The 56,546-nt window shown below is 59.8% G+C and carries 56 protein-coding genes and 1 tRNA gene; 37 read left to right on the top strand and 20 right to left on the bottom strand.

The features are described 5' to 3' along the window. Positions 1–136 precede the first annotated feature (136 nt). The 3 genes from GM668_RS14345 to GM668_RS14335 all read left to right on the top strand — a co-directional run bounded on the left by GM668_RS14345 (position 137) and on the right by GM668_RS14335 (position 1,603). Complete coding sequence (locus tag GM668_RS14345; RefSeq protein ID WP_155439638.1) at positions 137–1,024, top strand: flagellin N-terminal helical domain-containing protein; 888 nt, start codon at positions 137–139, stop codon at positions 1,022–1,024. A gap of 259 nt (positions 1,025–1,283) precedes the next feature. Further along, complete coding sequence (locus tag GM668_RS14340) at positions 1,284–1,469, top strand: hypothetical protein (protein ID WP_155439637.1); 186 nt, start codon at positions 1,284–1,286, stop codon at positions 1,467–1,469. A gap of 59 nt (positions 1,470–1,528) precedes the next feature. After that, a tRNA-Val gene (locus GM668_RS14335) sits at positions 1,529–1,603 on the top strand. A 106-nt stretch (positions 1,604–1,709) separates the two neighbouring features. Here GM668_RS14335 and GM668_RS31740 read toward each other — a convergent pair. Both GM668_RS31740 and GM668_RS14325 read right to left on the bottom strand, forming a co-directional pair. Continuing rightward, positions 1,710–1,952 carry a RusA family crossover junction endodeoxyribonuclease gene (locus GM668_RS31740; protein WP_170305641.1) on the bottom strand — a complete coding sequence of 81 codons (243 nt, stop codon included), beginning with the start codon at positions 1,950–1,952 and terminating at the stop codon, positions 1,710–1,712. A gap of 197 nt (positions 1,953–2,149) precedes the next feature. Continuing rightward, positions 2,150–2,812 carry a hypothetical protein gene (locus GM668_RS14325; RefSeq protein WP_170305640.1) on the bottom strand — a complete coding sequence of 221 codons (663 nt, stop codon included), beginning with the start codon at positions 2,810–2,812 and terminating at the stop codon, positions 2,150–2,152. Between the two features lie 516 nt (positions 2,813–3,328). On the opposite strand from GM668_RS14325, the gene GM668_RS14320 reads away from it, so the two are divergent. Together GM668_RS14320 and GM668_RS14315 are read left to right on the top strand one after the other, a co-directional pair. Continuing rightward, on the top strand, positions 3,329–4,075 hold the full coding sequence (locus GM668_RS14320; protein ID WP_155439634.1) for a spondin domain-containing protein: 747 nt from the start codon (positions 3,329–3,331) through the stop codon (positions 4,073–4,075). Between the two features lie 10 nt (positions 4,076–4,085). After that, positions 4,086–4,856, top strand: coding sequence for a spondin domain-containing protein (locus GM668_RS14315; protein ID WP_155439633.1), 771 nt, complete (start codon positions 4,086–4,088; stop codon positions 4,854–4,856). Between the two features lie 47 nt (positions 4,857–4,903). Here the strand turns inward: GM668_RS14315 and GM668_RS14310 are convergent, their stop codons facing one another. Together GM668_RS14310 and GM668_RS31595 are read right to left on the bottom strand one after the other, a co-directional pair. After that, complete coding sequence (locus GM668_RS14310; protein ID WP_155439632.1) at positions 4,904–6,169, bottom strand: hypothetical protein; 1,266 nt, start codon at positions 6,167–6,169, stop codon at positions 4,904–4,906. 126 nt (positions 6,170–6,295) lie between these two features. Continuing rightward, entirely contained in the window at positions 6,296–7,930 is a 1,635-nt protein-coding gene (locus tag GM668_RS31595; protein WP_155439631.1) for a methyl-accepting chemotaxis protein, read from the bottom strand. A gap of 252 nt (positions 7,931–8,182) precedes the next feature. Here GM668_RS31595 and GM668_RS31180 point away from each other — a divergent pair, with 252 nt between their 5' ends. Further along, positions 8,183–8,812 (top strand): PEPxxWA-CTERM sorting domain-containing protein, encoded by a 630-nt coding sequence (locus tag GM668_RS31180; RefSeq protein WP_229499314.1) that lies wholly within the window; start codon positions 8,183–8,185, stop codon positions 8,810–8,812. A gap of 40 nt (positions 8,813–8,852) precedes the next feature. On the opposite strand, the gene dnaQ is transcribed toward GM668_RS31180, so the two are convergent. The 3 genes from dnaQ to GM668_RS14285 are packed head-to-tail and all read right to left on the bottom strand — an operon-like array spanning position 8,853 to position 10,835. Beyond that, positions 8,853–9,557, bottom strand: coding sequence for a DNA polymerase III subunit epsilon (gene dnaQ / locus GM668_RS14295; RefSeq protein WP_155439630.1), 705 nt, complete (start codon positions 9,555–9,557; stop codon positions 8,853–8,855). 59 nt (positions 9,558–9,616) lie between these two features. Continuing rightward, positions 9,617–10,057, bottom strand: coding sequence for a ribonuclease HI (gene rnhA / locus GM668_RS14290; RefSeq protein WP_154378474.1), 441 nt, complete (start codon positions 10,055–10,057; stop codon positions 9,617–9,619). Next, positions 10,044–10,835 carry a class I SAM-dependent methyltransferase gene (locus GM668_RS14285; RefSeq protein WP_155439629.1) on the bottom strand — a complete coding sequence of 264 codons (792 nt, stop codon included), beginning with the start codon at positions 10,833–10,835 and terminating at the stop codon, positions 10,044–10,046. The genes rnhA and GM668_RS14285 overlap by 14 nt, the downstream gene beginning before the upstream one ends. Positions 10,836–10,853: 18 nt before the next feature. Here GM668_RS14285 and gloB point away from each other — a divergent pair, with 18 nt between their 5' ends. Next, positions 10,854–11,639 (top strand): hydroxyacylglutathione hydrolase, encoded by a 786-nt coding sequence (gloB, locus tag GM668_RS14280; protein ID WP_155439628.1) that lies wholly within the window; start codon positions 10,854–10,856, stop codon positions 11,637–11,639. A 9-nt stretch (positions 11,640–11,648) separates the two neighbouring features. Beyond that, positions 11,649–12,308 (top strand): 2-hydroxychromene-2-carboxylate isomerase, encoded by a 660-nt coding sequence (locus GM668_RS14275; RefSeq protein ID WP_155439627.1) that lies wholly within the window; start codon positions 11,649–11,651, stop codon positions 12,306–12,308. Positions 12,309–12,366: 58 nt separating this feature from the next. Here the strand turns inward: GM668_RS14275 and aceB are convergent, their stop codons facing one another. Continuing rightward, the gene (gene aceB / locus GM668_RS14270) at positions 12,367–13,965 is read right to left on the bottom strand and encodes a malate synthase A (protein ID WP_155439626.1); all 1,599 of its coding nucleotides are present in this window, start codon (positions 13,963–13,965) and stop codon (positions 12,367–12,369) included. A gap of 151 nt (positions 13,966–14,116) precedes the next feature. On the opposite strand from aceB, the gene GM668_RS14265 reads away from it, so the two are divergent. Beyond that, on the top strand, positions 14,117–15,025 hold the full coding sequence (locus tag GM668_RS14265) for a LysR family transcriptional regulator (protein ID WP_155439625.1): 909 nt from the start codon (positions 14,117–14,119) through the stop codon (positions 15,023–15,025). 96 nt (positions 15,026–15,121) lie between these two features. Here GM668_RS14265 and GM668_RS14260 read toward each other — a convergent pair whose 3' ends face one another. From GM668_RS14260 to GM668_RS14245, 4 genes are all read right to left on the bottom strand, one after another. Next, a complete protein-coding gene (locus GM668_RS14260) occupies positions 15,122–15,325 on the bottom strand; it encodes a cold-shock protein (RefSeq protein ID WP_154378486.1) in 204 nt (67 codons plus the stop codon). Between the two features lie 272 nt (positions 15,326–15,597). Beyond that, a complete protein-coding gene (locus GM668_RS14255; RefSeq protein ID WP_155439624.1) occupies positions 15,598–15,960 on the bottom strand; it encodes an Hpt domain-containing protein in 363 nt (120 codons plus the stop codon). Between the two features lie 3 nt (positions 15,961–15,963). Beyond that, positions 15,964–16,614, bottom strand: coding sequence for a uracil phosphoribosyltransferase (gene upp / locus GM668_RS14250; protein ID WP_155439623.1), 651 nt, complete (start codon positions 16,612–16,614; stop codon positions 15,964–15,966). A gap of 124 nt (positions 16,615–16,738) precedes the next feature. Then, positions 16,739–18,439 carry an isovaleryl-CoA dehydrogenase gene (locus GM668_RS14245; protein WP_155439622.1) on the bottom strand — a complete coding sequence of 567 codons (1,701 nt, stop codon included), beginning with the start codon at positions 18,437–18,439 and terminating at the stop codon, positions 16,739–16,741. Between the two features lie 362 nt (positions 18,440–18,801). On the opposite strand from GM668_RS14245, the gene GM668_RS14240 reads away from it, so the two are divergent. Next, positions 18,802–20,481, top strand: coding sequence for a putative bifunctional diguanylate cyclase/phosphodiesterase (locus GM668_RS14240; protein ID WP_229499311.1), 1,680 nt, complete (start codon positions 18,802–18,804; stop codon positions 20,479–20,481). Continuing rightward, a complete protein-coding gene (locus GM668_RS14235) occupies positions 20,478–21,974 on the top strand; it encodes an HDOD domain-containing protein (RefSeq protein WP_229499309.1) in 1,497 nt (498 codons plus the stop codon). Before GM668_RS14240 ends, GM668_RS14235 begins: the two co-directional genes overlap by 4 nt. Positions 21,975–21,984: 10 nt before the next feature. On the opposite strand, the gene GM668_RS14230 is transcribed toward GM668_RS14235, so the two are convergent. Then, entirely contained in the window at positions 21,985–23,136 is a 1,152-nt protein-coding gene (locus GM668_RS14230; protein ID WP_155439621.1) for an MFS transporter, read from the bottom strand. A 122-nt stretch (positions 23,137–23,258) separates the two neighbouring features. Then, on the bottom strand, positions 23,259–24,362 hold the full coding sequence (gene aroC / locus GM668_RS14225) for a chorismate synthase (RefSeq protein WP_155439620.1): 1,104 nt from the start codon (positions 24,360–24,362) through the stop codon (positions 23,259–23,261). 317 nt (positions 24,363–24,679) lie between these two features. Between aroC and GM668_RS14220 the strand changes: the two genes are divergently transcribed. Further along, the gene (locus GM668_RS14220; protein WP_155439619.1) at positions 24,680–26,941 is read left to right on the top strand and encodes a putative bifunctional diguanylate cyclase/phosphodiesterase; all 2,262 of its coding nucleotides are present in this window, start codon (positions 24,680–24,682) and stop codon (positions 26,939–26,941) included. 69 nt (positions 26,942–27,010) lie between these two features. Here GM668_RS14220 and GM668_RS14215 read toward each other — a convergent pair whose 3' ends face one another. Further along, positions 27,011–27,466 (bottom strand): CBS domain-containing protein, encoded by a 456-nt coding sequence (locus GM668_RS14215; protein WP_155439618.1) that lies wholly within the window; start codon positions 27,464–27,466, stop codon positions 27,011–27,013. 190 nt (positions 27,467–27,656) lie between these two features. Here GM668_RS14215 and GM668_RS14210 point away from each other — a divergent pair, with 190 nt between their 5' ends. The 14 genes from GM668_RS14210 to GM668_RS14145 all read left to right on the top strand — a co-directional run bounded on the left by GM668_RS14210 (position 27,657) and on the right by GM668_RS14145 (position 36,158). After that, the gene (locus tag GM668_RS14210; protein ID WP_155439617.1) at positions 27,657–28,967 is read left to right on the top strand and encodes an O-acetylhomoserine aminocarboxypropyltransferase; all 1,311 of its coding nucleotides are present in this window, start codon (positions 27,657–27,659) and stop codon (positions 28,965–28,967) included. 2 nt (positions 28,968–28,969) lie between these two features. Then, positions 28,970–29,773 (top strand): alpha/beta fold hydrolase, encoded by an 804-nt coding sequence (locus GM668_RS14205; RefSeq protein ID WP_155439616.1) that lies wholly within the window; start codon positions 28,970–28,972, stop codon positions 29,771–29,773. Positions 29,774–30,283: 510 nt separating this feature from the next. Beyond that, positions 30,284–30,496 (top strand): hypothetical protein, encoded by a 213-nt coding sequence (locus tag GM668_RS14200; protein WP_155439615.1) that lies wholly within the window; start codon positions 30,284–30,286, stop codon positions 30,494–30,496. A gap of 105 nt (positions 30,497–30,601) precedes the next feature. Then, positions 30,602–30,985, top strand: a complete 384-nt coding sequence (locus tag GM668_RS14195) for a nucleotidyltransferase family protein (protein WP_155439614.1) — start codon at positions 30,602–30,604, stop codon at positions 30,983–30,985. A 22-nt stretch (positions 30,986–31,007) separates the two neighbouring features. Then, positions 31,008–31,460 (top strand): hypothetical protein, encoded by a 453-nt coding sequence (locus GM668_RS14190; RefSeq protein WP_155439613.1) that lies wholly within the window; start codon positions 31,008–31,010, stop codon positions 31,458–31,460. 65 nt (positions 31,461–31,525) lie between these two features. Further along, the gene (locus GM668_RS14185; protein WP_155439612.1) at positions 31,526–31,831 is read left to right on the top strand and encodes a hypothetical protein; all 306 of its coding nucleotides are present in this window, start codon (positions 31,526–31,528) and stop codon (positions 31,829–31,831) included. A 124-nt stretch (positions 31,832–31,955) separates the two neighbouring features. Further along, a complete protein-coding gene (locus GM668_RS14180) occupies positions 31,956–32,195 on the top strand; it encodes a DUF6429 family protein (protein WP_170305639.1) in 240 nt (79 codons plus the stop codon). A gap of 77 nt (positions 32,196–32,272) precedes the next feature. Further along, complete coding sequence (locus GM668_RS14175; RefSeq protein ID WP_155439610.1) at positions 32,273–32,650, top strand: hypothetical protein; 378 nt, start codon at positions 32,273–32,275, stop codon at positions 32,648–32,650. Positions 32,651–32,778: 128 nt separating this feature from the next. After that, positions 32,779–33,222, top strand: a complete 444-nt coding sequence (locus GM668_RS14170; protein WP_155439609.1) for a DUF6896 domain-containing protein — start codon at positions 32,779–32,781, stop codon at positions 33,220–33,222. A gap of 70 nt (positions 33,223–33,292) precedes the next feature. After that, positions 33,293–33,493 (top strand): hypothetical protein, encoded by a 201-nt coding sequence (locus GM668_RS14165; RefSeq protein ID WP_155439608.1) that lies wholly within the window; start codon positions 33,293–33,295, stop codon positions 33,491–33,493. Between the two features lie 114 nt (positions 33,494–33,607). After that, positions 33,608–34,462: a hypothetical protein gene (locus GM668_RS14160; protein ID WP_155439607.1), complete on the top strand. Its 855-nt coding sequence runs from the start codon at positions 33,608–33,610 to the stop codon at positions 34,460–34,462. 67 nt (positions 34,463–34,529) lie between these two features. Beyond that, entirely contained in the window at positions 34,530–35,222 is a 693-nt protein-coding gene (locus GM668_RS14155; protein ID WP_155439606.1) for a hypothetical protein, read from the top strand. Positions 35,223–35,386: 164 nt separating this feature from the next. Beyond that, positions 35,387–35,773: a hypothetical protein gene (locus tag GM668_RS14150; RefSeq protein WP_155439605.1), complete on the top strand. Its 387-nt coding sequence runs from the start codon at positions 35,387–35,389 to the stop codon at positions 35,771–35,773. 91 nt (positions 35,774–35,864) lie between these two features. Beyond that, positions 35,865–36,158 carry a HigA family addiction module antitoxin gene (locus GM668_RS14145; RefSeq protein WP_155439604.1) on the top strand — a complete coding sequence of 98 codons (294 nt, stop codon included), beginning with the start codon at positions 35,865–35,867 and terminating at the stop codon, positions 36,156–36,158. Between the two features lie 118 nt (positions 36,159–36,276). Here the strand turns inward: GM668_RS14145 and GM668_RS14140 are convergent, their stop codons facing one another. Continuing rightward, complete coding sequence (locus GM668_RS14140) at positions 36,277–37,665, bottom strand: YihY family inner membrane protein (protein WP_155439603.1); 1,389 nt, start codon at positions 37,663–37,665, stop codon at positions 36,277–36,279. 39 nt (positions 37,666–37,704) lie between these two features. Here GM668_RS14140 and wrbA point away from each other — a divergent pair, with 39 nt between their 5' ends. From wrbA to GM668_RS14100, 8 genes are all read left to right on the top strand, one after another. Continuing rightward, the gene (gene wrbA / locus GM668_RS14135; RefSeq protein WP_155439602.1) at positions 37,705–38,316 is read left to right on the top strand and encodes an NAD(P)H:quinone oxidoreductase; all 612 of its coding nucleotides are present in this window, start codon (positions 37,705–37,707) and stop codon (positions 38,314–38,316) included. Continuing rightward, on the top strand, positions 38,313–38,720 hold the full coding sequence (locus GM668_RS14130; protein WP_155439601.1) for a DUF2069 domain-containing protein: 408 nt from the start codon (positions 38,313–38,315) through the stop codon (positions 38,718–38,720). The genes wrbA and GM668_RS14130 overlap by 4 nt, the downstream gene beginning before the upstream one ends. Positions 38,721–38,723: 3 nt before the next feature. Continuing rightward, positions 38,724–40,157: an FAD-binding oxidoreductase gene (locus GM668_RS14125; RefSeq protein WP_229499307.1), complete on the top strand. Its 1,434-nt coding sequence runs from the start codon at positions 38,724–38,726 to the stop codon at positions 40,155–40,157. Beyond that, positions 40,154–40,588, top strand: a complete 435-nt coding sequence (locus GM668_RS14120; protein WP_155439600.1) for a DUF4124 domain-containing protein — start codon at positions 40,154–40,156, stop codon at positions 40,586–40,588. Before GM668_RS14125 ends, GM668_RS14120 begins: the two co-directional genes overlap by 4 nt. After that, positions 40,588–43,170 (top strand): FtsX-like permease family protein, encoded by a 2,583-nt coding sequence (locus GM668_RS14115; protein ID WP_155439662.1) that lies wholly within the window; start codon positions 40,588–40,590, stop codon positions 43,168–43,170. Before GM668_RS14120 ends, GM668_RS14115 begins: the two co-directional genes overlap by 1 nt. A 95-nt stretch (positions 43,171–43,265) precedes the next feature. Further along, positions 43,266–44,312 (top strand): lipocalin-like domain-containing protein, encoded by a 1,047-nt coding sequence (locus tag GM668_RS14110; protein ID WP_155439661.1) that lies wholly within the window; start codon positions 43,266–43,268, stop codon positions 44,310–44,312. 16 nt (positions 44,313–44,328) lie between these two features. Continuing rightward, the gene (locus GM668_RS14105; protein ID WP_155439599.1) at positions 44,329–46,215 is read left to right on the top strand and encodes an ABC transporter transmembrane domain-containing protein; all 1,887 of its coding nucleotides are present in this window, start codon (positions 44,329–44,331) and stop codon (positions 46,213–46,215) included. Between the two features lie 24 nt (positions 46,216–46,239). Next, positions 46,240–47,133 carry a prolipoprotein diacylglyceryl transferase gene (locus GM668_RS14100; protein WP_155439598.1) on the top strand — a complete coding sequence of 298 codons (894 nt, stop codon included), beginning with the start codon at positions 46,240–46,242 and terminating at the stop codon, positions 47,131–47,133. A gap of 19 nt (positions 47,134–47,152) precedes the next feature. On the opposite strand, the gene GM668_RS14095 is transcribed toward GM668_RS14100, so the two are convergent. After that, positions 47,153–47,827 carry a PEP-CTERM sorting domain-containing protein gene (locus tag GM668_RS14095; RefSeq protein ID WP_155439597.1) on the bottom strand — a complete coding sequence of 225 codons (675 nt, stop codon included), beginning with the start codon at positions 47,825–47,827 and terminating at the stop codon, positions 47,153–47,155. Positions 47,828–47,985: 158 nt separating this feature from the next. Between GM668_RS14095 and GM668_RS14090 the strand changes: the two genes are divergently transcribed. Genes GM668_RS14090 through GM668_RS14080 form a run of 3 tightly spaced genes read left to right on the top strand, consistent with a single transcriptional unit; the run spans position 47,986 to position 51,648 of the window. Beyond that, the gene (locus GM668_RS14090) at positions 47,986–49,065 is read left to right on the top strand and encodes a threonine aldolase family protein (RefSeq protein ID WP_371868701.1); all 1,080 of its coding nucleotides are present in this window, start codon (positions 47,986–47,988) and stop codon (positions 49,063–49,065) included. A gap of 10 nt (positions 49,066–49,075) precedes the next feature. Then, on the top strand, positions 49,076–50,614 hold the full coding sequence (locus GM668_RS14085; protein ID WP_155439596.1) for a DEAD/DEAH box helicase: 1,539 nt from the start codon (positions 49,076–49,078) through the stop codon (positions 50,612–50,614). A 59-nt stretch (positions 50,615–50,673) separates the two neighbouring features. Beyond that, positions 50,674–51,648: a thymidylate synthase gene (locus GM668_RS14080; protein ID WP_155439595.1), complete on the top strand. Its 975-nt coding sequence runs from the start codon at positions 50,674–50,676 to the stop codon at positions 51,646–51,648. Between the two features lie 4 nt (positions 51,649–51,652). On the opposite strand, the gene GM668_RS14075 is transcribed toward GM668_RS14080, so the two are convergent. From GM668_RS14075 to GM668_RS14065, 3 genes are all read right to left on the bottom strand, one after another. Continuing rightward, positions 51,653–52,987: an MBOAT family O-acyltransferase gene (locus tag GM668_RS14075; RefSeq protein WP_155439594.1), complete on the bottom strand. Its 1,335-nt coding sequence runs from the start codon at positions 52,985–52,987 to the stop codon at positions 51,653–51,655. Between the two features lie 88 nt (positions 52,988–53,075). Then, positions 53,076–55,805: an AMP-binding protein gene (locus GM668_RS14070; protein WP_155439593.1), complete on the bottom strand. Its 2,730-nt coding sequence runs from the start codon at positions 55,803–55,805 to the stop codon at positions 53,076–53,078. Positions 55,806–55,960: 155 nt separating this feature from the next. Further along, the gene (locus GM668_RS14065; protein WP_229499305.1) at positions 55,961–56,503 is read right to left on the bottom strand and encodes a hypothetical protein; all 543 of its coding nucleotides are present in this window, start codon (positions 56,501–56,503) and stop codon (positions 55,961–55,963) included. Positions 56,504–56,546 lie beyond the last annotated feature (43 nt).

Raw genomic sequence — 56,546 nt, 5'->3', positions numbered from 1 at the left:
GGTTTTGCGTACAAATTGAATTTATTTATGTTTCGCGCAGCAATTTAATGGCCCTGCAGCAATGGTCGTCTTGTGAGATTGAAGGGCACTGAAACGTCTCTGCCAAAACACAAAATCGCTAACAGGAGCTTTAAAAATGCTGAGCCTCCACACCAACGCTGCCACGCTGTCCGCGCAAAATTCGATTTCCCGCACCAACAGCCGCCTGTCCACTTCCATGACCCGCCTGGGTACTGGCTACCGCGTCAACAGCGCGATGGACGATGCAGCGGGCCTGCAAATCGCAACGCGCCTGCGTGCCCAGACCAGCGGTATGGATATGGCCATGCGCAATACGCAGAATTCGATCTCGATGATCCAGACGGCCGACGGCGCGCTGGATGAAACCACGTCGATCCTGGTGCGCATGAAAGACCTGGCAACGCAGGCAGCGGACGGCTCGGCCACCGATCCTGACCGTACCGCGATGCAGGCAGAATATGATGCGCTGACGGATGAGTTGACCAACATTGTGTCCAACACGTCGTTTGGCGGCACCACGCTGCTGTCGTCGAAAGCCGACAGCAAATTCCTGGTGGCGATCAACTTCCAGATCGGCTCGGCAGCGTCGGAAGTCATGACGCAAGACTTGTCGACGCAATTGACGACGATGCATACCGCCCTGACGGCGACCAATGCCGGCCACGTCTTTGCATCGGACGGCACGGTCGGCGCCGGCAACGGCACGGCCATCGCTACGGCTGACAGCGCAAACGACCAGATCACGTCGCTGAACACGGCCATTGAAGCTGTGTCGAATGTGCGCTCGGCACTGGGCGCCGCCGCCAACCGCCTGGACCATGTGTTTAAAAACTTGTCCAACATGGTCAACAACACGAAAAACGCTTCCGGCCGCATCATGGACGTTGACTACGCGGGTGAAAGCGCGACGATGATGTCGAGCCAGATGCTGCTGCAAGCCGGTACCGCCATGCTCAAGCAGAGCAACAGCCAGTCGTCGCTGGTGCTGTCGCTGCTGCAATAATCGCCTCCCTCTTCCTGCTAACGGGCGCACTGGTTGCGCCCGTTTTTTATTGGGTGCGGCGTTCAAAGCGGTAAGTGGCCCGCACCGCCGCATTGATCTGCTCATCCGGATGCCGCCCGCCGGGCCCAATGCGGACGGTAAATGGTTATCGCAGTTGAACAGGTTGCGCAGCACGATGCCGGCCTGTGTGAGGCAGAACGCAGACCCGCATGCCGGATCGCGGGTAAGGTCAGGAATTTAGTGCGGCAAGGAGCATCAAATGACTGACTCGACAGTAAAGCAGGAAGACGAATTAAACGCCGGCGATGAAGCTGCGCCCTGCACGCCGGGGACGGGGGAAGATGTGTGTCCGGCCTGTGGCGGGACGGGCGTGGCGCGGGACGGTAAGGCATGCCCGGAATGTGGCGGCAGCGGTAAAGTCACGGAAGGGATAGGCGGAGGCTAAGAAAACAGGTTTTACCCTTTTACAAACGGGAGCTATGCGCTATAATGCGTGCACTCAACGGGAGGCTAGCTCAGGGGTAGAGCACTGCATTCACACTGCAGGGGTCACAAGTTCGAAACTTGTGCTTCCCACCAGAATTCGCGGCAAATATCAAAGGCTTACATTCACTGGATGTAAGCCTTTGTTGTTTCTCCACTTGAAATGCATTCCCCGAGATGGAGTTAAACTTGCTTGAACGCGTCACGAACAGTGTCCCATGAGAGGGCGCAGCGAGCGAAAAACCAGCTCGCGTATCTGTTTATCATCCTGGTACAGGTGGCCATTAAAAGCGTCCATAACTGGCTTTGCAGTGTTATCGACGTCCCTGAGAGTTCCGCCAGCATGTAAATGCAGCACATCAAGTTTTAGAGAAACTTCCAGAGGTTGTCTCACGATAGGAGTGGCGAGAATTGTTTCTTCCCATTTTCTCGCTTTCAGTGACATCAGGACGAATATACTCCCGCCAGAGTCTCGCATTTCGGAATTTCGGAAGATGCCGGGCGATCAGGGACCCAGAATGCATGAAGTATCGGCATTTAAAATTCTTAATAAATCCACTTTAAAATTCACCTGGCGACTGGCAGTACCGCAAACCAACGCTGGCAGACGGCCAGGTGAAAGATAATGTCAGCTTAAACCCGTCACTGTATCATTGCGAAGTTGCCATAGACGGAAATGCCATTGTAAGCAGTGCTGAAATCCAGGTAATAATAAGCACCAGCTTGCACAGAACTCCAACTACCCGATAGAACAGCGCCCTGAGAAGTTGCAGTGAACGTCTTGGTTCCATACGACTGGTCAGGCCAGAAGTCAATGTTACGATACAGGGTAACTGAAAGGCTCTTGTTGATACTGCTGATGGCACTACCTGACAACGACACGGCAGTTGAATTATTCAGGTAACAAAGCGGGGAACTCCACCCGCCGGTTGCACCATTGACGCTATAAGTGCCGGAGCACTGCGTTGAGATTGCTGTCACGCCACTAGCGCTCACCCTACCTGGCTGCGCGGCCATCGTTGCCGACTGCTCGTCATCCTTGAGCAATCGCCTTGCCTTTTGTTCGCGCTTAATGCGCATCATCTTCGCATACTGCTGGTCTGAAAGTACGCCGGCAAAGCGCCCTTCGACGACAACCGATTCACCGTTAGTCAAATTGGTTACCCGTGTGCCATCGTGAAGGTTTTCAAGTTTCACCTGGATTCCGGAGTAACTATCATATGCATAAGACACCTGTTGAGCAGATACCACTGAAGTGAAAGTCAGACCTGCAGCGAAACCCAGTGTAAGAATAGCTGATTGCAATTTAATCCCCTATGGTAGGCAGTTAATATAGGAAAAACCTTACCCCCCTTTATGGCTTTTTATATTGATCCGACCGTTCTGAACCGATCGAATTGAAAGCTGACAGTGGTGCAGAATATCAGGTTGAATTAAATAAAGATTCACACATTCTCACATTCACAAAAATATGCCTTACGCGCTGGCCGGTCTCGATTCTATTGAGGCCAACAGAAAATTGAACGCGAATTCAAGCAATTACAACGAAGCCGACTTATTGTGAAGCCGCCTTATTTCCAACGCCAGAGGCAAAGGCTTTTCTTGACTCTTTCGAAGAGGCCCGGCGCGGCCAGCCACGGCCCGCTGGCAGACACGTGCCATGCGATTGAATAGGTGGGCGGCGAGCCCTGCGTAAAGGCCGCTTGCCCGAAATTTTTTTTATGAATCGTGTAAGGACTTATGGCCCCGTCCGACACAACCACAACTCGTTGCATGACGAGGAAAGGATTTACCCAAACAACCAAAACATAGACATTACCCATGACACGAAAAACTTCCCGCCGCCTGCCTTTGCACGCCACCCTTGCCGGCGCATTGATGCTTGCCGCCCCCACGCTGTTCGCAGCCGACCTGACCGTCACCATCACGAACCTGACGCGCGCCACGTGGATGACGCCCTTCCTCGTCAGCGCCCACCCGAACAGCTTCAAGTCCTTCACTGAAGGCACGGCGGCCAGCGTGCAAATCCAAAGCGTTGCCGAGGCTGGCGACACCACGGGCGTGCAGGCGCTGCTGCCTGCCGGCGCCAGCAAGATCGTCAATCCAAACAATGGTCCGCTCAAGCCCGGCGGCAGCACGACCACAGCGACCTTCACGGGCGGCGCCGGCACTGCCAACACGCAGCTGACCGTGCTGGCGATGATGGTTCCGACCAACGACGGCTTCATGGCGCTCAATGCCATCGACATCCCTGCGGCGCCCGGCACGTATACGTATGACGTGACCGCCTACGATGCGGGCACGGAAGCCAACGATGAAAAAATGGCGGCGGCCGGCGGCATCAACCAGCCCGGCATGATTTTCCCGGCCTTCCTCAACGACGCCACCGGCAAACTGGCCTCCAACATCAACCCGAACGCCACCGGCTTTGCCAACGCCACCAAGGAAGGCTTTGTGCATATCCATCGCGGCATCGTCGGCAGCGCGCCGGGCGGCCCGAGCGCACTGGATAACACGGCGTACCGCTGGCTGAATCCCGTGGCGCGCGTTGTCTTGACGGTCAAATAAAGGGCGCCGCATGACTAACTCGAAACGCTACACGCTCGCCCTGGGCGCCATCGCGGCAGCAGCCATGCTGTCCGCCTGCAACGGCGGCAGCCACGCCATGACGGAAACACCCGCGCCGGTCACGCCGCCGGCGCCGGCCAACGCCATGTTCGACATCACGCTGGTGAACTTGACGGCCGGCCAGCCGCTGTCGCCGATGGTGGCGGTTGCCCACAGCGATGGTTTTTCCATGTTTAACGTCGGCGAACCAGCCAGCGTCGCGCTGGAACACATAGCTGAAGCGGGCGAAACCACGCAAATGGCGGCGCTGGCCAATGACTCGAAGTCCGTCTACGCCACTGCCGTTGCCAGCGGCGGCCCGCTGCTGCCGGGTCCGGGCAACAGCGCCAGCGTGACCTTGACCATACCGGCCGGCGGCCTGGCGAACGCGCGGCTGTCGATGGCCAGCATGCTGGGCAATACCAACGATGGATTTGCAGGGCTGAGCGCGCAATCGCTGTCATCGCTGGCGGTAGGCGCCACGATGACGGTGCGGTTGCTCAGCTATGACGCAGGCACGGAACGCAATACGGAAAGCGCCGATACGGTGCCGGGACCGGCAACGGCGAAGTCCGGCGGCAAGCGGGAAGGCTTTAACGCCACGCGCGATGACATCGTCAATACCGTACACCTGCATCCGGGTATCGTCAGCAGCGACGATGGGCTGGCGACGTCCGCGTTGACGCAAGCACAGCGCTGGGACAATCCCGTGGCGCTGTTGACGGTCAAGCGGACGCAATAAACGGCTGGCAGGGAGGCGCGGCGCCTGGCCGCCCTCCCCGTTGGCTGTTACTGCTTTTTGGCGGCGCCGGCTTTGGCGCTCTTTGCGCCTTTGGCCTGCGCCGATGGGCATGGGTTGTTGTTATTGGCATCGCACCATGTCTTGGCCTGGTCCCAGGTCCAGTATGGATACTTGCTCATGTCCATCTTCGCATTGATGCAAATGCCGGCCTGGTTCTGGCTTTGCTGCGCCTTGCAGGCGTCACGCACCGCGGTCGGGTTGGCCGTCGGATCCGCACTCATGGCTTGCGCAAAGCACGCCGTCGTCAAATCCTGGATTTCCATCGTGATGATGTTAGGTGTGCTGGTGCACGTGTCATACACGGCGGCGATCGGGTGGTTGGCCGCGATATACGCAGTCGGCTTGGTATCACCCGGCATCGTCACAGTACCGACGTCGAGCACGTTGAACGACTTCAGCTTGTACATGTCTTGCCACACCTGGCGTGGCTCGCTGCCAAACACGAGCACCGGCGCCGTGCCCTGCTTGGATGCATTGACGGGTGGGTTGGCCAGCAAGGTCAGCATCGGCGTAATGTAATTGCGGTTGGCGCTGGCATTGCTGAAGTAGGCTTCCGACATGCCCGGCGTCAGGCACGCGGTCTCGCCGCTGCCGGGAGCGGCGATCGGCGCGATATCAACAATGGATTCATACAGGTTGACCTGGCTGGCCGGCACGCCCACCGTGGTCAGCATGCGCTCCCAGCGGTTCAACGTGGCGTTGTTCAAGTAATCGTAAGCCTGGAATGACGTGTACGGCGGATAGTGCAGCATCATCACGGCTTTTTGCGACACCATCGGCAAGCCCAGCGGCAGCCAGAATTGCCATGGGCCAGGGCAGCCCTTCAAGTTTTGCGCACTTTGCACTTGCCAGCACGACTGGTCGGCTTCGCACGCGGTGACGCCGTTCAGCGCCTGGCCCGCATGGTTATTGTCAAGGAACGTGGTTTGCGCGGCCTGGTATTGCTGGGCGCGGGGATCGTTGCTGTCGATGCTGACCGTGTACGCGGTACCGGCGGCATTGGGTGCCACCGTCACGGAATTGACGGGAATGCCGTCGCGCTTGAGCGACTCCATCAGGTAGCATTCAATGGTGCCGGTAGTGGTGGCAGGCTTGCAGCTTGCATACGAAGACGGCGCAGTCATCGTGTACAACTGGTTGATATACGAGATCGGGCCGATGTCATAAGAAACCACCGCGGCGGACGCGGGCGCCGCCAGTGCGGCAGCAACGGACAGAGCTGACAGGGTATGACGCAATGCTGCTGAACTCATCTACACCTCCTTGTTATTATCGGGCGCCGCCACAGCGGCGGGCCGTTGCAGAATAGCATGGGAATGTGCAAATTTTATTGTCTTTGTGAAATAGTTTTACATCTGTACCGGCAGGCAGACACAGGCTCATCCCCGCGACACCCGCTTGTTCGATGACGGGTCCGCTTCCGCGTCAAACACCGGCGCAACGCCATGATGCAAGATCAATCGCGGCGCAGCCGTCTCGCCTGTATTAAAGAACCGCACGACATTGCTTAGCCGTTCAGCCTGCTCGCGCAGACTGTGCGATGCGGCAGCCGCCTGTTCCACCAGCGCGGCATTTTGCTGTGTCATGCCATCGAGTTGGGCAATGGCCTGGTTGATGTGGCTGATGCCGTGCGTTTGTTCGCGGCTGGCCGACGTGATCTCTCCCATGATGCCGGCCACCTTGCCGATACTGCCGACGATATCGCCCATGGTCTGCCCGGCTTCATTGACCAGCCTGGAACCGGCTTCCACGTTGGCGACCGAAGCGGCAATCAATTCCTTGATTTCCCGCGCGGCGCCGGCCGAGCGCTGTGCCAGCGAGCGCACTTCCGCCGCCACGACAGCAAAGCCGCGGCCCTGTTCTCCGGCGCGGGCCGCTTCCACGGCGGCATTCAAAGCCAGGATATTGGTCTGGAATGCGATGCCATCGATGACGCCAATGATGTCGACGATGCGGCGCGACGATGCGTGGATTTCGCCCATGGTATCGACCACTTGCGACACAATCGCGCCGCCCCGCTTTGCCACGGCCGACGCGGATTGCGCCAGCGTGTCAGCCCGCTGCGCATTGCCGGCATTGCGCTGCACGGTGGACGTCAATTCATCCATGGCTGCGACGGTTTCTTCCAGCGATCCGGCTTGCTGTTCCGTGCGGGCCGACAAATCCATATTGCCTGCCGCGATTTCACCGGATGCCGTGGTAATGGCATCGGTACCGGCCCGCACTTGTCCGACCACGTGCAGCAGGCTGTCGTTCATGGCTTTCAGCGCACGCAGTAAGCGGCCGGTTTCATCGCTTGCCTGCGTATCGATGCGCGACGACAAATCCCCGGCCGCCACGGTTTCCGCGACGGCAATCGCGCTGGCCAGCGGCGCCGTAATGGAGCGCGTAATAAACCACGCTACCGCGGCGCCCAGCGCCACCGCCAGCAAACCCAGCACCAGCAGCATGCCTTGCGACGCCGTCACCTGTTCGGCTGCCTGTGCGCCAGCCTGCGTGGCCAGCGTGGTTTCATGGGCAATCAATTGATCGAACGCTTTCAAGACTGCCTTTAATGCCGGACCCGCTTCATCCGTGAGGAAGGCGGCGGCATCCTGTGTTTCGCCATTGCGGCGCAACGTCAGCATGTGCTCATTTTTCGCCAGGCTGGTTTTCAGCGCTGCGTCCGCCAGCGCCAGCAACTGGTTTTCACGCGCATCCATGTGCAGCCTGACCAGCGCGTCGCGCGCGGCCGCATAGCGCTTGCGCGCTTCCGCCACCTTGTCCAGTTCGTCGTTGATCTGCAAATCCGGCACCACCATCATGGCCGTGGAACCGAGGGCAATGGCGCGCACGTGGCCCGTCATGGCGTTGGCGGCCGCCATTTTCACGTTTTTATCGTTGACGATATCTTGCGCGGCGCTGCCGATGCGGGCCAGCGACACCAGCCCGGTAGCCAGGATGGCTGCCAGCAAAACCAGCACAGCGCCAAATCCCAGCGCCAGCCGGGCGCCGATCTTCAGGTTAAGCGACATGGTGTTCCCCCGAATAGTGGTTGTATGCAGGGGATTATTCGGCAAAGGCGCAAGCGTACCTACGTCAATTCGGACTAGATCGCCACATTCTTGCTGTAGCCGGCACTGACCATAGGAAACAAATTCCAAAAGCAAATAATTCCATATGAAACAAGTACTTGCCGCGCGAAATTGAACACGTTAAGCCTGGCTTCAGGATGAGTTCATGCTAATCTTTTTTGGCAACATTGTCTTAAATACTATGGAGTCCTCATGAAGAAACCACTGATAAAAAAACTCAGCGTCGCCATCGCCGGCCTGATGCTGGCCGGCGCTGCCTCCGCGGCCATCGGCACCGCCTCGGCCAATGATGTCACCCTGGCTGGCAGCCCTGCCGATGCGTTTGCTTACGCGGCAGGCTGGAATCCGCACGCCGGCCCGAACGGCAATACCAGCGGCATGGATGCCCCGTTTGCATCCTATGGCAGCGGCACCTGGTCGCTGCTCGATAAACTCGATAGCGGCTCCGGCCTGCAAAATGCCGGCGTGCTGACTTTTACGTTCAACTTTTCAAACAGCACCAGCGGCGGCTGGAGCGTCACCAATACCAGCCTGACGTCGTCCGTGAATCTGGACCTAGCGCTTGCCATGCATGCGGGTAACCAGGGAGCCTCGTGGCTGTTCGATAACCAGACCGTGCTGCCGGGCCAAACGCTGAACGGCACGTGGGGAATCAACTGGACGGTAGGCAAAGGCCAGGACAACCATCCTCGCTTCAGCAATTTGACGCTGTTTGCCCGCGACATGGTGACGACGCCCGTACCAGAACCTGAAACGTGGGGCATGCTGCTGGCGGGGCTGGGCGTGGTCGGCCTGGCAGCACGCCGCCGCAAGCTGGCTTGATGCTGTAAGCAAAAGGCCGTCTCGCGACGGCCTTGCTAATTTACGCTGCCGGCGCCGTGCGCCACACGCATGTGCCTTTGACGCCTTTATCCAGCGCATTGAGCACGTCTTCATGCGCGGCCAGTTCATCAGCCGACGCCGCCAGCACGATAATCTCACCCAGCGCCACGTCTTCCAGCGCGCCATCGTGTGAGACAATTTCTTCTTCGACATCCATGCCCAGGCTGTTCTGGCCCCGGGTCATGGCCAGGTAGACGTCCGCCAGCAATTCCGCGTCCAGCAATGCGCCGTGCAGTTTGCGGTGGGCGTTGGAAATACCGAAGTGGTCGCACAGCGCATCCAGCGAGTTGCGCTTGCCCGGACGCATTTCCTTGGCTTGCACCAGCGTATCGATGACGCCATGCACGTGGCTGTCAAAGGACGGCAATTTTGCCAGGCTGAACTCGTGGTTCAGGAAGCCCATGTCGAACGGCGCGTTATGGATGATTAATTCCGCGCCTTGGATGTATGCGCGGAATTCATCGACGATTTCAGCAAATTTCGGCTTGGTGCTGAGGAATTCCGTCGTCAAGCCGTGCACCGCCAGTGCGCCCTCTTCCGAATCGCGTTCCGGATTGATGTAAACGTGGAAGTTATTTCCCGTCAACATGCGATTGACCAGCTCAACGCAGCCGATCTCAATGATGCGGTTGCCTTGTTTCGGGTTGATGCCGGTGGTTTCAGTATCGAGAACGATTTGACGCATGGGATTCATAAAGAAGGCTGACGAACGGGCGGCAGTATAGCAGAGGCTGCCTTGGCGAATTATTTGCGGCGGACCGACTCGACGCCCATGTTGGCGAGCTGGTCGGCTTTTTCATTGCCGGGATGGCCATTGTGGCCGCGCACCCAGCGCCAGTCGACTTTGTGCGTGGCCTGGATCTGGTCCAGCGCCTGCCACAAATCCGCATTCTTCACGGGTTCCTTGGTGGACGTCACCCAGCCCTTGCGCTTCCAGCCATGGATCCACTCGCTGATCCCCTTTTGCACATACTGGGAGTCAGTGTGCAGGACCACTTCGCACGGACGCTTCAATGCCTTCAGCGATTCAATCACCGCAGTCAATTCCATCCGGTTATTGGTCGTATTGAGCTCGCCGCCGAACATTTCTTTTTGCGCCTCGCCTGCCACCAGCCATGCCCCCCAGCCGCCGGTGCCAGGATTGCCCTTGCACGCACCGTCAGTAAAAATCTCAACCTTGTCCATCCTGTGATTCCCGTCGTTTATTCGTTGCCGGTATGGCGACCGGCGCCGCCACCCGTTTTTTTGTCCATGGCGGGCCGATCAGCCGCATGCCTTTGACGCGCTTGATCGCCTGCACCATATATACGGCGCCCAAATAGGGCCACCAGCGGGCGCCGGCGCGGTCCATGAACGCATAGCGCTGCAGCCACTTTTCAGTGCGGCAGGCAGGCGCATAACAGCCAAAGTGGCTGGTGGTCGCGCCCAAATTCAACAATTTTAACCAGTCGCGCATGCGCGGCATAGAGATGAATTCGCCGGCGGGCGGTAAAAAGTGCGATCCGGTCAGGCGTCCGGTGACCTGGCGCAAGCCCCACAGGCTGGCGGGATTGAAGCCGCAAATGATCACTTGCCCTTCAGGAATCAGGACCCGCTCCACTTCGCGCAACACCTGGTGCGGCTCGGCGGCAAATTCCAGCACGTGCGGCAACACGACCAAATCCAGGCTTTGCGACGCAAACGGCAGCTCCGCGTAATCGAACGTCACGGCCACCTGCCGCAGTTCCGTCACGTTATCGAGCCGCGCACGGGGCCGGATATCGGCCAGCCATTTGCGCGGCATGCGGTTGGCGGCCAGCGCATCGATTTGCGGCAAACCGATTTGCACGGCGTTATAGCCGAAAATATCGGCTGTCAGTGCGTCAAGCTGAGCTTGTTCCCATGCGCGCACGTACGCGCCGGCCGGCGTTTGCAGCCAGGAGTCCAGCGCTATAATGGATTTTTCTGATGCGGCGCTATCCATGCCACTTTCCCCGACTGTATGAACCAAACGCTCAGTGTTCTCACCATACCCGCTTTTAACGACAATTACCTGTGGCTGATCCACAATGGTGTGAACGCCGCCGTGGTGGACCCGGGCGATGCGCAACCCATCCAGGCAGCATTGCGCGCAAATAAGCTGGTGCTGACTGCCATTTTACTCACCCACCACCACGCCGACCATACCGGCGGTGTCCCTGCATTATTGCAGCAATACGCGGTGCCCGTATTCGGCCCCGCACACGATGGTATTGCTGTGGTCACGCAGCCACTGTCCGAGGGCGACGCCATCGACGTGCCGGGCTTGCCGCTGCGCTTGTCCGTGCTGGATGTGCCGGGCCATACGCGCGGCCATATTGCCTACGTCCGCAACGACGGCGAACACTGGCTGTTTTGCGGCGACACGCTGTTTGCCGGCGGCTGCGGCCGCCTGTTTGAAGGCACGCCCGCGCAAATGGCCGCGTCGCTGGACAAATTGGCGGCGCTGCCTTCCGATACGAAAGTCTTTTGCGCCCATGAATACACGCTGTCCAACCTGCGTTTCGCGCTGGCCGTGGAACCTGGCAATATGGATTTGCAGGCCCGCATGGAAGCGGACCGCCGCAAGCGGGACCGGGGCGAACCGACCGTGCCCAGCACGATCGGCATGGAACGCAGCACCAACCCGTTTTTGCGCTACGGGAAACCGCAAATCGCGGCACAATTAGTAACAAAAGGAAAACTGCAAGGTGGCGAAGACTCGGTGGCCGTGTTTGCGGCCCTGCGGCAATGGAAAAATACTTTCTGAGGAGACAGTATGAGTGTACGCCCGCTGGTGACGTTTTATTTTGACCCGATCAGCCCGTTTGCCTGGCTGGCGACCAAGGATATCAGCTGCATTGAAGCGGCTGGCTGCCGGGTTGAATTCCAGCCGATCTTATTTGCCGCCATGTTGACGGCGCACGGTAATAAAGGACCGGCGGAAATTCCCGCCAAGCGCGTGCACACGTTCCGCGACGTGATGCGGCTGGCGGCGGAAATGGGCTTGAAGTTTGTCGGGCCGCCGGGCCACCCGTTCAATCCGCTGATGGCGCTGCGCATGGCCACGGCCATTACGGATCCGGAACAGCGCAAAGCGTTCGTCGTTGCCATGTATGCGGCGTGCTGGGAACGGGGCAAGGATGTGTCGCAGTCTGATGTGCTGATTGTGCTGGCCAATGACTGCGGCCTCGATGGCGAAGCGCTGGCGGAAGCGGCCGTGACGCCGGAAATCAAGCAGCAGCTGGCCGCGGCCACGGAAACCGCCATCGGACGGGGCATTTTCGGCGTGCCCACGTTTGAATATGAAGGGGAATTTTTCTGGGGCGCGGACCGGATTGATTCGCTGCTGTGGCGGATTGCGGGGAACAGGATCGATGAGGCGGCGCTGCAAGCCTTCCTCGACAAACCACCGCTGTCCCAGCGAAAGCAGCAATAACAGCAACGGCGCCACACGGGCGCCGTTTTCAGTGAAGCGCCGCCCCGCGGCGCATTCATCAGATTTCTTCGTACAGCGGCAAGGTCAGGAATTCCGCGAAGTTCGACGACGTGCACATGTCGGCGAAGATCTGGCCTGCGCGGTCGTAGTTCGGGCTGGAACCATCCGGCGCCGTGGCTTTCACCTTCGGCAATTCTTCTTCGATCATCTTCAGCACGATGTCCGCGGTGACTTTGGCGCCATTGTCCAGCACGCCTTTGGTCGAGCGGATCCACTGCCAAACCTGCGCACGGCTGATTTCCGCCGTCGCCGCATCTTCCATCAGGTTGTGGATCGGCACGCAGCCATTGCCGCCCAGCCAGCTGCCCAGGTAGTGGATACCCACGTTGATGTTGTAGCGCAGGCCCGCTTCCGTGATCGGCGCTTCCGGCTGGAAGTTCAGCAAGTCGGCGGCTGTCACGTTGACGTCAGGACGCTGTTTGCTGATCTGGTTCGGCGCATCGCCCAGCACTTTCTTGAACTCGCCCATGGCCAGTTCCACCAGGCCAGGGTGCGCGACCCAGCCGCCGTCATAGCCATCGGTCGCGTCGCGCGATTTGTCGTTGCGCACGCCGCCCATCGCGATTTCATTCTTTTCCGGATCATTCTTGATCGGGATCAGTGCCGCCATGCCGCCGATGGCCGGTGCATTGCGCTTGTGGCAGGTTTTCAGCAGCAGCAGCGCGTACGAACGCATGAATGGCGACGTCATCGTGACTTTGGCGCGGTCGGCCAGGCAGAAGTCCTTGTCCAGCTTGAATTTCTTGATGCATGAGAAGATGTAATCCCAGCGGCCCGCGTTCAGGCCCGAGCTGTGTTCACGCAGCTCATACAGGATTTCATCCATTTCAAACGCGGCCAGGATGGTTTCGATCAGCACGGTGGCTTTGATCGTGCCTTGCGGGATGCCCAGCTCATTTTGCGTCATGACGAAGATGTCGTTCCACAGGCGCGCTTCCAGGTGCGATTCCATCTTCGGCAGGTAGAAGTAAGGACCGGCGCCACGGGCCAGCTGTTCTTTCGCGTTGTGGAACATGAACAGCGCGAAGTCGAAGATACCGCCGGAAATGCGCTTGCCATCGACCAGCACGTGCTTTTCATCCAGGTGCCAGCCGCGTGGACGCACCACCAGGGTGGCGGTCTTGTCGTTCAGCTTGTACGACTTGCCATTCTGTTCCAGCGAAATGGTTTTGCGCACCGCATCAATCATGTTGATCTGGCCGGAAATCTGGTTATCCCAGTTTGGCGTGTTCGAATCTTCGAAGTCGGTCATGTAGCTGTCGGCGCCGGAATTGAGCGCGTTGATGACCATCTTGCGGTCCACCGGGCCCGTGATTTCCACGCGGCGGCATTCCAGCGCTTTCGGGATCGGCGCAATCGTCCAGTTGCCTTCGCGGATATGGGCGGTTTCCTTCAGGAAGTCAGGACGCTCACCCTCGTCCAGGCGCTTGGCGCGGGCCACGCGGGCGGCCAGCAATTCCTGGCGGCGCGGCTCGAATGCACGCGACAGCTTGGCCACCAGGGCCAGCGCTTCAGGGGTCAGTACCGTTTCGTAACCGGGCTTGATGGCGCCCGTGATTTCCATACCAGCTGGCAGTTGAATGGTGGCTTGCGACATGTGATCTCCGTTCTTTCGTATTGATGGAATCCTCAGTATAGGCTTTTACGCCCACATCGTTTTTGCAGTATATTCACTAATAAGTTATGGAAACAAGACTAAAAATCACATCATCTATGCGTTTTTTGCACAAATCAAAAGGAGCAGTTGAATGGGGCAGTTCAGGCAAATCTCCACGTTCGTCGATGTTGTCGCCAAGGGCAGCCTGTCTGCCGCAGCCCGCGCGGAAGGCATAGCGCCCGCCGTTATTGGGCGCCGGCTTGATGCACTGGAGCAGCGGCTGGGGGTTAAACTGTTGCAGCGCACCACGCGCAAACTGGCCCTGACCAACGAAGGCGCCGCATTCCTGGAAGATTGCCAGCGCATTTTGACGGAACTGGAAGACGCGGAAGCGGCCGTGGCCGAACGCAGCGCGCGCGCAACAGGCCACTTGCTGGTGTCGGCGCCGGCCGGTTTTGGCCGCCAGCACGTGGCGCCGCTGCTGCCGTCGTTCCTCGCTGAACACCGCGACGTGCGCGCCACGCTGAACCTGTCCGACCGCGTGGTGGACTTGATCGGTGAAGGCGTTGACGTGGCGATCCGTATCGCGTCGCTGCAGGATTCCAGCCTGGTGGGCGTGAAGCTGGCGGACAATCACCGCGTCATTGTCGCCACCCCCGCTTACCTGAAACGCCATGGCACGCCGACCACGCTGGACGACCTGGCCAAGCACAATTGCCTGGCCATCAGCAGCGACGGCAGCCAGCGCGGCTGGACCTTCAAGGTCGATGGCAAAATCATCACGATGAAAGTGTCGGGCAACATGGGCTGCAATGACGGCGCCGTGCTGCACGAGTGGGTCTTGCAGGGTAAGGGGCTGGCGTGGCGTTCGATGTGGGAAGTGGGCGCCGACCTGGAGGCCGGCCGCTTGGTGCCGGTGCTGGAACAGCATGCCGCGCCAGGCAATGACATTTATGCGGTATTTGCCCAGCGCAACCACTTGCCGCTGCGGATACGGGCGTTTGTAGACTTCCTGCGCCGCTCGTACTCGCAACCGGGGTACTGGCGCAAAGCCACCTAACTAATCGGGTATTTCACATGCCTGTAGCGAAAGCTACAGGCGAAAAAAAATCCTCGTAGACCGAGGATTTTTCTTATCGTTGGATCCAGCCCTGTATTACAGAGGTTGGATGTTCGATGCTTGCTTGCCTTTTGGGCCAGCGGTTACGTCGAACGATACGCGCTGGTTCTCTTGCAGCGATTTGAAGCCTTGAGTTTGGATCGCCGAGAAGTGAGCGAACAGATCTTCGCCGCCTTCGTCAGGGGTGATGAAGCCAAAACCCTTCGAATCATTGAACCATTTTACGATACCAGTTGCCATTACAATTCCTATTTCAGTTAAATTGGGCTTGCGCCCGTGATATCGTTTGAAGCAAGTAAGCCAGCCAAGCTGCAGTACTCTGAATCTAACGATCCCGCATTATACCGAATAAAACGGGGTTGTCCCGTTTCCACGAAAATAAATGCAGGGAGTGACGTTATTGCGTTGTCTCGTCGTCCGAGCACGTGTTTCGCGCGGCATGGATGCCACTATAGACAAAATTTTAAGAAGAGGGTTGAGGAATATCATTCGTGCGTGTCGAGCTAACGCTCTCAAACACGATATTCCGCCGCCTTCGGGTCAATGGCTGCCCAGGACAAGTACTGCGAAATCATCGCCGCCAACTGCTGCCAGTGAACCACGTCGACCGGGCGTTTCCCCAGTAATGGCCGGACTTCCTGCTCCAGGCGGCGGGCTTCGGTTCCCAGCACAGGATAACCAAAAGTTGCTGCCGAACCAGCCACGCCGTGCAGTAATTCATGCAGTTTATGCAATGATTGCTCATCCGCGTCCGCGTTGCAGCAATACGACAGCGCTGCGGAAATCGCTGCCATCGTACCGGGAATCGTCGCCCCGTATTTCTCTGACAGCGCGTTCAGGCGGTCGCGGAAATGTGGATCCTGGACAGTGGCCATGATTTACTTGGTGCCGAAAATGCGGTCGCCCGCGTCGCCCAGGCCGGGAACAATGTAGGCGTGGTCGTTCAGGTGCGAATCCAGCGACGCGCAGTAAATTTTCACGCCTGGATGTGCGTTCTGGAACACCGTGATGCCTTCCGGCGCCGCCACCAGCGACAGGAAAATGATCTGGTCATCAGCCACGCCGCGCTTTTTCAGCACGTCAACCGCGTGCACGGCCGAATTGCCGGTCGCCACCATCGGGTCGCACAGGATGAACATGCGCTCTTCCAGGTCCGGCAACCGCACCAGGTATTCCACCGGCTGGTGGGTTTCCGGGTCGCGGAACACGCCGATGTGGCCCACGCGGGCCGACGGCACCAGGTCCAGCAAGCCATCGCTCATGCCGATACCGGCGCGCAGCACGGGAATGATGGCCAGCTTGCGGCCCGCAATCACGGGCGCCTGGATCGTCATCAGCGGCGTTTCGATTTCGCGGGTGGTCAGCGGCAAGTCGCGGGTGATTTCATACCCCATCAGCAGCGTGATTTCCTTCAGCAAGTCGCGGAAGGTGCGCGTCGACGTGGCCTTGTCGCGCATGTGGCTGAGCTTGTGCTGGATCAGCGGGTGGTTGGTGATGTAGAGGTTGGGAAAGCGCGGATCTTGTTTCATGTCGGGGAACCTGTGATCAGAGGATGCCCGGCCTGTACGCCCGGCACCCATGTCAATATAGAAATGCTTATACCCGGCATTATCCCAGCCCGGCGCGGGCTGGGGAATGTTTTTCGCGAATTAATTACTGCGGCAGTGCGCGCGCCAGGATGGCTGCGCAATCGGTTCCCGCCGGCAGCCGCCCGAACGCCCCGCCCGGCTCGCGGTCAATGCGCGATGCAATAAACGCCTCGCTGACTGCGCGCGGCGCGTGGCGCAGCAGCAAAGCCGCCTGTACGGCCAGCACGATGCGCTCGGCCAGCACGCGTGCGCCGAATTCATCCGGCGCCTGCCCTGCCATTGCACGCACATCGGCCAGCAGCGCTGCACGGTAGCCATCGAAATGCGCATTGCCGCCGCCCGCCAGCGCCAGTTCCGCCGCCAGCGCGTCGCCGGCCGCCGGGCTCTTGCCAAAGGCGCGCAGCAAATCCAGGCACATAATGTTGCCGGAACCTTCCCAGATCGAATTCACGGGGAAATCACGGTACATGCGCGCCAGCGGGCTTTCTTCGACATAGCCGCTGCCGCCGATGACTTCCATCGCTTCCGCGCCAAACGCGGGACCGCGCTTGCACACCCAGTACTTGCCGGCCGGCGTCAGGATGCGCCCCAGCAGCGTTTCCTGCGGATTGCCGGGATGGTCAAAGCAGCGCGCCAGGCGCATGGCCAATACCGTTGCCGCTTCCGATTCCAGCGCCAGGTCCGCCAGCACGTTTTGCATCAACGGCTGTTCCGACAGCGGCTTGCCAAACGCCGTGCGCCGGCGCGCGTGGTGCAGCACGTGCGTCAGCGCGGAACGCATGGTGGCTGCGCTGCCAATCACGCAATCGAGGCGCGTCAGGCTGGCCATGTCCAAAATGGTCGGGATGCCGCGCCCGGCCTGCCCTACCAGCCAGCCATAGGCGCCGGTAAACTCCACCTCGGACGACGCGTTCGAGCAATTGCCCAATTTATCCTTGAGGCGCTGCACCCGCACCTGGTTGCGGCTGCCATCGGGCAGGTAGCCAGGCACCAGGAAGCAGCTCAAGCCTGCACTGGTGCCCTCTTCCGTCTGCGCCAGTACCAGGTGCGCATCGCACTGCGGCGCCGAATAAAACCATTTATGGCCGACGATGCGGTACACGCCGCCGGCCTCCGCGCCAAACACGGATTGCGCTTCCGAAGGCAGCACTGGTTCGGCCCGTGTGGTATTGGCCCGCACGTCGGAACCGCCCTGCTTTTCTGTCATGCCCATGCCGATCAGCGCGCCGCGCTTTTGCGCAATCGGCAGCGGGCGCGGGTCATAGTCGCGCGACAGGATTTTCGGCAGCCACTGCTGCGCCAGCGCCGGCGCCGCATGGCGCAGCGCGGCGACGGATGCATACGTCATCGTCACGGGACACTGGGCGCCATTTTCGACCTGCCCAAACAACAGATACTTCGCAGCCCGCGCCACCTGTGCGCCCGGCGCACCATCCCATGCCGACGCATGGGCGCCATGTTCAATCAGCATTTGCATCAGCTGGTGCCAGGCCGGATGGAATTCCACCTGGTCGATGCGCTTGCCGGTACGGTCGAAATGATGCAAAACCGGTTTATTGGCATTCGCTAACCGCGCCAAATCCAGCGTTTCCGCCAATCCCAATCGCTCTCCCAGCGCCACTAATTCAGTGTGTGCCGCAGCGCCGCCTTCCCGTTCCAGCGCTTCGCGCAATGCAATATCTGCCAGATATAAATTGACATTCCCGAACGGCGCCGGCTGATTCAATACTTGATGTGTTTCAAATGGATTTTCCGTCACTGGCATGGCTCGCTCCTTACAGTCATTCCACGAGCGTAATGCGGTCACGGAAAAACAACAAGCACTTGCTTGAATAAATTATCCGCAGGAATTGTGCTGAAGATTATTTTCTCTTACTGTACGACCATGATTGCCATCTGCTACCCTGATGGTTGGAAAGCCATGCGGTTTTACTGCGCCTATTCGCATCAACCTTGTTAAAAGGCACGTTTTTTTCAAAAAACCGTGATAAAAGTTGTCATATTTCATTTTTTTAATGGCGCATCGGTGATACATTTCGTTCTGCTTTACCCCGCGCCTCAATAAAATAGACCGTGACGATGTTACCCAGCCCTTCCACCGTGCCGCTACGCGACAGCAAAAACGACATGGACAGCCTTCTAGAAGAGGCTGGTGACATCGTATTCCGGCTGCAACTGTCGGGCCATATTGAATATGCCAACCGCCGCGCCTGCTTGATGGCGGAAATGCCATCGTTGTACGGACAACTGTTGCCGGCGCTGGCCTATGACCCCGACCAGGCGCCACTGCGCGCCGCCCTCGCCGACGTCCAGCAAACAGGCGTGGCCGGCCGCGTGGAAGCCCGTTTCCGCTCGCACGAAACCGATATCTGGTTTGAATTGCGCATTTCACTGTTCGCCATCGAAGGACGCCAGGAATTCCTCGTCATCGGCCGCGACTTGACGGCGCAGCACGCGACGGAAGAGCGTTTGCGCCACATGGCCACGCACGATGCGCTGACGGAACTGCCTAACCGCCTGCTGCTGGCCGACCGCATCCGCATGACCATCGCGCAAGCCCGCCGCTCCGGCCAGGGTTTTGCCGTGGCCTCTATCGGCCTCGACGCGTTCAAAAAAGTCAACGACGGCCTCGGGCACCCGGTCGGCGACGCCGTGCTGCGCATGGCTGCCGCCCGCTTGCGTAAAACCCTGCGCGACAGCGATACGCTGGCCCGCGTGGGCGGCGATGAATTCGTCGCGGTTCTACCCGGCACGTATACGGAAGCGCAAATCAAGCTGGTAACGGGCCGCCTGCTGGCCACGCTGCAGGCGCCGTTTGAAATCGAAGGCCATACGATTTATATCGGCGCCTCGGCCGGCGTCGCCGTCTACCCGCAGCACGCGGAAGATGAAGTGCGGCTGGTGGCGATGGCCGATGCCGCGCTGTCGCGCGCAAAAATCACGGGCAAGGCCCGCGCAGTCGTGTATAACCCGCAGCACAGCGGTCCGCCGGAACACGATATTTCACTGGAAGCGGCCATGTTCTCGGCCGTGCGCGAAGGCGAGTTTTTACTGTATTACCAGCCCATCGTCGATGCCCGCACGCGGGAAATCGAAGGGTTTGAAACCCTGATGCGGTGGAAACACCCGACGTTGGGCATGGTGCCGCCGGCCCGGTTCGTGCCGATCGCGGAAACCAATGGCTTGATCAACCTGCTGGGCGCGTGGGCGCTGAAGTCGGCCTGCGTCCAGCTGAAGCAATTCCAGGAAGTTGCCAAGCGGAATTTGTATATTTCTGTTAACATTAGCCCCCGGCAATTCCGAAATGACAAATTCCTTGACGTGCTCGATGACGCGATTGCGTTTTCCGGCCTACCTGGTGAGCAATTGGTTTTAGAGATTACAGAAGGCACTTTGATGATCGATCCGGCGCATGCCGAGACGATCTTGACGAAAATGGCAGAGCGCAAAGCGCGCATCGCCATCGACGACTTTGGCACTGGTTATTCGTCGCTGGCCTACCTGAAACGCTTCCCGATTTCCGTCCTGAAAATCGACCGCGCCTTTATCCGCGACTTGCCGGGTTCGCAAAAGGATGGCGCCATCTGTAACGCCGTGCTCGATCTCGCCAAGCACCTGGATTTGTCCGTGGTCGCGGAAGGTGTGGAAACCGATGAACAGCTGGCCTACATGGCGCAGCGCGGCTGCAAATACATCCAGGGTTACCTGACCGGCAAGCCCATGGCTGCCGCGACCGCCATTGCGGCGCTCAATGAGCGCACGTACGCGAATCTGATGCCGGGCGAATTGCGGCAGGTGGGCGCATGAGCCAGACCGGCGCCAGCAGCAAAGCCGACGGCAGCAAGACCCTTGCCCTGCTGTGGGACCGCACCCGCATGCAAGGCGACATGCCGGGCTTCGCCAAAGCCATTACCGCCATCCTGTCCGCCATGCGCGGCGAAGATGACGTGGAATTCAACATGACGCGCACCGTGCTGTCGGACCCGGTCCTGACGCAAAAAGTGCTGCGCCTGGCCAATAGCGGCATGTATTCATCGTTTGGGCAGCACGTCAATACCGTGTCCAAAGCCGTGCTGGTGCTGGGCACCGATGCCATTGGCCACCTGGCGCTGGGCTTGAAGATGGTCGAAGAAATGACCAGCACGTCGCCCAACCACGGCGTGGCCCACGTTGAAATGGAAAAGGCCGTACTGGCCGGCATGGTGGCGCAGCAAGTGGCGGAAAGCGCGTCGTCGATCCACGCGGAAGAAGCTGTCGTGTGCTCGATGCTGCACACCTTGGGCCGCATGATGATCACGTTCTACATGCCCGAGCGCTGGGAATTGATGCGCCAGCAAGGCGGCGAAGGCCGTGAAGATGATGCGGCGCCCGATGTGCTGGGCCTGACCCTGGAAGAAGTGGGCAGCGCCGCCGCCGCGCACTGGGGTTTGCCGAAAAACCTGCAAAACGGCATGCGCAAACTAGGGCCGATGGAAGAAGGACAGGAAGTGTCGGCTTCCGACTGGATTGCCGGCCTGTCGACGATGGCTGCGCAATGCGCGGAATCGCTGTGGAATGACGATGCGGCGGGCGCCGAAGAAGTCAGGCGCATTACCGCCAGCTACTCCGCCATGCTGGGCGTCGATCCCGAACAAATGGATGCGGCCATCGAAAAAGCCAAAGCCGTGGCGGCAGCGGATTTGACCATCGCGCCGCTGTCCAAGCCGGCCGAGCGCCGCGCCAAGGCGCTGGCGAAAACACGCCAGCGCGCCGAAGGCATCAAGATCCTGCAAAGCGGCTTGAACGACATGCGCGACATCGCAGCCACGGCCATGCCGGGCCAGATGGTGTCGATTGCGCTGGAAACCATCTACCAGGGGCTGGAATTTTCGCGCGCCGTGGCGTTTGTCCGCAACCGCCGCGAAAGCTGCTACACCGCCCGCATGAGCTTTGGCGACGGCGTGCGCGAACGGCTGGCGGAAATGACATTTTCCGACGCCTATGAGCCGAACGTGTTCCATGCAGCGCTCAACAGCGACCGCGTGATTTTCATTGAAAACGCCAGGGATCCGAAGTTTGCCGCCAAGCTGCCGGGCTGGTGGCGCGACACGCTGAGCGAAGCACGCAGTTTCGTCGTGCTGCCGCTGCTGGCCAATGCGCAGCCGGCCGGCTTCCTGTATGGCGACTGGGATGAATCGTTCCCGCCGATTCAATTGAGCCAGACGGAATTCACGCTGCTCAACGATATCCGTGCGATGGTCGTCAAAGCCATCGAACGCCGCCATCAGCTGGAAACCGTCGGCGGCAACAAGGTAGCGTAATGAACGCTATTTAACGCTGATCGGTCCGCTGCCAGTGGAACGATAGCGCCGACACGATCCCCGCCGCGGCACACAGCCCCGCCGCCACGAAATACACCGATTCCGCGCCAAAGCGCTCCCAGCAGCGCGACAGCGCCACGCCTGCCAGCGAACCGCCGATGCCATACGACAGGCTGATATACAGCGCCTGTCCCCTTGCCTGCAATGGCCCGGCAAACCAGCGCTGCATGGCCAGCACGCTCGATGAGTGGTGCAGCGCAAACGTGGCCGCATGCAGCACTTGCGCAGCGATCAGCGCGGCGATCCATTGCGCACCGGCGCCGATCACGGCAAAGCGCACGGCGCCCGCAATAAAGGTGACCATCAGCAGGCGGCGCGCGCCCCACCGTTTCAGCAGCGGCCCCTGCAAATAAAACAGGACCACTTCGGCCACCACCCCCAGCGACCACATGGCGCCGATCAGTGTCTTGCTGTAGCCATGCCGCGCCAGATACAGTGAATAAAACGTGTACAGCGCCATGTGGGCCGCAATCATCAGCGCCGACGACACAAAGAATGCGATGACTTCGCGCCGGCGCAGCACGGACAGCAGCGCGGGCGGCGGACCCTTGTGCGGCTGGCGCGGCACGTCGCGCAGCCGCAGCGCCGCCATCCACGTGCACAGCAGCAGCGCGCCGGCCGACCAGGGCAGCGCACCGGTGCCGAACCAGTCCAGCACATAGGCCGTCGCCATCATCATGACGATAAAGCCGATGGAGCCCCACAGGCGGATCCGGCCGTAATACGTCATGTCGCCGCGCATTTCCGACAGCATCAGCGCTTCGCACAGCGGTCCCTGCGCACTGGTGAATAAATTCAGCACCACCATCGCCACAAAGAAATGCGCAAAATCCGTGCCGATAAAGAAGCCGGAAAATGCCGCCATGGCGGCCAGCCCCGTGATGCGCAGCACGCGCACGCGGTGTTCGCTGTGATCGGCGACCCAGCCCCACAGATTGGGGCCAACGATCCGCATAACCTGGATCAGCGCCATCAGCACGCCGATCTGCGCCACTGTCATGCCTTTGTCGGCATAAAACAGGCTGGCATAGCTGGAGAACGTGCCCGCGTGGGCATAGTAGAAGAAAAGGAAGGCGGAGTAATTGAAGAACTGGGTGGGCATATGGCCTCGTCATCCCCGCGAATGCCTGGGCGGCCCCGCGGCGATCCATGCTGAGCAACTCCGGATGCGGCCTATGGATTCCCGCATGCGCGGGAATGACGAATCAGGGCGCCGGCATTAAATTACTTTGCTCGGGCAATATCCGGCGTCGCCACCTGGACGTCACCGCACTGCGCGCGGTGCATCAGTGCGTGGTCCATCAACACCAGCGCCAGCATGGCTTCCGCAATCGGCGTGGCGCGGATGCCGACGCATGGATCGTGGCGGCCAAAGGTTTCCACCATGACGGGGTTGCCATCCTTGTCGATGGAACGGCGCGGCGTACGGATCGACGACGTTGGTTTAATGGCGATCGACACGGTAATATCCTGGCCCGTGGAAATGCCGCCCAGGACGCCGCCCGCGTTATTGCCGACGAAGCCTTGCGGCGTCAATTCATCGCCATGCTCGGAACCGCGCTGCGATACCGACTGGAAGCCGGCGCCAATCTCGACGCCCTTGACCGCGTTAATGCCCATCATCGCATACGCAATGTCGGCATCGAGCTTGTCGTAAATCGGCTGCCCCAGCCCCACCGGCACGTTTTGCGCGATGACATCGATGCGCGCGCCGATGGAATCGCCATCGCGGCGCAAATCATCCATATAGCTTTCCATGCGGGCGATCAGCGCCGCATCGGCCGTCGCGGCAAAGAACGGATTGTTCGGCACGTGCTCGTACGACTCAAATGGAATACCGATTTCACCCAGTTGGCTCATGCAGCCTTTAAAGACTGTGCCGTACTGCTGCAACAGCCATTTCTTGGCAATCGCTGCCGCGCCCACGATCGGCGCCGTCAAACGCGCCGACGAACGGCCGCCGCCGCGCGGATCGCGCACGCCATATTTGTGCCAGTACGTGTAATCGGCATGGCCGGGACGGAAGCTTTCCGCGATATTGCCGTAATCCTTGCTGCGCTGGTCTTCATTGCGGATCAGCAGCGCAATCGGCGTGCCGGTGGTGACGCCCTGGTACACGCCGGACAGGATTTCAACGCGGTCCGGCTCCTGGCGCTGCGTCACGTGGCGCGACGTGCCAGGCTTGCGGCGGTCCAGTTCAGGCTGGATATCCGCTTCCGACAGCGGCAGCCCGGGCGGGCAGCCATCGATGACGCAACCGATCGCCACGCCGTGCGATTCACCAAAAGTACTTACCGAAAACAGCTTGCCAAAAGAATTGCCGGACATGTCAGTAGAGATGTGAAAAACTGGGGGAACGCTGATTTTACCAGTCATCGGCGCAGGCCGTTGCCATCAAGCCAAAATAGTTCCTATTAGTACCAAAATTAAATGTAAGCCCCAGTCAAAAACGCAAATAAAATTTCTTCCAATCATCGAATATTTAACATTTCAATTGTCCTTCCAATAATTTGTGGCACAGCTACGCGACATACCTTGCAAATTGCGACTTATTGGCTACGGGAAAACGTTGAAATGATCGTTCTCTTTAACAATTCGCTATATACTTGATTCAAGTACACCGAGTCACCCCGGAGAAGCGACACATGCCCCAATCCCTTGAGAATCACGTCCCGGCCAAGGACGATCAAGACGATCTGGTATTCCTAGAAGAGCATCCAGCTGCACCGGCCACGCACGCGCCCCGCGAAGTATGGCGGGTGATGATCATCGACGACGACGAAGACGTCCATTCCACCACCACGTTTGCCTTGGGCAACCTGGACATGCAGCATCGTCCGCTGGAGTTCGTACACGCTTATTCGGCCGGACAGGCGCGCGAAATGCTGCGCCATGAAGAAGAAATCGCGGTCATCTTGCTGGACGTTGTCATGGAACAGGACGACGCGGGCTTGCATTTGGTGCGCTATATCCGCGAAACGCTGAAACTGGCCGACGTCCGCATTATCTTGCGCACGGGCCAGCCTGGCTATGCGCCGGAAATCGACGCGATCCGCGACTACGACATCAACGATTACAAGACCAAGTCCGAACTGACCCGCATCAAGCTGTTCACCACGGTGACGGCGGCCATCCGGTCGTACGAACAAATCCGCAAGATCAATGACAGCCGCCGTGGTCTGGACCGTATCGTCCACGCCAGCACGGAATTGATGTCGCTGCACGGCGTGCAAAACTTTGCCGCCGGCGTGCTGACGCAAATCGCCCACTTGCTGGGCCAGGAAACCAATGGCGTGCTGTGCGTGCAGGAATGCCCGGAAAACGGCTGCCAGGAACTGGTGGTGATGGCCGCGGCCGGCCAATACGTCAACCACAACAACACGCAACTGACGTGCAGCACGGAGCCGCGCATCGCCAGCGCCATGGAACATACGCTGGAAGAACGGCGCAACCATTATGAAGACGATGCCGTCACCTTGTATTTCGCCGGCAAAGCCAGCCGCGCGTTTGTTGCTTTCCTGCACACCAACCGCGCGCTGACGGAAATCGAACAGCGCTTGCTGGAAGTCTTTTGCAGCAATGTCGCAGTCGGCCTTGATAACGTGGAACTGGTGTCGCACCTGCATAACGCGGCGTTCTACGATGCGCTGTCGAAATTGCCGAACCGGACCCGCCTGGTGGAAATCCTGGACGCCACGATCAGCGGCCCCGGCAAGGATGACGCCACGTTGTCGCTGGTCGACCTCGACCACTTTGCGGAAACCAACGATGCGCTGGGCCACCAGTTTGGCGATGAATTGCTGGTCGCCGTGGCCGAACGCCTGCAGAGCCGTTTAGGCCAGCATTTAACGGTGGCCCGTATCGGCGGCGACATCTTCTGCGTGCTGGGCGATGCGACGCAAGTGAACCCGACCACCATTCTCGGCCTGTTCCAGGTGCCTTTCAGCATCGAAGGCCAGGACGTGCAACTGTCCGCCACACTGGGCCTGGTGCGCCTGGCTGAACACGAGGGTACGGGGGCTGATGCGCTGAAAGATGCGGACATTGCGCTGAAGCGCGCCAAGTCCATGCAGCGCGCCGGCCACTTCTACTATTCGCGCAGCATGGGCGTGGAAATCCGCGAACGCGTACGCATGATGCACGCGCTGCGCTCGGCATTCAGCCAGAACCAGCTGTTCGTCGTGTACCAGCCGCAAATCGACCTCGTCACGCGCCGCCCGGTCGGCGCGGAAGCGCTGCTGCGCTGGCAGACAGCGGACGGCAAGTTCGTGTCGCCGGATAAATTCATTCCGATTGCCGAATACTCGGGCCTGATCATCGACATGGGTGAATGGGTGATGCGCACCGCTTGCCGTGAACTGGTGGCGCTGCGTGCTGCCGGCCACGACAACTTCACGATGTCGATCAACGTGTCGCAAGTGCAGTTCCGCCACCCGTATTTCCTGGAAATGCTGCGCCGCGCGCTGGCCGATACGGGCGCGCCGCCGGAATTCGTCGAGCTGGAAATCACGGAATCCATGGCCATGGAGGAGCCGGACATGCTGATCAAGATGCTGGCGCAAATCAAGCAGACCGGCGTATCGATTGCCATTGACGACTTCGGCACGGGCTTCTCGTCGCTGTCGTACCTGCAGCGCCTGCAAATCGACCGCCTGAAGATCGACCGTGCGTTTGTGACGGAAATCACGGGTTCGGCGCGCGGCAGTTCGATTGCGGAAATGGTGATTCAACTGGGCCGCAATTTGGGCCTGGCCGTCATTGCAGAAGGCGTGGAAGATGAACGGCAAGCGCAAATCCTGCAATCGCTGGGCTGCCCGCTGGCGCAAGGCTTCCTGTTTGCGCGGCCCATGACAGCCGATGCGCTCAATGGCTGGCTCAGCAACGATGCGCTGGAAGGCGTGGCCTGATCTGCTTTACTCCGGAGAATAAAAAAACGCTATCGTCGGGATAGCGTTTTTTATTGGAGCCTTTAGAAATTAATCCGCCGGCTGTTCCTGTTCCGCCGGCCAGTCGCGGATATACGCTTTCAGCATGCGGTTTTCAAAGCTTTGCGCTTCCAGCACGGCGCGCGCCACGTCATAGAACGAAATCACGCCCAGCAGGGTTTTCGCATTCATGACCGGCAGATAGCGCGCATGCTTTTCCAGCATAATGCGGCGCACTTCATTGACTTCGGTATCCGGGGTCACGGTAATCGGGTGGTCTTCCATGTGCTTGCGCACGGTGCCAGCGCCCACCGAACCATTGTTTTCGTGCAGTGCCTTCAACACTTCACGGAAGGTCAGCATGCCGACCAGGTCGCCGAATTCCATCACCACTAGCGACCCGATATCTTTTTCCGCCATGGTTTTCGCGGCTTCCACCAGCGGCTGGTCCGGGGTAATGGTGTAGAGAATATTGCCTTTGACTTGCAGAATTTCGGAGACTTTCATTTTGGGCCGTCCTGTTATGTGTCTAGGGTTTCATTGTTAGCCTAGGTCCGAATGTAACGTATGGATAAGAAAAAATCCAGTATTGCACTGAATGAAACCTTCACTCTTTGCAACGCTGTTGTTCATAGCGGAAAAATAAGAGTACGATTCGGCCACCGAATTAGCCACCCGAACCAACGAGAGAGCTTCCATGAGCGGTCCCCAATACCCTGGTTTTGATACGCTTGCCTTGCACGCAGGCGCCGCGCCCGACCCGGCCACCGGCGCCCGTGCCACCCCGATCCACTTCACGTCGTCGTTTGCGTTCCGCGATTCGGACCATGCCGCATCGCTGTTCAATATGGAACGGGCCGGCCACGTGTATTCGCGCATTTCCAATCCCACCAACGCTGTGCTGGAAGAACGCATCGCAGCGCTGGAAGGCGGCGTGGCGGGCATTGCCACGGCCAGCGGCCAGGCCGCCATGCACCTGGGCCTGGCCACCATCGCCGGCGCCGGTTCGCACATTGTCGCGTCGCGCGCACTGTATGGCGGCTCGCATAATCTGCTGGGCTATACGCTGAAACGCTTTGGGATCGACACCACATTCGTCGATCCGCGCGACCTCGACGCATGGCGCGCCGCGATCCGGCCCGAAACCCGCGTGCTGTTTGGGGAAACGCTGGGCAATCCCGGCCTCGACGTGCTGGATATCCCTGCCGTAGCGGCATTGGCGCATGAACACCATTTGCCGCTGATGGTGGACTCCACCTTCACCACGCCCTACCTGCTGCGGCCATTTGACTTGGGCGCGGACCTGGTGTTCCACTCCGCCACCAAATTCCTGTGCGGACACGGCACGGCCATCGGCGGCTTGCTGGTCGATGGCGGCACGTTTGACTGGCAGGCGGCTTACGATAAAACGGGCCGCTTTGCGGAACTGTGCGAGCCGTATGACGGCTTCCACGGCATGGTGTTTGCGGAAGAGTCAACCGTGGGCTCGTTCGCGCTGCGGGCCCGGCGCGAAGGCTTGCGCGATTTCGGCGCGGCCATGAGCCCGCACAACGCGTTCGCTATCCTGCAAGGCATCGAAACGCTGGGCATGCGCATGGAGCGCCACGTGGCCAATACGCGCAAGGTGGTGGAGTTCCTTGCGGCGCATCCGGCGGTGGAATCCGTGTCGTATCCGGAATTGCCGTCGCATCCGGATTACGAGCTGGCCAAGCGCCTGCTGCCTAAGGGTTGCGGCGCCGTGTTCTCGTTCACCTTGAAGGGCGACCGCGCTGCTGGGCGGCGCTTCGTTGACGGGCTCAAAGTGTTTTCGCACCTGGCCAATGTGGGCGACGCGAAGTCGCTGGTGATCCACCCTGCTTCCACCACGCACTTCCGCGTGCCAGCCGACCAGCTGGCGGCGTCGGGTATTGCGGAAGGCACCATGCGTTTGTCTGTTGGACTGGAAGACCCGGCGGATTTGCTGGAAGACCTGGCGCGCGGCCTGAAACTGGCGCAGAAGGGAGCATGAGCATGATCCTTACCGTTCAAGGGGCGCCTGCTTACGCCTATACAGGCGGCAAACCGTTTGACGCCAGCCTGCCGACTGTCGTGTTCATTCATGGGGCGCAAAACGACCACTCCGTGTGGGGGCTGCAAAGCCGCTACCTGGCGCATCATGGCTATGGCGTGCTGGCGGTGGATTTGCCGGGTCACGGCCGCAGCAAGGGCGCGGCTTTGCGGTCGGTGGAAGCCATGGCGGACTGGCTGCTGGAAGTGCTGGCGTCGGCCGGCGTGGCCAAAGCTGCGCTGGTGGGCCACAGTATGGGTTCGCTGATTGCGCTGGAGACTGCGCACAAGGCGCCGGAGCGCGTGACGAAACTGGCGCTGCTCGGTTCCACCTTCCCGATGAAGGTGTCCGATGCGCTGCTCAATACATCGCGCGACAACGAGCAGGCCGCCATCGACATGGTCAACATCTTTTCCCATTCGACGATGGCGCACAAGCCGTCGTGTCCTGGGCCGGGCTTTTCCGTCATGGGCGGTGCGCGGCGGCTGATGCAGCGCATGTCGCAGATCAATCCGGAGCAATTGTTTTATACGGATTTTTACGCGTGCAATGCCTATGCGAATGGCGACGCGGCAGCGAAGTCCGTTTCGTGCCCTGCCCTGTTTGTGTTTGGCGCGAAGGATGTCATGACGTCGCCGAAGTCGGCCAAGGGCTTGCTGGCGGCGATACCGCATGCGAAGACTGTCACGGTGGATGCGGGGCATTCGATGATGCAGGAGCAGCCGGATGGGGTGCTGGAGGCATTGGCGGGGTTCCTGGCTTCGTAGGCAGGATCAGAATGCGGGGGCGGGTTCGCCGCCCTGGCGTCATGGCCTGTCCTTCAAATGCGGTTTCACTACTGGTGACTACCTCGTGCGACGCCGTGATATCTCGTAATAACTGGTACTAAAACCAGCAACAGGGGTTGACGCTCCATTATGACGTTGCAAGCTTCCATGACTGCTGCCGGTTGGCAGCAAATGGAACTGTTTTAGCTGGCTATCGCGTGGCCGCGTAAAGGTGGGGTTATTGTTGCAAATGGGGTGTGCTAAACTAGCATAAGCTTTTGATAATAAAAGAAAGAGTCCTGGCGCTGAGACGCGATTGACGGAACTCGTCGGGAATAAACGCACCTGATGGGGTGTCTACTTCACGTTGGACCGATGAAAAGAACGTCTCCGCATTTCAAAGTTAAAATGAAGAACGTTGTCCGTTGCCTTGGCTTTCTATCCGCAACTACTCTTGCTGGGTGTGTGTTGTCGGCTTGTACACCAACGCCTGTTGTGTCGGGAAATGCCATGATCGCAGCAAATTTATGTAAGAGTGTTCCGATCGGCGTTCCACTAAATACTGCAGCTTCGGTGATGCTTAATGAACATAAAGCTATCTTAATGGGCGGTGGCAAGGAATTGGCATTCATTGCGCTAAGAACTCCAGAAGGCTGCGCGTGTCACGTTAATTTAGATTCTGCTGGTACAACCACCGGAGTTTCATCAAAATGCGTGCAGTAATAGTTTCTACGCGCTATTTGTCTAACCTTCAGCTCCAGCGGACGCGCTACAGCGGGCTTCGCCCGCTTCCGCGCGCCGCTGAGCAATCACGTTGGGCGACAAATCATGCTACTTGAACAGATCATTCTCAACGTTGCTGCTTGGGCTAGAGAAGAACCACTGGTTAGAAAGGTTCATCTCTTCGGAAGTCGAGTAAAGGGTACCGAGACAAAAAACAGCGATCTAGACGTTGCCGTCGAAATTGAAAGAAAGGTGAGCGATTCGTGCGAATACACGACGTTCGCGTTCGAAGGTAGCGGACTTCGGTCACGGTTGCAGCGCATGCTGCCGTTCGAAGTCCAACTGGAGTGGTATGGCGGTCCACATGAAACCCCCACGGTACATTCCGGGTTAATGGAGGCAAGCATTTTAGTATTTGACCGTAATGCCCAACCTTCAGCTTCAGCGGACGCGCTACAGCGGGCGTTGCCCGCTTCCGCGCGCCGCTGAGCCAATACGTTAGAGGATTCCTTTGCAGCGTTTTTATATCTTTATCGGAAGGCGCACGCCTGAAGTTTGGGCCGCCAGCGCGGCTGTTGTCGCGTTACTTTGGGGTTGCTACGCTGCGTGGACTAAACAACCCATCTGGCTCAATCGTATGGGCGCAATCATTATTATCATCGGCGTCCTTCTAGCTGCCTCTCGCTTTCACGAATGGGTTCGGTCGAAAGTATCAGACTTTATCGACCAAGACTTCGAGGTTATTGCGAAGAGCGCGCTATGCGCACTTGAACGGGAGACGGGACCATTAAGCGATGAAAAGCGGGGGCGTATCATCGCGGAAGTTCGTGCAGAGACGCTAGCCGATCTGGACCAAATATTTGAAGAAGACAAGAAGCGAATTAAAAATCTCGAAGTCATCTTAGTTGTCTTTGGGACGCTCCTTAATGGGTTGGGCGACTATTTCGTGGAATTGTTAAAATAGCTATTCTTTAACCCTGCAGTCAACTGGACGAATAAAAGTCTATGAGGCAATTGCATAACACAGGCATGTACGAAGAACGCGAAATGCGTATGGTTGATGAAATCGTTCGTACGATCAAAGATGCGCTGACCGCTGGTGGTGTCGAAGGTGCTGCACTAAGGGCTCTTACGGAAGAAATTTCCTTCTCGATGGCAGCGATCATTGATGGCTCCGCCTACATGGAGTTAAACGATGATCATTTGGTCCCAGTTCTTGGCTTTGCAGAAGGTCGCATGCGTGATCGCCTGCTCGTTCCATTGGAAGGCGGATCTTCACTTCATGGCTTGGTTCCCGGCTACATTGAAGCCAATTTCGGGGAAGAAATTGACTGATCAATTTGCTTTGATGCTCCGGCTCCAACCATGCGCTCAACCTCGCTCCCTTTGGTCGCTGGACGCTGCGCGATAAAGCCGCGCAGCGCCGATCAGCTTGAACGTTGGGCGCAAGGATAATATTGTGACTGTCGATCGGAAGAAAATCGAAGATGCCGTACTTGCACTATTGCAGCTGGGGTTGTACGACGGTAATCGCGCCTGGAAGACCTTCGACTGGGACATTATGGATAGCCTCCACGAAAAAGGCTTGATTTCAAACCCGGCGGGAAAAGCGAAGTCCGTTGCTCTTACTGAGCGCGGCATAGTTGAATCCGAACGATTGTTTACGCAACTTTTCGGATCCGACGATGCAAGGGAATAATATGAACCGACTGCCCAACAAGGCATTCCAGCCGACGCCTGCGGCGCGGCTGAATTTGGCACAATGGGCCGCATGAAATGACCAATTCACGACAATGGATTTTGGCAGCATTCGCTGTGATCGGCGCATTCTTCGTTGTCGGTATAGTCGCCGATATCGCTACTGGTGCGCTTGGCTATTGGCATGTGCTCGGCTCGGGATTTTTCGCAGCGATGGCCACAGTCGTATCAGCATTTATCGCGGCTCCAAAACGAAAATTCATGTTCGCCTCGTTTGCATTTGTAATTGGCGTAGCCGTCGCATGGTATTTTCTTGAGCCATCCTGGTACCCTGAGAATTACGGCGCTAAGGCGTATCAACCAACGCACCTACCAATTGTCGTGACGTGTCTAGGTGGTGTACTTGGGCTCATATTTGCAGCAATTCCGTGGCTACGGTCGAGGCGAAAATCTTGAGAACCAATGGCGTGCCCCACCAATTTTGCAGGTTGGTTCGTGGTAAATTTATTGAGCCTGTCCAACCTTTCATTCCACCGGACCCGGGCAAAAAACGCGCGGTCCGGTGAATTCTCACGTTGGGCTCCATGAATCCACGTCTCGCGAGATTGATTGCTGACTACCAAACCACTGTGTTTGAGGCTGTCGCTCTTTTGAAAAAGTCGGGCATTCCTCTGCCATCGTCCAACACCGAATGGACCGGCATCGATATTCCTGCACGTGGAACGCTTGAAAGCGGTGTTCCCTACTTCAAGCACGGTTATGGCTGCGCTGTCCGACTTCCTGCTGGCTCTGTTGATTTCGACTTCGGCGCTAACGGCGAAATCGACGGGTTCGATTCTTGGCGATTGGTCTCTTTTGCTGGCGACAAGCTTTCTGAATATGGCTTTGCTAACGATGCAGCCATGCAGGCTTGCTTCAAAAACGAGATCGCGGCAGGGACGTTAATTTTTTCGGGCTACATTCTCTACTACATTGCAGAGTCTATAGCCCAACCAAACATTCCAGCGGACGCCTGCCGGCGCCGCTGAACAATAACGTTAGACCGCACTTCTTTGCATTGCACGCAAATTTCATTTTTACAGTACCTAGGAGTTACATATGGAAGACATTCAAGAACAATGGCGCAAGGGATATCTCGATGGGTGGGCGGAGCAAGGCGTGCTGCCGACTTCGGAACCATCGATTCCGCCATTGCCCAGTATTCCTTCGGGTGTTTCGGATCCCGATAGCTGGGCTTACGGCGAAGGAAAGAGTCGGGGCATGATCGATCGCCTCAAATCTCAGGCCGGAATTGCCTGACTCAAAGTCTAACCTTTCATTCCAGCGGATCTCCTGCGGCGCGCGCTGAATTTGCACGTTGGGCAGCACGAGACGCGGTCAAGCATTGCACCAAACAACACCGTAGGAGATCGTATGCCGAAGGAAGCAACCAGCTCAAGCGATATGCGTCTTGAACTCCTGGCCACCAAGATCGACCTCTTGGCTACAAAGCTGGAACGTCAAGGCGCCGACTCAGACGGGAAGGACAAACCGAAGAAGCCTTGGTGGACCGTCACTGTTGAGATACTGGCCCTTCCAGCACTCATTGTCGCGATCCTCTTTCAGTTCACCCAGACCACCGCGAACCTTCGAACGCCGGAGAAGACTGCCGCCGAGACCGAAAAACTCCGCACAGAAGAGCTCAAGATCAGGGCCGACCTTGCGTTGCAGCATGAGACTTTGTCCGAGAAGAAGGGACAGGGTACAGCGGCCTATCGCTCCGAACTAGAAAAAGCGCTTCCACGCCTTGAAGAGACGATTACAAAGCTTGGCCAGGTACAGCAGCAGTCCAAACGATGGGCATTCGACCATGCACTCGTGAAGTACCTGTTGCTTTGGACAGTGTTCATGGGCATTGGCCTCTTTTTCGACATCGTCTCGCAGATTTGGCACGCGCTGATTTCTTCGGTTCGTAACACGATTAATGCCGTCTACTTGTACAAACACATCTCGGGCACTGGCCCGGAGGTAGAGAAGAGGCGCAAACGGCAAGACTTGGCGCGAAAGGTTTACCCGTTCCTTGACTCACTTCTTTATCCGGTGCCCCATCTTCTTAATTGGGCGGTCCGGATATCTATCTTTGTGGCTATCATCATTCCGTTCTTCAACGAGATGGCCGCGTACCTTGGATCGAAGGACACATTCGACAGCTTGTTGCTGAGTGCCCGGCAACTCAATGTGGGAGAAGCCATTGCAAAACTTCAGGCCATCTTGGGCCGCAATCCGTGAGGTGCGGCCTAACCGCTCGTTGCAGCCGACCGCCTTCGGCGGCGGCTGAACTCATTCGTTAGCCATTATGAACAAAGTTGCCGCATTCCTTGTCGCCCTTGTCATAGCAGCGGTCGTTGGACTACTGGTTGTTGCGGGTGGTTGGCCGGTAATCAACCTCCCAACGGAGATCGCAAAATCGCTACTGCAACTTGGCGTTATTGCCGCTGCCGGCCACGTTGTCTCGATACTGATCACGAAGGCAAACAATGAGCGTCAGGACCTGATGCGCGCGGATGACCTTCGTGTTGCGTTACTAGACAGGCTCAACGAGTCGTTCATTGATGTAAAAAAGGTCAGGCGACTGGCTAGGGCTACTTCCGAGAAGGTGATGATTGGCGGCGTCGTTTACATGTTCATTCATAAGACCAAATTCCATGATTACTTGCAGTTGCTCAACGATGCCCAGCTTGAGCTAGAACTAGTCTCCAAGGATGTTGAAAGCAACAAGTCCCTCTTCGTAGACGCAAAGGAAGTAATCAAGCGCCTGGACATGATGGAGGAGTACCTAAATCGTCTTGTGGACGAGTATGAAAATTCTTCGGTGAAGACAGTGAACGACCCAGTGGATTGTTTCCCAGTTGCCAGCTTTCCCCGTTTGAGCGACCTTCTTGGACCATACAAGGTTTCTGAATTCCGTAAGGAATTCGTGCATACGTACTATGCGAATCTCGAGTCAGTTCGTCGAGCTTTTTCAAGGATGACAGCCAAGGGTGGCTAACTTTTCATTCCAGCCGGCCGCCTTCATTGTGATGGAGGAAGTTCCTTCGGGAGACCAAGCAGTTCAATTCTTGAAACGCTTCTTCTCATGCAAATAAGCGCTAACCATCAGTTCCTGCGGACGCCTGACGGCACCGCTGAGCCAACACGTTAGGCCCCACTCCAATGACCACGGATCTGAAAGATCAGCACTGGCTTGAGACCTACAAGTCGCTCATCACGTTGTCGATTGAAGGCTTCAAGTTTTCAGCCCTGGCAAACGGCGGCTCGGCGGTAGCGTTGCTCGCGTATCTTGGAAACGTTGCCGGCAAAGGCGTTGCTACTCCCGACATGCGGTGCCCCATGGCCACCTTCTTGTTCGGGCTTGCATGCTGTGGTTTCGCAATGCTCTTTGCATATCTCGCGCAGTTGAAGCTGCTCAACGAAAGCGCGGTAGGCAATAGGCCACGGTTGTCGCATGCATGGGTCTTGTGGGTCGCGATCGTGCTCTTTGGGTGTAGCCTTGCGGCCTTTGGCGTCGGCGCATGGCAAGCCGTGGTGCGCTTCCGATGAATCGGCCTAACCCTTCCATCGAGCGGACGGTTTCCAGCGGGCTGCGCCCGCTTCCAACCGCCGTTCATGTCAATTATGAGGACTATCACTAATGGCAATGCACAATCCACCTCATCCCGGTGAGTTCATCACCGACATCTACTTGGAGCCCAACGGCATTTGTGGGCGCGAATTAGCAGACAAGCTTCGCGTCGCGCCATCTACTCTCAGCCGGGTCCTTAAGGGCACAAGCCGCGTTACTTCGGAAATGGCGCTGCGGCTGTCCAAAGCACTTGGGCGCTCGCCCGAGAGTTGGCTTGCTATGCAAGATGCACATGACCTCTGGAATGCCCGGCAGCAAGTTGATCTACGCAGGGTTAGCAAGCTCAAACTAATTGTTGCCTAACTTCGGCTCTAGCGGACGGCTCCCCCGCCGCTGCCATGATGGCCCAAATGAGGCAAGAGCATTTTGCGTACATTCTTGACGTCTCACAGCACATTCCTCTTGGTCATTCCCCGGGGAGTCATTGTCCTGAACCCTGTTCAAAATGCTGCACCAGCGTGACATCAAGCCCCCGCTCCACCGCATTTTCCACATGCCGCGCCAACTGGGCTGCTTCCTCCGCCGCAATGCGGTCCGCTTCGTCATCGCTGTCGCCCGCTGCCCCCGCATTGATGGCCATGCCGCCAAACACAAACACGCGGTAGACATCGGCCAACGTCAACCGGTCCACATTGGCCAACAACACCCAATTATCCGCCCCTTCGCTGACCCGTTTACCCCACTGCACCCGAGGCGGCGCTTCGGACTTGACTTTACCGACCCAGCCCTGCGCCGCCATCCGGCCCAATAGACTGTCCATTTCATCAAAGCCGATGCGCGTGCAAGACCGTATCGCCGCCGCATTGACCAGCGCCGTATCGCCATAACGCGACGCCGCATACAGCACTTTTAATATCGCCATCGCGTCAACAAACTCGCCGCCCGGCGGCGCCTCGTGCCACCACCGTTCATATTTGACGACCGGCAGCGCGGCCACAAACAGCGCGCCAATCAAGGTGATCAGCCACGACAAATAAATCCAGATCAGGAACAGCGGCAGCGCGGCCAGCGCGCCGTAAATCCGCGAATACGTGGGGAATTGCGTAATGAAGACCGCAAACCCGCGCTTGGCCAATTCAAAGAACAGCGCAGCCAGCAAGCCGCCCCACAGCGCGTCGCGCCAGTCGACCTGGCGGTTCGGCACCACCGTGTACATCAGCGTAAAGCCCGCCGTGGTCGCGGTCAGCGACAGCAAGGTGTACAAAATCGAGCCCAAGATAGGCACATCCCCCACCAGGTCGCTGGTGGCCATGTACACATTGGTCGACAGCGACAGCGACACGCCGATCAGCACCGGCCCCAGGGTCAGCAGCGCCCAGTACACAAGGATGCGGCGCGTCCAGCTGCGCTCCGCCTTTACCCGCCAGATACGGTTAAACACTTTTTCGATGGTGCCCATCATCGCCACAGACGTGAACACCAGCGCCACCGCACCCACCGCCGACAAGCGTGTCGCCTTGCTGGCAAACATCGTGACGTTGTTCAAGATCGGCGTGGCGATCTGTTTTGGCATGACGTTTTGCACAAAATACGCTTCCAGCGCCTTGCGCAATACGGTAAACATCGGGAACGTGGTAAAAATTGCCAGCGCAATCGTCACCAGCGGCACCAGCGCAAACACCGTCGTAAAGGTGAGGCTGCCTGCCACTTGCGGCAAGCTTTCTTCCCGCAAACGGCGCCCGGCGAAGCGCAGCATGTCGCGGATTTCCCGCCATGACAGCGAGCGTACAGCACCGACACCATCCTGCACATTGCGTGAAACCGAGGCGAGCAGAGGGGCAATCAGCGGGGAAATAATCTTGTTAACCATGAAGCTGTCTAAAAATCGTGTGGCCCATATAATAACGGAATGACCACACCAGACCTCATCATTCTTGTCTTATATTACTCGCGCCATGGCGCTACCCGCAGGCTGGCCGAGCTGATTGGCCAGGGCATCGACAGCGTGCCGGGCTGCGAAGCGCGCCTGCGTACGGTGCCTGCCGTGTCCAGTGTGGCCGAAGCCACGGCCTCTTCCGTGCCGGATGAGGGCGCCCCGTACGTGGAACTGGATGACTTGCGCGACTGCGCGGGCCTGGCGCTGGGCTCCCCTACCCGCTTTGGCAACATGGCGTCCGCCATGAAGTATTTTTGGGATGGGACATCGGCGGAATGGGTGTCCGGCACGCTGGCAGGCAAACCGGCTTGCGTGTTCACGTCCACTGGCAGCCTGCACGGCGGACAGGAATCTACGCTGCTGACCATGATGGTGCCGCTGCTGCACCACGGCATGATGGTGATGGGCTTGCCTTATACCAATCCTGAATTGATGACGACGTCCAGCGGCGGCTCGCCGTATGGCGCCACGCATTGGGCGGGACTGGACGGCAAGCGGACACTGACGGATGATGAGAAAAAGCTGGCCGTCGCACAAGGGAAGCGGCTGGCGGAAACCGCCTGGAAATTGCGGAGCGCATCATGAATAATGACAACAAACAAAAATTCTTCCATATCGGCGCCGTTGCCAGCATGAGCTTGCTGATCCTGTGGTGCATAGCGTGGGAAACGCTGATCGCGCCGCTGAAGCCAGGCGGTTCATGGCTGGCGCTGAAAGCCGCGCCACTGCTGTTCCCGCTGGCCGGCATTTTGAAACGCGACATTTATACGTTGCAGTGGACGTCGATGATGGTGCTGCTGTATTTCACGGAAGGCGTCGTGCGCGGCTGGAGCGACCTGGGCGCCACGTCCGCATGGCTGGGCTGGGGCGAAGCCGCCATCGTCGTGGTCTACTTCATTTGCGCCGTCATGTATGTGCGGCCTTATAAACAGGCTGCCCGCAAGATCGCCAAGGACTTGCTGGACAAGGTCAATACGACGGCCAAATAAACGATGACCACCGCCATGTCGAGCGCCGCCGCCAACACTTTCCTGGGCCACTGCCGCACGTTGCTGGGCGATCCCCACGTGTTGACCCTCGCGGGCGAAATGGAGCCATACCTGACCGACTGGCGCGGGCGATTTACAGGCAGCGCGCTGGCCGTGCTGCGCCCCGGCACCGCGCAGGAAGTGGCCGACACCGTGCGCGCCTGCGCGCAGTGGCGAGTGCCCATCGTGCCGCAAGGCGGCAAAACCGGGCTGGTACTGGGCAGCGTGCCCGATGGCAGCGGGACGGCCGTCGTGCTGTCGCTGGCGCGGCTGGACCGTATCCGCCATATCGATGCGTTCAACCGCACCATCACGGTCGATGCGGGCTGTATCCTGCAGGCCGTGCAGCAAGCCGCGCAAGACCAGGGCTGCCTGTTCCCATTGTCGCTGGCGGCCGAAGGCAGCTGCACCATCGGCGGCAACCTGGCCACCAACGCGGGCGGCACGGCCGTGCTGCGTTATGGGAATATGCGCGAATTGTGCCTGGGGCTGGAAGTGGTGACGCCACAAGGCGAACTATGGGACGGCTTGCGTGCACTGCGCAAAGATAATACGGGCTACGACTTGCGCGACCTGTATATCGGCGCCGAAGGCACGCTGGGCATCATTACCGGCGCCGTGTTGAAACTGTATCCGCAGCCGAAAGCCTGCATTACCGCGCTGGCCGCGCTGCCATCGCCCGATGCGGCGCTGGAATTACTGAAACTGGCGCAAGACCGCTGTGGCGCCAGCCTGACGGGATTTGAATTGATGTCGGCGTTTTGCCTGCATCTGGTGCGCACGCATTTCCCCCAGTTGCCGCAGCCGTTCACGGCAGCCCACCCGCAATACGTGTTGCTGGAACTGTCCAGCAGTGAATCGGAAGCGCACGCGGTGGCGCTGCTGGAACAGACCATCGGCGCGGCTTTGGAACGCCACATTATCCACGACGCCGTGGTCGCGTCGTCCATCGCCCAGTCGCAGGCGCTGTGGCAATTGCGCGAACATATCCCGCTGGCGCAGGCGAAGGCGGGCAAAAACATCAAGCACGATATTTCGCTGCCCGTATCCGTGATCCCGTCCTTTATTGCGCAGACGGCGCCGCAGTTGCAGCGCGCATTCCCCGGCTGCCAGCTGGTGTGCTTCGGCCACATGGGCGACGGCAACCTGCATTTCAATGTCGCACCGCCGGAAGGCATCGGCCATGAAGCATTCCTTGCCAACCAAGCCGAAGTCAACCGCCTCGTGCATGATGCGGTCAACCACTTTGACGGTTCCATCTCGGCCGAACATGGCATCGGCGCGCTGAAGCGCGATGAACTGGCGCGCTATAAAGCGCCGCTGGAACTGGCCCTGATGCGGGCCATCAAGCAGGCGCTGGATCCGCACAACCTGATGAATCCGGGGAAAATTCTATGACCACCTTGCGTGCATCCCTGCTGGTATGGCTCTTTGCAGCTGGCGCATGCCATGCGCAGACGATCAACAAATGCACGGTGGACGGCAAAGTCACTTACACGGAACAGCCGTGCCAGGGCGGCGCTGCGTCCGTGATTGCCGTACCGGATGCGCCGCCGCCCAATCCCGCGGCTTCGGCGGAGTTGCAGCGCATGCAGCACCAAGCCAACGCACTGCAACGCGAACGGCACCAGCGCGAAGCGCAAGATGAACGCGCACAGCAGCAAGCCGCCCGCGCCGCGCAGCAACGCAACAAGCAGTGCGCGCAACTGCGGCTGCAAAAGAAATGGGCCGATGACGAAGTACGGGGCGCGCTGGCGCAAAGCGCCGGCCGCGCGAAAATCAAAGCCCAGCGGGCCGCCGACAAGCTGGCGCTGGCGTGCCCCGCCTGATGGCCGCTGCACAGATAAACGCTGTGCGGCGCCACCTGCTGGCCGGCTGGCTGCTGTTTGGCGAATGGCGCACGCACCCGGTGCGTGCGCTGACGGCCATCTTTGCCATTGCCATCGGCGTGTCGCTGGGCTTTGCCATCCACCTGATCAATGCGGCCGCCTTCAATGAATTTTCCTCCGCCGTGAAAAGCTTGTCCGGCCAAGCCGACGTGCAAGTGAGCGGCACGGAAAGTACGTTTGACGAACAAATCTATCCTGCCCTGGCACAGCGCGACGGCGTCGCCGTGGCGTCGCCAGTGCTGCAGCTGTACGCATCCGTGCCCGGACAGCGCGCGCCGCTGGAAATCCTCGGCATCGACATGTTCCGCGCTTCCGCCATCACGCCGGACTTGATGGGCATTCCCGCCGAAGACCGCCCGATGGATGCGCTGGCCGACAATGCCGTGTTCCTGTCCGCCGCTGCGCAATCATGGCTGGGGGCCGCACCCGGCGGCATCGTGCAGTTGCAGGCCGGGACCAAAACGCTGGCGTTGCGGATAGCCGGACCACTGGCCCGCGCCCGCGCAGGCCAGCGGCTGGGTGTCATGGACCTGGGCGCCGCGCAATGGCGCTTCAACCGCCTTGGCAAACTGACGCGCGTGGATTTGAAATTGCGTGAAGGCGTGGACCGCGCCGCGTTCAAGGCGGCGCTGGCGGAAGAACTCGAACACGCGTATCCGGGCCGCTTCCACGTCGGCAGTCCGAATGATGAAGACCAGAACAGCCGCAACGACAATATGAGCCGGGCTTACCGCGTCAACTTGTCGGTGCTGGCGCTGGTGGCGTTGTTCACGGGAGCGTTCCTCGTGTTTTCCACGCAGGCGCTGTCCGTGATCCGGCGCCGCAGCCAGTTTGCGCTGCTGCGCGTGCTGGGGCTGGAACGTGGCCAGCTGCTGCGCCAGGTAATACTGGAAGGCTTGTCGCTGGGCGTGGTGGGCAGCGTACTGGGCATCGTGGCAGGCTATGTACTGGCGGCCAGCGTGCTGCAATTGTTTGGCGGCGACCTGGGCGCCGGGTTCTTCTCCGGCGCACGGCCGGAAGTGCAATTTACGCCGATTGCCGCCCTGGTCTATTTCGTGCTGGGGATCGGCGTGTCTGTATTGGGCAGCGCGGCGCCAGCCATGGAAGCGGCGCGGGCCCGTCCTGCCATTGCACTGAAAGCCGGCGCGGAAGAAGCCGCGCTGGCGCGCTTTGCGCCGGCCTGGCCGGGCCTCGCATGCGTCGCGCTGTCAGCCGTACTGTCGCAACTGCCGCCCGTGTGGGAATTGCCGGTCTTCGGCTACCTGTCGATTGCCCTGATGCTGATCGGCGCCATCGCCCTGATGCCGCGCGTGGCGGGGCTGGTGTTCCGCCTGCTGGCATCAATCTGGCACCGGGGGCCGGGGCGGCGCGAACAGGCATCGGCCGTCACGTCGCTGACGCTGACCCGCCTGGCCAACGCGCCGGGACAGGCCGGCATGGCGCTGGGCGGCGTACTGTCCAGCTTCAGCCTGATGGTGGCCATGGCCATCATGGTGGCCAGTTTCCGCATCTCCGTCGATCAGTGGCTGCTGCAAGTGCTGCCTGCCGACCTGTATGCCAGCAGCGCAGCCGGCGGCGGCACAGCGGGGCTGACGCCGGACGAACAAAAGCTGGTGCTGGCGCTGCCCGGCATCGCCAAAGCGGATTTCCTGCGCGTGAAGCCATTGCAGCTGGACCCGGCCCGCCCTCCCGTGCTGCTGATGGCCCGCAATGTCGATAGCGCGCGGCCGGAATCTGTCCTGGCCATGGCGGGTCCGTCGTTGCCCGTACCCGAAGGCCGCATGCCCGCGTGGGTGTCGGAACCGATGGCGGACTTGTATAACGTGCAGCCCGGCACCACATTGACGTTGCCGCTGGCAGGCAGGCCCCATGACTTTTTTGTCGCGGGCATCTGGCGCGACTATGCGCGCGCCCACGGCGCCGTGCAAATCCGCCTGGCGGATTACCAGGCGCTGACGGGCGATGTGGATATCAACAACGTCGCGCTATGGCTGGCGGGCGGCGCGCGCATGGAAGCATTAAAGGCGGCGTTAAGAGCGCTGCCATTCGGGCGCACGTTGGAACTCAATGAATTGTCGGAAATCCGTACGCTGAGCATGAGGATGTTTGACCGCAGCTTTGCCATCACCTACCTGCTGGAATTGATCGCCATTGCCATCGGCTTGTGCGGCGTGGCGGCGACATTCTCCGCGCAGACCTTTGCCCGCGCGCGCGAATTCGGCATGCTGCGCCATATCGGCGTCACGCGCCGCCAGATTCTTTCCATTTTAGCCATTGAAGGCGGCGCACTGACGGGGCTGGGCATTGCCACCGGCTTTATCCTGGGCTGGATCATCAGCCTGGTACTGGTGTTCATCGTCAATCCGCAATCGTTCCACTGGACCATGCAAATGCATTTGCCGTGGCCCTTGTTGGGCGCCGTGGCGGCGGCGCTGCTGGCGGCATCCGCATTGACGGCGCTGGCGTCCGGGCGGCGGGCGCTGTCCGGTGCGCCGATCCGGGCGGTCCGGGAGGATTGGTAATGCGTGAACTTGCCACCGGCTCGTCATCCCCGTGCAAACGTGGATCCGTACGGCGCTTGCTGACACGCGGCGCATGGATCCTCGCTTTCGCGAGGATGACAGCACCGGCCCTGGCCGCACCGCCCCAATACCCGCCCGTCACCCCGCTGCCGCCCGGCCAAACCCTGCAATTCCCCCGCGACTTCGGCGCCCACCCCGCCTATAAGACTGAATGGTGGTACGCGACCGGCTGGGTGAAAACCCCGGACGGCAAAGACCTCGGCTACCAGGTGACGTTCTTCCGCGCCGCGCCGCAGCACGACGCGGACAATCCCAGCCAATTCGCGCCGCACCAGCTGATCATTGGCCATGCGGCGCTGTCCGACCCGGCCGCCGGCAAATTGCAGCACGACCAGCGTTCCGCCCGTGAAGGCTTTGGCCTGGCTTACGCAAAAACCGGCGACACGGACGTGAAACTGGACGACTGGCGCATGGTGCGCGCTGCAAACGGCGTGTATCACGTCAAATTAGCCGGTTCCGGCTTTACGCTGGATTTGACGTTAACGCCCAGCCAGAGCGTCATGCAGCAAGGCGACCGCGGTTTTTCCCGCAAGAGCCCCGACCCGCTGGCCGCCAGCTATTACTACAGCGAGCCGCAGCTGCACACGACAGGCGCCATCACCCGTACCGGCGGCAAACCGCTGGCCGTCACGGGCGTCACGTGGCTGGACCATGAATGGTCGAGCGCTTACCTGGACCCGGATGCGGCAGGCTGGGACTGGGTCGGCATCAACCTCGATGACGGCGGCGCCCTGATGGCCTTTCATATGCGTAGCAAGACAGGTGGTACACTGTGGGCGCACGCGACATGGCGCGATGCATCCGGTAAGATCACGCATTACGCGCAGGACCAGGTCAGCTTTACCCCGCAAAGGCGGTGGCGTTCGCCCCGCACCAATGCCGAGTATCCCGTTGCCACCCAGCTTGCCACAGGCGATGTCCTGTGGGATATCGCGCCCCTGCAGGATGACCAGGAGCTTGATTCGCGCCGCAGTACGGGCGCCGTGTATTGGGAAGGGGCGGTGAAAGTGCAGCGCGACGGCATCCAGGCCGGCAAAGGCTACCTGGAGCTGACCGGCTATGTACGGCCCATGAAACTGTAAAAGATTAGAAATTTCAATGAATAACAGCATCGCAGGCAACAGCAATTCCAACCCGGCTGATAACGAGGGCCATTCCACGGCCAAATCCAGCGGCGCTGCCGCCGCGCCTGAAGCGCGCGAACTGAAAAAAGGCAGCCTGGCCGCCCTCAAAGGATTGCTGCCCTTCCTGCTGCCCTACAAAAAGCAGTTTGCCATGGCCGGCGTGGCGCTGGTGGTGGCCGCCGGTTCCACGCTGGCGATCCCGGTCGCCTTCAAGCAAATGATCGACCTGGGCTTTGGTGCGGCGGGTTCCGCCGGCAACCATATCGAGCATGTCAATGCCGTGTTCCTCGCGCTGTTCGGCGTGGCCACCGTGCTGGCGCTGGCTACTGCCGCGCGTTTTTATACGGTGTCGTGGCTGGGCGAGCGCGTCACAGCCGACATCCGCAGCGCCGTGTACCGCCACGTCGTCACGCAAAGCCCGGAATTCTTTGAAACCACGCAGACCGGCGAAGTGCTGTCGCGGATCACCACCGACACCACGCTGATCCAGGCCGTGGTGGGCACCAGTATTTCCATGGCGCTGCGCAATATACTGCTGTTTGTCGGCGGCCTGGCCATGCTGTTCTACACGTCGGCCAAGCTGTCGTCCATCATTCTCGGCTTGCTGGTGCTCACCGTCGTGCCGATCGTGCTGTTTGGCCGCCGCGTGCGCAAGCTGTCGCGCGCGTCGCAGGACCGTATTGCCGATGCTTCCGCCGTCGCCGGTGAAATCCTCAACGCGATGCCGACCGTGCAAGCGTTCACGCATGAAAAAATCGAAACCGAGCGTTTCAGCGCGTCGGTGGAAAGCGCGTTTGGCACCGCCATGCAGCGCATCCGCGCCCGCGCTTTCCTCACCATGCTGGCCATCGTGCTGGTGTTTGGCACTATCGTGTTCGTGCTGTGGCTGGGCGCCCACGCCGTGCTGGAAGGCACCATGACGGGCGGCGACCTGGGCCAGTTCATCCTGTATGCGACGACGGTGGCCGGCGCCATCGGCGCCCTGTCGGAAGTCATGGGCGAAGCGCAGCGCGCCGCTGGCGCCACCGAGCGCCTGCTGGAACTGATGTCCGTGAAGTCGGATATCCAGTCCCCTGCCCACCCGCTGCCGCTGCCGCCGCGCGCCGCCAATGGCGCGGCGCTGGCCTTGAACGACGTGACGTTCTCGTACCCGTCGCGTCCCGATACGGCAGCGCTGTCGCACCTGTCGCTGGACATCAAACCTGGTGAAACCATTGCCGTCGTGGGCCCGTCCGGCGCCGGTAAAACCACGCTGTTCCAGCTGTTCCTGCGTTTCTACGATCCGCAACTGGGGTCCATCAAACTCGATGGCGTCGATATCCGCCAACTGGAATTGCACACGCTGCGCAACGCGATCGGCATCGTGCCGCAAGATACAGTGATCTTCTCGACTGACGCGATGGAAAACATCCGCTATGGCCGCTTTGACGCAACCGATGAAGAAGTGATCCAGGCCGCGAAAATGGCGGCAGCCCATGAATTCATTGAGCGCTTGCCGAACGGCTACCAGTCGTTCCTGGGCGAGCGCGGCGTGCGCCTGTCCGGCGGCCAGCGCCAGCGCATCGCGATTGCCCGCGCGCTGCTGAAAAACCCGCCGCTGCTGTTGCTGGATGAAGCCACCAGCGCGCTGGATGCGGAATCGGAGCGCCTGGTGCAGGGCGCGCTGGAAGCGGCCATGAAAGGCCGTACCACCGTCATCATTGCGCACCGCCTGGCCACCGTGCAGCGCGCCGACCGCATTATCGTCATGGAAGATGGCAAGATCGTGGAAACGGGCGACCATGCATCGCTGGTCGCGCTGGGCGGCATTTATGCGAATCTGGCGGCGCTGCAATTCCATAACGTGCAGGTTGTGCACTGACCGGCGCCCTGCCCTGCCGCCCGCATGTCCTATCCTTACCTGAGCGACGTGGTGTTTGCCTTCACGGGCTACCACCTGCCACTGCCGCTGGCCACCTTCGGCATGATGGTGGCGCTGGCGCTGCTGGCCGCGTCAATCTGCCTGACGGCGGAAATGAAGCGCTTGCACAGCCTGGGCGCGCTGCCGATGGCGTGGCGCTCACAAGGCGGCGAGACGCTGCAGGTGGCGCCGCACGAAGTGGTGTCCAACCTGGCTTTGCTGGCGCTGTTTTTCGGCGTGGCGGGCGCGCGGGTGTTCCACATCCTTGAACACCTGGACAGCTTTGCCGCTAACCCGTGGGACATGATCTTCAGCCGCTCCGGCCTCAGCGTGCTGGGCGGCCTGCTATTCGGCGTCGTTGCCGGCCTGTGGTTCATCCGCCGCTGGCATTTGCCGGCGCGCGCCATGCTCGACGCCGTGGCGCCAGCCATGCTGCTCGGTTATGCGATCGGCCGCATCGGCTGCCAGATTTCCGGCGACGGCGACTGGGGCCGCGTAGCGGACATGGCGCTCAAACCCGGCTGGCTGCCCACATGGTTCTGGGCCCAGACTTACACGAACAATATTTTTGGCGAAACCATCGCCGCGCCGGGCGTGTATCCGGCGCCGGTCTATGAAGTCGTCATGTCGCTGGCGGGATTCGCCGTGCTATGGGCGCTGCGCAAGCATGCGTTCCGCCAGGGCTGGCTGTTTTCCCTGTACCTGGTGCTGGCGGGGATCGAACGGCTGGCCATCGAGCAAATCCGCGTCAATCCGGTACTGGATTTCGGCATCTTCCACGCCACGCAGGCCGAAGCCATTGCGCTGGCCATGGTGGCGTGCGGTGCGGCAGCGCTCGTCGTGCTGACACGCCGGACGCCGCAACAGGCCGCACCATAGCGGCCAGCAGCATGGCTGTTTAGCGCACCTTGCGGCGGCGCGCCGCCACGATTCCCGCCAGGCCCAGCGCCAGCAAGCCCATGGTGGCGGGTTCCGGCACGGTGGCTTCCTTGCCGTAGAATTCCAGCTCATTAATCTGGTGCATCCAGTTGCCCACCGTGTGGAACGACTGGTAACGGAAAATGCTGTATGCGGCCGGTGTGGCAAAATCCACGCCGGACGTGTATTCATTGACTTGCAGGCGGTTGTTCCAGGGCGACGTACCCAGGTTGTTATACGTGAAAATCGGCGTGTAATTGACACCGTCGTTCGAGCCCAGGATGCGCCAGTTATCCGAATCGCGGTCCGGCGAATCATTGCCCGACGCGGCAGTGAATGCCGTCAGCACATAGCGCTTGCTGCCGAAGTCCGCTTCAACCCATACATTGCCCGCATCGCAGCACCATTTGGCGTCGCCGCTGCCAACCTGGTTGTCAAACACGTTGAACGCGCCCTCATTGTAGAAATAAGGCTCGATGCTGGAGCGCAGCGTCGCGTTGTAATTGACCAGCGACGTGGCGCTCGCATTGTTTTCCGGGTCGGTCAAATCGCCGCCGCGCAGCGCGCCAGAACCATAGCCGCGCACCACGACCGCCTGTGCGGCGCAGCTGACAGCCAGTGAAGCAAACAGTACCGCCCGGATAGTCTTTTTCATGTGATCTCTCTTGATTTTAGGGAAACATATATTTCTATTTAGTAATTGTAATTGAATTTGAGAAAATATAAAACAGCTGTGACTAAAAGACACCCGCCTTGACTGGAACTTAACCACAGTGCACTCGGTTAAAATGTCGTCCTTTCCAGGAGACTCCCGTGACCGACGCCGAACTGCGCCAGCGCTGCCATACCATCCTGCCCGGCCACCGGCAGCCAACGCCCGCCGAACTGTATGCCGCCATGGCCGATTGGTGCGAACAGCACCAGGTGGCGCATGACGTGTATGGCGATGGTGAACTGATCCAGTCCTTTGAAGCGAAAATCGCCGCGCTGCTGGGTTGTGAAGCCGGCGTCTTTTGCATCACGGGCACGATGACGCAAGTGACGGCGCTGCGCGTGGCCTGCCATGCGCGCGCCAGCCGCCTGGTGGCGCTGCACCCGACTGCCCACATCTTCAAGCACGAACGGGGCAACCACCAGTTGCTGGACCACTTCCACGCGCTGCAAATCGGCGACCCGCACCGCCCGTGGACGCTGGATGACTTGAAAGCCATTCCGGACCAGCTGGCAGCCGTGGTACTGGAATTGCCTGCACGGGAAATCGGCGGCCAATGCCCGTCATGGGAAGAACTGCAAGCCATCAAGGCGTACTGCAAAGAACACGATATCCACCTGCACATGGATGGCGCGCGGCTGTGGGAAACCGCTGCCGCCTACGGCAAGCCGCTGCACGACATTTGCGCCGGCTTTGACAGCATCTACGTGTCGCTCTATAAAGGCATCGGCGGCCTTGGCGGCGCGGTCTTGCTGGGCAAGCGGCAATTTACCGCGGTGGCGGCGGAATGGTTCCGCCGCTCGGGCGGCAACGTGATCCACCGCTCGCCTTACATCGTGGCCGCCGCCATGCAATTCGATGCGCGGCTCGCTGCCATGCCCGCTTATTTCCGCCGCACACAGGCCCTGTATGAAACCCTGCGCGCCTTCCCGAAACTGACGCCCAATCCCGCCGCGCCACAGGCAAACCTGCTGCACGTGCACATGCCCGTCTGCCGCGAACGCGCCATGGCGCTGCGCAACCGCGTGGCGGAACAGCATGGCGTGTGGCTGTACAACCGCGCCAGCCATGCGCAATTGCCGGGCCACAGCTATACGGAATGGTACGTGGGCGACAACTTGATGGCGCTCGATGACGCGCGCCTGCACAGTGCGCTGGCGCTGTGGTGTAACGAACTTTGAAAAGAACACAATGACTTTTGAATCCCTGGGCTTGATCGATCCACTGCTGCGCATGCTGGCCACGGTCGGCTATACCGAACCAACCCCGATCCAGCAGCAAGCCATCCCGCCCATCCTGCAAGGCCGCGATGTGCTGGCCGCCGCGCAAACAGGTACCGGCAAGACTGCCGGTTTTGCCATTCCCCTGTTGCAGCGCCTGGCATCGGGCGGCGAGCGCGCCGCACCCGGCATGGTGCGCTGCCTGGTCTTGACGCCGACGCGCGAGCTGGCGGAGCAAGTGTTTGAAAGCTTCCGCAGCTACGGCCGCAATATCCCGATGCGCGCCTACGTCGCGTATGGCGGCGTACCGATCGATACGCAAATCGCCAAGCTGCGCAAGGGCCTCGATGTGCTGGTAGCCACGCCGGGCCGCTTGCTGGACTTGATGGGCCAGGGCGAAGTACAGTTCGACCAGCTGCAGGCGGTCGTGCTGGATGAAGCGGACCGCATGCTGGACCTGGGTTTCGCCAACGACCTGGAACAGATTCTTCTCGCGCTGCCGGACGAAAAACAAACGCTGCTGTTTTCCGCCACGTTCCCGGAAGTGATCCGCGACCTGGCGCAGGTGCTGCTGAATGACCCCGTGACGATCCAGGCCAGCCCGCGCAACCGCGCTGCCGCCACCGTGCGCCAATGGGCCATCACGACCGACAAACGCCGCAAGGCGCCGCTGCTTCTGCACCTGTTGCGCAAGAACGACTGGCCGCAAGTGCTGGTATTCGTGAAGACCCGCAAAGGCGCCGATGCGCTGGTTGGGCAATTGCAGGAACATGGCTTCAAGGCTGACGCCATCCATGGCGACAAAGCCCAGCACGCGCGCTTGCGGGCGCTGGAACGCTTCAAGGCAGGCCACGTGCAATTGCTGGTGGCCACCGACGTGGCCGCGCGCGGCCTCGATATCGATGCGCTGCCGCTGGTCGTGAATTTTGATTTGCCGACGGTTGCGGAAGATTATGTGCACCGCATCGGCCGCACGGGCCGCGCCGGCATGGAAGGCGAAGCGCTGTCGCTGGTGTGTGCAGACGAAGTGGAACCGTTGCGCGCCATAGAAAAACTCACGAAGCAAGTGTTGCCCCGCACGGAAGTGGCGGGCTATGAAGCCGAGCACCGCGTGCCCGATACCGCACCTGCTGCCAAGCCTTCCGGCAAGCCGGTCAAAAAGGATGCCCCGGCTAAGGGCAAGCAAGCGTCCAAACCCAATGTGGACCCGGACCAGCCGCTGAGCGCGGATCCCCGCTTCCGCACCGACCTCGATGGCGGCTTCCCTGCTGCAACGGCAACGCAGCGCAAAGCGCCTGCCGCCAAAGCCGGGCCAGGCGGCAAACCGGCGCGCGGCGGATTCCATGCCGCGCAAACGGGCCGTGCCCGGAATCCCGGTTATGGCCCCGCGGCAGGCGGCGCAGCGCCCAAAGGCGCAGTGGTCGTCACCGGCGGGCGCGGCGCCAAGGCGGTAGCCAAATCCGCTGCAAAAGCCACGGCGCGCACAAGCGGCAAGCGGCCGAAACGTTAAAGCCGAGCCCCCTGTTACAATCATGGGTTTGACCAATCCGCACCACGTTGGAGATTTGAATGCAGCAATACCTGGACCTGATCCGCACCGTCCTTGACACCGGCAGCTGGCAAGACAACCGCACCGGCATCCGCACCCTCAGCGTGCCGGGCGCCATGATGCGCTTTGACTTGCAAAAGGATGGATTCCCGGCAGTGACGACGAAAAAGCTGGCATTCAAATCCGTCGTCGGTGAATTGTGCGCGTTCCTGCGCGCGTCCAGCAGCGCGGCGGATTTCCGCGCGCTGGGCTGCAAGGTGTGGGACCAGAATGCCAATGAAAACCAGCAGTGGCTGGACAACCCGCATCGCACCGGCGCCGACGACCTGGGCCCCGTGTATGGCGTGCAGTGGCGCCAGTGGCCCGGCTACAAATTGCTGAACGCCGACGCGCACGCGCAAATCGCCGACGCGCAAAGGAACGGCTTCCGCGTCGTTGCACCGCTGGCGGAAGATGGCGTCAACAAGGTGCTGATGTACAAGGCCATTGACCAGTTGCGCGAATGCCTGGACACCATCGTCAACAATCCAGGCAGCCGCCGCATCCTGTTCCATGGCTGGAACCCTGCCGTGCTGGACCAGGTGGCGCTGCCAGCCTGCCATTTGCTGTACCAGTTCATCCCGAACGCCACCACCAAAGAGATTTCCCTGTGCCTGTACGTGCGCAGCAATGACATCGGCCTCGGCACGCCATTCAACCTGGCGGAAGGCGCGGCGCTGCTGGCGCTGGTGGGCCGCCTGACGGGCTATACGCCGCGCTGGTTCAGCTATTTCATCGGCGACGCGCACATCTATGAAAACCACCTGGACATGGTGCAGGAACAATTGAAGCGCGAACCCTTCCCTGCGCCGACACTGGCGATTTCCGACCGCGTGCCGGACTTTGCCAAGACTGGCAAGTATGAGCCGGAATGGCTGGAAAAAGTCGAGCCGTCGGACTTTTCGCTGGAAGGCTACCAGCACCACGCGCCAATCACGGCGCCGATGGCGGTGTGACGGCTTAGAACTGGAAGTAAATAAAGCCCACGCGGCCGTGGTTGAACACGATCAGGAAGTAGACGGCGATGGGCACTGCCACGCCGATCTGCCACGTGGGCGCAGCAGCTATCCTGTCCATCAGCATGTCGCGCCAGCGTATCGGCGTGAAATGCAGCAGCGCACCCAGGGCCAGCGCCACCGTTGCCGTGATCGTCAGCGGAAATTCGCCGCCGTGCGGTATCAGCATGTTGTAGAAATACGTTTGCGCCACGTCGATGCTGTCGGACCGGAACAGCAGGCGTGTCAGCGCCACCAGGGAAAAGATAAACGTAATCCGCATGGCCAGCGCGCTGCCGCGCAAAATCGGCTGCGGGATGCCGAGGCGGGTGCGCTGCTCCGTGCGGTAATGGCCAAGCGCCACCATGCTGCCATGCAGCAGCCCATATAAAACAAACTTCCAGCCGGCGCCATGCCACAGGCCGATGGCGACAAACGTAATCAGCAGGTTGACTGCAGTGGGCGCGCCCCACGCCTGGCTCAACGGCGTGTACAGGTAGTCGCGGAAGAACGACGACATCGTAATGTGCCAGCGCTGCCAGAAATTCGCGATACTGGTGGCCAGGTACGGGCGGTTGAAATTGCCCGGCAAGCGGTAGCCCAGCATGCGCGCGGCGCCTAGCGCCATATCCGTATAGCCGCTCAAATCCAGATAGACCTGGAAGCTGTAGCCGGCCAGCGCAATGATGAGGAACAGTGATGAAAACGTGGCCGGATCGGAAAACGCGGGTTCGACCAGATAGGCGCCCAGCGCGTCGGCCAGCAGCACTTTTTTCGCCAGGCCCCGGCCGGCCAGTACCAGCCCGCTGAAACGGTCCGCGCTTTCCACTTCATTGTGGGGACGCTCCAGCTGCGGGATGAAGTCGCCGGCGCGCACGATGGGACCGGACAGCAGGCGCGGGAAAAACGCCATGAACAGCGCGAAATTGCGCAGCGTGGTGGGCTTTTGCAAACGGCCCGCGGCCAGGTCGATCGGATACGTGATGGCCTGGAACGTCATGAAGGAAATCCCGACCGGCAAAATCACGTCCACATAAGGCACCGCCATATTCAAGTGCAGTACATGCGCAATGCTGTTCGCCACGTCGGCAAAGAAGTTCAGGTACTTGAAATAAATCAGGATCAGGATGCTGGCAATCACGGCCAGCGCCACGGACAGCCGTGCTTTCGCGGGATAGCGCACGACGCACGCACCCGCTGCATAATTGATCAGCGTAAGGCCGGACAGCAGGCCGGCAAAACGCCAGTCTAATGCCATGTAAAAGTAGTAGCTGGCGGCCAGCAGCCAGAGATTTTGCAAGGCCGGCCACGGTTGCAGCAGGCGGTGACTAAACAGGACAATGGCGAAAAAAATGAAGTAGCTAAAACTGGTAATGTCCACACTGTTCCTATCGATGGCGGCTGCTGGACGCTACCTGGGGATGCTGCTGCATCCAGGGCTGCCTGCTCAATTCCGTGGCCAGATAACTGGCGACGAATTGCTCGCCCTCCTGCGTAAAGTGGCTGGAGTCGACAAAATACCGGCTGCCGCCCTGCATCACACTGGCCAGATCCAGCACTGGCACATCCAGACGCTGGCCGGTTGAGCGGATAGCGTCATTAAACATGTTACTGAGTTCAACCAGCCGCTGCTCGTCCAGGCAGGGCGCATAATACAGCGCACTGCGCGCCAGCTCCGAATTCCCGCCTGCGAACCCTCGCGCCACAGTCATCAGCATGGGGGGGATGCCTTTCGCGCGCAGCGTCGCAACGGCTCGCTCCAGATTCGCACTATAGTCGGAAGGGAAACGTTCTTGCAAATTAAAAGCCGCTACCCTGGCCGGCCGCTCCCGCAACATCATTGCATTTTTCGCAATTAGAACGGACGTCATGATCCAATCCGGCGCTTCAGGTGCCGGCAGGCCCTCGTGTTTACGGGTCACCGGCGTTTTGCAAATCAGGCTGAGGTCATTCATGCCCGGGTAAATCACAGCGGCTGTCGGGTGCAGTGGCGCCACGACTCGCTCGGCAAGCATCACCAAGTCATTCACTCCGGCGCCTTCGATACCCGCATTGACTACATTGACTGTGCGCCGAGGCTGCTGCTGGCGCAACTGTTCCTGCAACAGTGCCGGGAATGTCTCGTCATTGGTGACAGCATATTCACCCGCCACGGCCGATGCGCCAATGACAGCGATGCGTAATTCATCTGGCGCGAGCCCCGCGGGAATTTCCGGCGAACGCAATCCTTGCGAGTTAATGACAAATACATGCTCCGGATTGGAATGCTTGGTAAACCGCTGGTTGGGGCGGTATCTCCTGGCTTCGCTTTCGGTTCCCTCGATCAGATAGGCATCATTCCCCTGCGTCAGCGCGGTGCGGCCGGTCTTAAGATACGTACGTATTTGCAGCGCCGCCTCGCCAGCCAGCAGCAAGCCCAGCCCGATACAGCCGGCAATCCAGAAGCGGCGCGGCACCTGGCTGGACTCGGCAACGGTGGCGGCCTCTTCGCGCATGGCTTCCAGCGCGGAAATCGACAGCACCTCCCAATTTTCCGGCACGCGCCCCAGGTGCTGTTCCAGCAGCAGGGAAATTTCCACGAAGTTGACCGAATCGCCGCCTGTATCAAGGAAACTATCCGTCGGCAAAATATCCGGGATGCCCAGGATTTGGCGGTAGCCTTCCAGCAGCGTCTGCGCCTGGCCTTGGCCGGTACTGGCTTCCTGCCCCGCGCGCAGCAAGCCACGGTAGTCAAATTTACCGGACGGCAGCAAAGGCAGCGGATCCAGGTGCAGCACAACAATCGCACTGGCCGGCAGCGCATAGCGCTCCAGCAAGGCCAGCTGCACGGCACGCACATTCTTGTCGTCGCTTACGGCCACGACAATGATGCGGTCATCCCCCGTGACGATGCCGTGCCAGCCGCGCTGCTGCATCCACCGTTCCAGTTCATCAAGGCTGATGCGCAAGCCGAGGATTTTCGAGAAACGGTTTCTACGGCCGATGATGCGATACAGTCCATTGGCCTGCTGGCATGCGATATCGCCCGTGTGCAGCAAATCGGGCCCCTGCGGTTTCGCCAGGTCGTCGAGGGTTTCCGCGTAACCCATCATGACATTGGGCCCGCGGTACACCAGTTCACCGGGACGGTCGGCTTCCGTGATGTACGCGCCGTCGTCGCCGGCCAGCAGGAATTCCCCGCCCGGCACAGGCAAACCGATGCATTCCGTGTTGTTCAGCACCAGGTCCGGCGGCAAATACGCCATGCGGGGCGCGGCTTCCGTTTGGCCATACATGACGAATAACTGCTTGCCATGGTCGCGCGCCCACGTACCGTATTGCCTGACCTGCTCGGCCGGCAGGCGGCCGCCCGCCTGCGCAATATAGCGCAGCGTGGGATAGTTCTTCGTGCGGAAGCTGATGCGCTCGAGCACATCGAATGAAAAAGGCACGCCGGAAAAACTGGTGGCGCCGCCGGATTCAAAAAATTGCCAGAATTCGTTTTCCGACAGCGCGCGTTCCGTCAGCAACACCGTGGCGCCGGCAAACAGGTGCGAATTGAGCACCGACATGCCGTAAGAGTAGTACAGCGGCAAGGTCGTGATGGCACGGTCATCAGGCGTCAAGCCCAGGTACGTGGCAATCGCACCCGCATTGGCTTCAATATTCTTGCGCGACAGGCGCACCAGTTTCGGGCTGCCCGTGGTGCCGGACGTCGACAGCAATACGCACAGGTCTGGATGCAGTTCCATTGCCGGCGCATCGTCTGGACGGTCGAATTTCCAGCGCCCGCTGGTTTGATGGAATACCGTGGTGATGCCGAATTGCTGGGCAATGCGCTTGTCGCGCAGCGTGGAGCCGGGTTCGGCCAGCACGACAGGATGGTGCGCGGCCAGACACGCGAGGTAGGCAATCACGCATTCAATGCGGTTTGCCGCTTCAATGATGGTCACGCGGGGTGCGCCCAGCGTGGCCGCCTGCTTGTCCACCGCTTCTGCCAGCGCCTCGTAACTGTAGCGCCGCCCGTCTTCCGTCAAGATAGCCAGACGCCCGCCATGCTGACGCAGGCGTTCGGCGAAGCAGCTATCGTAGTTAATTGGCGGCAAAGCCAATGGCACTACCAGGTCGGGGGCATTCACATCGTCACAAACTGAAATCAGACAAGAGTGTACTGAGGGGGCACAATAACTCTATCAAAAACTATTCCGATTTTACAATTTTGTTGACCAAGCGACAAGCAGTATTTCACCTACGAGCGTTGCGTATGCGCATCAGTAATTACATTGCAACACTGTTAGGCGGCAGACAATACGCTCTTGACCAGGACAAAGATTTCATGACGAATGGCAGGCTGCGCCGCGTCGAACTCCTTGCTGGCTTTTAAATACGCAGGCTTCTTCAATTCCACCTTTTCTTCCTTGGTGGCGGGTGGCGCGGCATCACCCAGGCTGGGGCCGCTGTTGTATTGATGCTTCAACACTTTCTGTCCATAGGACGACTGGTAAAAGCGCGCCATTTCCGCCGCGGTTTCCGCCGACACCAGTTTCGACACGGGGACGGACAATCGCTTGTACACGTCGGCAGGCGCCAGCTTGTCAACCTTGGCCATGGCTGCCTTACGCGCCTGCTCATTGGGGAAGCGGCTGGAACCAACGACCATCCGCATCATTTTTTCCGCCTGCATGGCGGCAAGCATGTCTTGCGTCGCCTTGACGGCGGCGGCATCCGGCGTTGCGGCGGACGCCGCCGGGGCAGCTGCAGTGGCTGCAGGTGTGGCGGCCACCAGCGCAGCCACGGAAATCAGGCTGGCAGAAACCAGCGAAGTAATCATGTGCATAACGCCTCCTGTTGAATGAAGAGCGCATGCTACCAGAGCGTAA

It is taken from the genome of Pseudoduganella ginsengisoli (assembly GCF_009720865.1).
GTDB lineage: Bacteria > Pseudomonadota > Gammaproteobacteria > Burkholderiales > Burkholderiaceae_D > Rugamonas > Rugamonas ginsengisoli.
The sequence above is the reverse complement of the archived record's forward strand: the minus strand, read 5'-3'. Positions and strand labels throughout refer to the sequence as shown.

Bases quoted from the DNA above. Each gene is read 5' to 3' on its own strand.
- GM668_RS14345 (WP_155439638.1), top strand. From the start codon at position 137: ATGCTGAGCCTCCACACCAACGCTGCCACGCTGTCCGCGCAAAATTCG.
- GM668_RS14340 (WP_155439637.1), top strand. From the start codon at position 1,284: ATGACTGACTCGACAGTAAAGCAGGAAGACGAATTAAACGCCGGCGAT.
- GM668_RS31740 (WP_170305641.1), bottom strand. From the start codon at position 1,952: ATGTCACTGAAAGCGAGAAAATGGGAAGAAACAATTCTCGCCACTCCT.
- GM668_RS14320 (WP_155439634.1), top strand. From the start codon at position 3,329: ATGACACGAAAAACTTCCCGCCGCCTGCCTTTGCACGCCACCCTTGCC.
- GM668_RS14315 (WP_155439633.1), top strand. From the start codon at position 4,086: ATGACTAACTCGAAACGCTACACGCTCGCCCTGGGCGCCATCGCGGCA.
- GM668_RS14310 (WP_155439632.1), bottom strand. From the start codon at position 6,169: ATGAGTTCAGCAGCATTGCGTCATACCCTGTCAGCTCTGTCCGTTGCT.
- GM668_RS31595 (WP_155439631.1), bottom strand. From the start codon at position 7,930: ATGTCGCTTAACCTGAAGATCGGCGCCCGGCTGGCGCTGGGATTTGGC.
- GM668_RS31180 (WP_229499314.1), top strand. From the start codon at position 8,183: ATGAAGAAACCACTGATAAAAAAACTCAGCGTCGCCATCGCCGGCCTG.
- dnaQ (WP_155439630.1), bottom strand. From the start codon at position 9,557: ATGCGTCAAATCGTTCTCGATACTGAAACCACCGGCATCAACCCGAAA.
- rnhA (WP_154378474.1), bottom strand. From the start codon at position 10,057: ATGGACAAGGTTGAGATTTTTACTGACGGTGCGTGCAAGGGCAATCCT.
- GM668_RS14285 (WP_155439629.1), bottom strand. From the start codon at position 10,835: ATGGATAGCGCCGCATCAGAAAAATCCATTATAGCGCTGGACTCCTGG.
- gloB (WP_155439628.1), top strand. From the start codon at position 10,854: ATGAACCAAACGCTCAGTGTTCTCACCATACCCGCTTTTAACGACAAT.
- GM668_RS14275 (WP_155439627.1), top strand. From the start codon at position 11,649: ATGAGTGTACGCCCGCTGGTGACGTTTTATTTTGACCCGATCAGCCCG.
- aceB (WP_155439626.1), bottom strand. From the start codon at position 13,965: ATGTCGCAAGCCACCATTCAACTGCCAGCTGGTATGGAAATCACGGGC.
- GM668_RS14265 (WP_155439625.1), top strand. From the start codon at position 14,117: ATGGGGCAGTTCAGGCAAATCTCCACGTTCGTCGATGTTGTCGCCAAG.
- GM668_RS14260 (WP_154378486.1), bottom strand. From the start codon at position 15,325: ATGGCAACTGGTATCGTAAAATGGTTCAATGATTCGAAGGGTTTTGGC.
- GM668_RS14255 (WP_155439624.1), bottom strand. From the start codon at position 15,960: ATGGCCACTGTCCAGGATCCACATTTCCGCGACCGCCTGAACGCGCTG.
- upp (WP_155439623.1), bottom strand. From the start codon at position 16,614: ATGAAACAAGATCCGCGCTTTCCCAACCTCTACATCACCAACCACCCG.
- GM668_RS14245 (WP_155439622.1), bottom strand. From the start codon at position 18,439: ATGCCAGTGACGGAAAATCCATTTGAAACACATCAAGTATTGAATCAG.
- GM668_RS14240 (WP_229499311.1), top strand. From the start codon at position 18,802: ATGGACAGCCTTCTAGAAGAGGCTGGTGACATCGTATTCCGGCTGCAA.
- GM668_RS14235 (WP_229499309.1), top strand. From the start codon at position 20,478: ATGAGCCAGACCGGCGCCAGCAGCAAAGCCGACGGCAGCAAGACCCTT.
- GM668_RS14230 (WP_155439621.1), bottom strand. From the start codon at position 23,136: ATGCCCACCCAGTTCTTCAATTACTCCGCCTTCCTTTTCTTCTACTAT.
- aroC (WP_155439620.1), bottom strand. From the start codon at position 24,362: ATGTCCGGCAATTCTTTTGGCAAGCTGTTTTCGGTAAGTACTTTTGGT.
- GM668_RS14220 (WP_155439619.1), top strand. From the start codon at position 24,680: ATGCCCCAATCCCTTGAGAATCACGTCCCGGCCAAGGACGATCAAGAC.
- GM668_RS14215 (WP_155439618.1), bottom strand. From the start codon at position 27,466: ATGAAAGTCTCCGAAATTCTGCAAGTCAAAGGCAATATTCTCTACACC.
- GM668_RS14210 (WP_155439617.1), top strand. From the start codon at position 27,657: ATGAGCGGTCCCCAATACCCTGGTTTTGATACGCTTGCCTTGCACGCA.
- GM668_RS14205 (WP_155439616.1), top strand. From the start codon at position 28,970: ATGATCCTTACCGTTCAAGGGGCGCCTGCTTACGCCTATACAGGCGGC.
- GM668_RS14200 (WP_155439615.1), top strand. From the start codon at position 30,284: ATGATCGCAGCAAATTTATGTAAGAGTGTTCCGATCGGCGTTCCACTA.
- GM668_RS14195 (WP_155439614.1), top strand. From the start codon at position 30,602: ATGCTACTTGAACAGATCATTCTCAACGTTGCTGCTTGGGCTAGAGAA.
- GM668_RS14185 (WP_155439612.1), top strand. From the start codon at position 31,526: ATGTACGAAGAACGCGAAATGCGTATGGTTGATGAAATCGTTCGTACG.
- GM668_RS14175 (WP_155439610.1), top strand. From the start codon at position 32,273: ATGACCAATTCACGACAATGGATTTTGGCAGCATTCGCTGTGATCGGC.
- GM668_RS14170 (WP_155439609.1), top strand. From the start codon at position 32,779: ATGAATCCACGTCTCGCGAGATTGATTGCTGACTACCAAACCACTGTG.
- GM668_RS14165 (WP_155439608.1), top strand. From the start codon at position 33,293: ATGGAAGACATTCAAGAACAATGGCGCAAGGGATATCTCGATGGGTGG.
- GM668_RS14160 (WP_155439607.1), top strand. From the start codon at position 33,608: ATGCCGAAGGAAGCAACCAGCTCAAGCGATATGCGTCTTGAACTCCTG.
- GM668_RS14155 (WP_155439606.1), top strand. From the start codon at position 34,530: ATGAACAAAGTTGCCGCATTCCTTGTCGCCCTTGTCATAGCAGCGGTC.
- GM668_RS14150 (WP_155439605.1), top strand. From the start codon at position 35,387: ATGACCACGGATCTGAAAGATCAGCACTGGCTTGAGACCTACAAGTCG.
- GM668_RS14145 (WP_155439604.1), top strand. From the start codon at position 35,865: ATGGCAATGCACAATCCACCTCATCCCGGTGAGTTCATCACCGACATC.
- GM668_RS14140 (WP_155439603.1), bottom strand. From the start codon at position 37,665: ATGGTTAACAAGATTATTTCCCCGCTGATTGCCCCTCTGCTCGCCTCG.
- wrbA (WP_155439602.1), top strand. From the start codon at position 37,705: ATGACCACACCAGACCTCATCATTCTTGTCTTATATTACTCGCGCCAT.
- GM668_RS14130 (WP_155439601.1), top strand. From the start codon at position 38,313: ATGAATAATGACAACAAACAAAAATTCTTCCATATCGGCGCCGTTGCC.
- GM668_RS14125 (WP_229499307.1), top strand. From the start codon at position 38,724: ATGACCACCGCCATGTCGAGCGCCGCCGCCAACACTTTCCTGGGCCAC.
- GM668_RS14120 (WP_155439600.1), top strand. From the start codon at position 40,154: ATGACCACCTTGCGTGCATCCCTGCTGGTATGGCTCTTTGCAGCTGGC.
- GM668_RS14115 (WP_155439662.1), top strand. From the start codon at position 40,588: ATGGCCGCTGCACAGATAAACGCTGTGCGGCGCCACCTGCTGGCCGGC.
- GM668_RS14110 (WP_155439661.1), top strand. From the start codon at position 43,266: ATGACAGCACCGGCCCTGGCCGCACCGCCCCAATACCCGCCCGTCACC.
- GM668_RS14105 (WP_155439599.1), top strand. From the start codon at position 44,329: ATGAATAACAGCATCGCAGGCAACAGCAATTCCAACCCGGCTGATAAC.
- GM668_RS14100 (WP_155439598.1), top strand. From the start codon at position 46,240: ATGTCCTATCCTTACCTGAGCGACGTGGTGTTTGCCTTCACGGGCTAC.
- GM668_RS14095 (WP_155439597.1), bottom strand. From the start codon at position 47,827: ATGAAAAAGACTATCCGGGCGGTACTGTTTGCTTCACTGGCTGTCAGC.
- GM668_RS14085 (WP_155439596.1), top strand. From the start codon at position 49,076: ATGACTTTTGAATCCCTGGGCTTGATCGATCCACTGCTGCGCATGCTG.
- GM668_RS14080 (WP_155439595.1), top strand. From the start codon at position 50,674: ATGCAGCAATACCTGGACCTGATCCGCACCGTCCTTGACACCGGCAGC.
- GM668_RS14065 (WP_229499305.1), bottom strand. From the start codon at position 56,503: ATGCACATGATTACTTCGCTGGTTTCTGCCAGCCTGATTTCCGTGGCT.